Below are 56,047 nucleotides of genomic sequence, written 5' to 3' on the forward strand. Positions count from 1 at the left end.
ATCATATTTCTTCATTTGGCTTCCACAATCAGGACAAGATGGGGCGTCGTAGTCCAGTTTAGCGATGATTTCTTTGTTTGTATCTTATTGATGATATCTATAATTTGGATATTAGGGTCTTTAATGTCTAGTAATTTTGTGATAAAATGTAATTGTTCCATATGATTCTTTCTAATGAGTTGTTTTGTCGCTTTTCATTATAGATCATATGGGACTTTTTTTCTACAACAAAATAGGCTCCATAATATCCATAGGGGATTTACCCACTACAAATATTATAGAGCCCCTTTTAGTTACCCGATAGTAATTTTAAGTATAGTAAGAGGGTAGTCACTGATCGTGACACCCTTTATAAATTATTGATGGCTGTTTCATAATTTGAGACAGCTTTTTTTGCGTTTTCTTGGTTTGTATGCCAGTAAACATTTTCAGTCACTAATAAGTTAGAGTGTCCCAATCTGTATTGGACATCTTTAGGGCTGGTCTGAGCGTATAACATCATAGTGGTATGTGTATGGCGGAAACCGTGGAATGATACATTCGTTACACCAGCATTCTCAAAATGCTTATTTAGGCGTTTGCGTAAGTTGCAAGCGTAAGCATATTTTTCTGTAAAAACTGAGAATACAACTGTTTCAGTTCGGCCTAATTTCCAAGACTGAATTTGTTGACGATTCTTGTACTGTTTAAGTAAAAGCAGGGTGGCTTTGTCTATTGGTATATCACGATAACCAGCGCTTGATTTAGGCGAATTTATTTCTTGATAGCGGTTTAGTGTTTTAGTGATACTGATAACACCGCTTTCTAGATCAATATCAGACCACTCAAGGGCTAAGGCTTCACCGATACGGCAACCAGTTGCCAATAAAGTCTTATACAGGACAACATCAAATAGGTTTTCATAATTTGATTGATCCAGAGTATCTAAATAATTCAGAAACTGTTTTAATTCTTTGTTGTCTAAGTATTTTACAGTAGACTTTTCTTTTTGCTGTTTCCGTGGAACGATGACATCGTTAGCTGGGTTGTATTGTATTACCTGGATAGCTACGCCATATTTCAAAATACGCTTATTCATGTTGTGGAGTAAGGAGTAGTTAGCAAACGCCCCTTTTTCGCCCTTATTGGCCTTATCAGCCCACTTATTTACTTGCTGTTGAAGAATAGGCGTGGTTAGCTTATCTAGCTTATAATCGCCAAATACGGGCAATAAATGCACTCTAACCAATCCATCCATAGACTGGCGAGTATTGGGTTTAACTGTATTCTTGTAACTATCCCACCAAACTTTTACCAGTTCTTCATATGTTGTGATTGTTGGTTTATCTTTAACTGTATAGCCGTTTGAAGCAAAAGCATTGACAGCCTCTCTTGCTTTGACTTTAATTCCCTTTTTAGTGTTGGCCGTAACAGTAGTTCTAGCCTTTTTCCCTGTAAGTTTATCAACTCCAAGATACACGCTTGCTCGATATACGATAGTTCCGTTTTTCTTTTTGTATTCTGTAATATTCATGGTTTACTCCTTTTCCATCAGCAGGCAAGCAATTAGGAAAGATTTTGAGTTTATACCATGCGAGGGGCTACGAGAAACCCCTTATTTTCGATTTTAAGCAGTCAGACGATAAATAATGCCAGAGCATGAAAAAATGCGGATATGGGGCTTATATAGGCTTGAAGCTTGAGCGAAGCCCGAGAATCCACGCGCCTTTGTTGGTATAATCGGACTTTTCGGCTACCCTAAAAGAAAAATATTAGGGATGAGGTTCCAGGGATTTTTAATAAACTAAAAGCCCAACTCATAAGAGCAGGGCTAGAGATGTCCTCTTGGGACAGTATCATCTATTTTGTCATCAAGCGACTTTATGATTTAATTCTAACCCTAATTTTAAAAAAAGTCAATTTTTTATTTAATATAAATCTAGTCCAAGAACTTCTTTTATCTTGTCTAATAGTTTTTTATGGTCGTTTGTATCTAGCTTGTAAGCTGGTCTATAAACTTTATCATATAACTCTTTTCCCGCTGCATCTAGCATTACTTGTCCATCACTATCAGTCTTTTTCTTTGTTTTATAGACGATTTTCCGTTTGTCTATTTCTTGGATTTTTCGGACATAAGCATAGGCTTTTGGCTTGGAAGGAGTGTTTTGATATTTACTATTTTCAATCGTGATACCACCACGATATTTCTTTCCTGATTTTTTACCAGTTAAAGGTGCTACTAGGAGTGTTCCATCAGCTTTGTCAGGAATTGTTAAGATGATAGCGTAGTGTTTTCCGTAAAATTCATTCCCACCTTTTTGTGGGAAGTTGATTAGATAAACTTCGCCTTGTTGAAATTTCATATAATGCTCCAGATAATAAAATAAGGTGTACCTCTTAGAAGTACACCAGACCGTTTTGTCCTTGACGAACAAGGCTTTATAAGTAAATATCGTATCCTTGACGAACAAGGCTTTTGACATTATCAGTGTACTGCTTTTTTAACTTTTTGTCAAGTTTTTTGTTAAATTTATTTTTATTATTGTCAACTATTTCATTTTGGAAACAGTTGTTTTTACTTGTTTATGTTATAATTATTTAAAAAGAGAGAGGAGAAAAAAATATGTTAAAAAAAGAGTTAAAAAATTTTATTGTATCGACATTTATATTTCTCTTAATTTTCAAGATTTTTTTCTCAATAACTACGATTTACATCACAAATAGCTATCTTTCAATAGCGATAACTACACTTGTCACATTTTTATTAAAAAAATTTATTTCTTTCGAGTCTAACTGATGTTAGACTTTTTTATTCCTCAAACTTACCTGGTGGATTACTAGTAGCCTGTTGTACAACTGATTTGTTTTCTATAGCAGCTGTTAGTTTTCTCGGAATACGAATTCCTAATTCAGATATTGGTACACCGAGTTCATCAGCTAGTTCTTTTGCTTGCTTAATCCGGTCGAGTTTGTTTTTTTGATAGTCTTGATACGTATTTATTAATCCTGGGACTTCAAGTTCTAATCCCATAACCTTTAGTTTCCCCCCACTTGTCAGAACAATTGCTCCACCAAGTATCATTGAAATTATAAGTCCATAGTTTACAGTATGCGTAATAAGTTCTATAATACCCTCGGACTGTACATTTATTTTTGAATCTACTCGTGTTTCAGGGAAAAGCAACCTTGTTAATAGAGAATATTGATAAACAAATTGACCCAAATAAACCCCTTGAATATCTTTTTCTTCTGTTACATGGTAGCTAATATATAGTTTTTCGTCTTCAATATAGCAAGGGAAAAGTGCGCGGTTAATGAATGGTTTATAATCATTTATATTTGATAGTGTTGCATGAGAATAAATCATTTTATACAATGCGCTGTCTGCATCGGAACGATTAAACCATCCTAACCAATGGACTTTCCACCTTTTTGCAAAGTCAGATCGACTATGCGTCAACTCTTCACTTTTGTATTGTTCAAGCTCATATTGATCGAGTTCGTAAAGTGGTCCAATAACTTTACCGACTAAAAATCGTTCAGATCCTTCAGATGGGACAACAACTATATCGTTTTTCTTAATGTTATTTACAAAGCGAAGCAGTTGACCTGCAGTGATACCATATTTGTTTTCAGATGGTTCTAAGTCATCTTGAAATGTTAGTTTTTCTTTTAAAATTTCTTTTAATACATTGGAGTTATTATCTGCTCGTCTAATATCTTCAAGGGTAATCTCATTCCATCCAATACCTATATAGCCATTTAGATTAAAATCCGTATAATATTCTCCAGAGTTAGCACGCACTAGCCAATAATCACTAGAAGAATCTAAAACAGGGATTTCTTTTTTATATTTTCTATAATTTCTTTTAATTCCATTGTAATTATCTACTTTCTTTTTTATTTCCCTCTATACACGCTCAGACTGGCCAAACTTTGTGAGTGTGGGGATTTTTTTGTTTATTCAAATCCTTTGAAACTATCTAAAATCTTATCTTTTGAGTCTGTAGCATTAAGCACTAAAACAACATAATTCCCGTAGATATAAGCAGGGTGTCCAATTAACTCTTTTTCTTTCTTAGCTTCTTTAAACATTGGGTTTTTATCGTAGTATTCGTAAACCTCTACAGCAGTATCATCTTCTAAGATGAACCCTTTCCCTGATTCGGCTTGAATAAGACTAGCTTCTTTTGAGATTTCTTCTTTGATAGTGAAGCCGTTGCTTTCTAGTGCTTTTTTAAAATCGTCTAAGCTAGTAGCCTTTTTAGAAGCAGGTTTGTCATTTGCTTTAGTTTGCTCGGTTTTTGGTTTCTCCGAGCCATCTTTGGCAGCCGATTGGTTGTTAGAACATGCTACTAGAACTGTAGCACTAAGCAAGATAGCTGATGTTGTTAGTAGTTTTTTCATAGATATTTTCCTTTTTGTTTTTCAAATTATATTAGTCATCTGATTCTTTTTCCATTGTAGAATAATTTTCTTTCCATGTTGAGCTATATTCAAATAATTGTTTGAAGTCATAATCCTTAGCAATTTCCATTTCACTTTGATAGCCGGCTCCCATTGCAACCATCAAATATCTATTATTAATATTTGACATTGTTTTCATAAGCTCTTTAATTTGCTCAATTTGATTATCTGAAAGATAGATAGAATACTTTTTGAGTAGACGGATAAAATCTTCGTCAAATTCTTGAGCAGTTTTTTCAACCTCTTTTCTTTGATTATGTAGAAGCCTGTTCCGAACAATAGATAAATAGTGATTTTTTAATTCTGGATTATTTTCTAAATCTTCTTTTTCAGTTTGAGTCAAAACATGATCTAACTGTAATTCTAATTCTTCTATAAATTCTTTTGGAACTTCATCATATCCCAATAGATATCCAACGCTTACTCCGAAGTAGTCAGCCAGTTGCTGAGCATTGTTAGACTTAATTTGACTTTCTCCGTTTTCCCATTTTTGAAATCCTCTACGAGTTATACCTATTGCTTCAGCAACTTCTTGTTGAGTTACTTTTTTCTTTTTTCTTAATTCTTTAATTCTATTCATTTATAATACCTCATTCTAATTATATCACAAAATAACAAAAAGCTAACTAAAATTCACATTTATTGTCATTTTTCTCTTGATAAGCTAACTACAGTACGCTATAATACACTTGAAGCTAACAATAGTTAGCAAAAGAAAGGAGGAACTTCATTGCTTATTACCTCAACACAAGCAAAAGCAATCCGCCGAAAGCAAGCAGACAAGAAATTGACTGCAAAGCAAGCAGGCGAAGAAATAGGAGTTACACAAGTTACCTATCGAAAAATCCGAGACGGTGGCGAAGTAAAGCCTAGCATTTATCAAAAAGCCATGCAGTGGCTTGCAGAAGATTATTAGAAAGGAGTGAACCAATCGCGATACTATTTTACATTTACAGATTTCTCATATGGTGCTTTACCACTGGGGATTGACAACAAAAAAGTCACTTGCTCAAATTTTGGTCGAGGAGAGCAAGCGACTGAATCAAGAATATAGATATTTTTTCTATATCTCAATTATAACAAAAATCAACTATTCAATCAATAACAACTAATGGCAGGCAAGCAATTAGGAGAGATTTTGAAAAATGAGTGCTGACACGGCGACTCTAAGCATTTGTTTTACAAAAATGTGGGGGAATACCCACGAAACATCACTCTATGCGTTCGCCAACTTGGGGCAACTGCCCAGCGTTTGGAGTGGTGCTAATACTGTATAGGAAACGACAATTAAAAGGCCTTCAAGGCAATTACACAAACATATAAACAGAGGTAAAAAACATGACAGAAACAACATACGAGAATTTAACTAGACGTATAGACAGAATTAGCGCAGAAATGCGAGAAATTGGCGAAAAAAATGGGCTTAGTAGACTTTCGTTATTGGCAAATCAGACAAAAACTATCAAAGAAGATTTATCCCGTTTACTTTGGATTGAACTTCCTGAATTGAATGACAGTCATAAAATCGAGGCAGTTTCTAAAAGCATTACGGGAATCTTTTTCGCCCCTGGTATTTTTGAAATGGATGCTATGCGACAAGCATTCTTTAAACGCCAAGCTAAGCACTTTTTTGACAGCGAAGCAGAGCAACAGGCGTATATAGAGCATGCTGAAAAGGAGTATTTAGGGGCTACTGTAACCTTGAAAGATATTCTTTTTAACTCTGAAAATGGAACTCAGAGAGTAAATAAAAGTTGTCTTATAGAGAAGTTTGAGGAGGCAATGCAATGACACTAAACCTAGACAACATGACACAAGCAGAATTTGATGATTTCATGGCTGATTTAAAGATAAACGATCCGAATTTTTTCCAGTTTATCGTTGATTTTATCAATAAAAAAGTAACCGTTCAAGAAGTTGAAGCTTTCCAAAAGATGGAACATGAAGTGCAACAGTTATACATCAAGAATTACCAAGCGAGGGCATGATATGAATGAATTAGATTTAACCAATACACAATCGGTAATCTGTATGGTGGTACTGGTTGGACTACTGCTTTATCTAAACCGCCGAGACCGCAAAAAAAGCGCCCAATTTGAGCGAGAAAACCAACAGACGATAGAAACACCTAGCGAGGATTTAAACCCTTGCTACGGGCGTTATATCCAGCTTGCAGGTAAGATTCATAATTAGAAAGGGGTGTAATATGCAACTATTTTCAAGAGAAACAGAACTTGAGTTTCTGGGAAAGATTGATGATCATTTACGTAAAAGGATGGAACTGGAAAAGCAACGTGATGATAATTGGGACTTGATTTCTAGACCTGAGGTGTTAGAGAAGTTAGGTATTAGTGGAACCACGTTAAATAACTGGCAGGAGCATGGTCTGAAATCGTTCCAGTCGCCTTTTGAAAACAGTAAGAAAATCTATTACCGTAAGAGTGATATTTACAATTTTCTTGCAGTAGATTAGGAGGTGCAATGAGAATAATTGAGTTGACTATATCAGTTGAGAAAATGCCCCTATTTGGCTTTCTCAAGTCAAATCCTACTCAAGTATGGAAGAATGGGGAACACTACAAATTTACCTATTATGAGCCTGTAGACGAGGCTTTGACGAGTTTTCAATATAAAGGCTTATATGTGTCTATTAAAGACGAAAATGAAGCAGTAGAGGGCTGGGAATTGGTCAGAGATTTGAATATTGCTTTGGCCAGCCCTGACTTGCTGACAATCTTGAAAGAATTAGAGGTAAACAAATTGACAGAACAACGGCAGGGACTTGGAGTGGAGTTAAAAGGCTGGATTTTTGACCTGATTTGTAATGGCATTTATACCAGATATGAGACTTCACTCTTTGTCCGACTGCTATTTGTAAATGGCTACAGTTTTAGTCAGTTGGTGGATTTGTTTTCTGCAATCGTCAAGCGGAAAGACCTAGCAAGCTATTTTTTAGAAGTAGCAAGAATATTTTATAAGGAGGTAGTATTTGAATATTAGAGACAAATTAAATGAGATCATAAGATTAAACTGGACTGAAGCAGATTTTGGTTTTTCTAAGAAAAAGGCAGACTACAAGCGTCAGTTGGCTCATATTTATCACTTAGACAGTTTTAATAAAATAAAATATAAAGGTGAAGAGATAACAATTTCCGCTAGCGAAATTATGTATACTACGGATGTAAATGGAAAAGAGGAAAAGTTTGTATCTGCTAAGATAAAGCAAAAGCAAAAGAATAATAAAGATATCATTAAAGTAGAGTTTGAATCCAGTTTCCAACCTTTTGCCAAGATGGTGATTGATTACCTTTTAGGGCGTTATGTATTCTATAATGATCAACTGTATGATGTAAATAATCGACAAGCAAATAAGATTGACGATATAAGACTGGTTAGTCTTTATGGATTTAAGCATGATACAGAGTTTGTATTGGATATTTTAAAGGGAATTGATAAGCATTTCCATATTGAGCCAATCAAAGTTCTAAAACCATTTCAGATTGCTGGTGATGATTTTATTATTGATTTGGAGAAACACACTCTGACCAGATGTATTTTGAATAACGAGGTTTCATTTTTTAAGTATTATCCAGTTGATTTTGAAACTGCTAAGAGTAGTAAAGAGATTGCCAATAAATTTTTACACTACGTTATTGAAGACCCTGACAGTTTCCACAATGCACAATTACAGACATACTACATAGCACAAGTTGCCAGTGGATTGAAAAACAAAACCAATTTCTTTATAACCAAGTCTGGAATAAGAACTGGTAAAGGATTGAGACATATCGCCTTATCTGGACTGTTTAATAAAATCGATGTTGAACTGGATAACCTAGTTTCACGAGGATTTGACGCTTTAAATGCATGGGCCATGTTTTCGGGTGGAGAAATGGCATTAGCCACCGAACAAGGAGATATTATTGGAGATAAGATTGAGCGTGTTTTAAAAGTAATTGCAACCGAGAAAACACACGTAGCAAGAATGGTAGGTGGTAACCAAGGACTTGTCATGCTTTCTAGTGTTTTGTGTATTGATACCAATAGGAATGTATCTCTTTCAGATGAAATGAACGGGCGCAAGGTATTGATCCAGTATAAAGATAGACCATCTGGAGAAACTGACTTGGAGCGTGAAGAAGCCTTTGCCGAATATTGGCAGGCATTTACACTACCAGACAAATCTCCAAGGATTGAAGGGTGTATTGGTTTCTTACTATCCAGTCTTGATTATTTCAATGAGCAAGAACAGAAATTCATCTGGAAAAATGTTGAGGTTTACAATGGTGATGAAGAGCTTGATGATTTTCAGATAGCTTTGATAAACCTACTACAAAAGACTGATTTTGTCCCTAAAACAGATAACTATGCGATTGATGAACTTTATAATAAAACGTATGGCAAAAATAACAATGAAGCTGGTAAAGCACTTAGGACAATAGGTGTGGAAAGAAAAAGAAAAAAAATAGACGGCGAAGTTGTCAGCGGATATATTATTGGCAATCAAAAACGCTTTGATACTTTTGTTATAAAAGAAGAAAGAAGAGAGTTAAGAGTAGATTTTTCAATTTTTGAATAGTAAAAGGTACACTAGGTACACAACTGGTACACAACTAGTAGCGTACCGCTTAGAAGCAGTGATATCAATGGTTTAGCACTATAGGTACACTAGGTACACAACTTTACTAAGGGTTTAAAAGAAAAAAATAATAAAAGAATAATCAAAAAAATAAATAGTATATAAGAAAAGTGGTGTACCTTGTGTACTACTAGACTAAATCGCTTGTGTCTGTAAGGGTTATGGGGGTCACAACCCCTAGTGTACCAGTAGTGCACCAGTGGTGCACCCGTAAGAAAAATAAAGGAGTAAAAATGAATTTCGTAACCGCAAAAGAGTTGACAATAGCATTAGATAGCTTAAATGAATGGCTGGGAGAAAATCCTGATTTAAGATTGACAGATATAAGATTGGGAAAGTGCACTTCAAAAGAAGTCACGTTTAGAGTTGAATATGTAGATTTGAGGAAAGGATAATAACATGAAAACTAAGTTTTTTATCATCATTATTGGGAAAGCAAAGAAGAGTTTGAAAAAGAGATCAATGATTTTATGGCAACCGTTGAAGTAGTAGATGTGAGGCATTCAGAAGCAACAGAGGGTCACTATGAGAGGATAGGGACATTGACCAGTGTAATGGTGCTATACAAATAGCATGAGAGGCTAAACATGGAAATACAAGAAGGCTTTATTTATTTCAAAAATTATGGTAAAATAAAACTGTTAGAGGTTCCAAGGTTTGGGAGCGTGACGCTAAAAATACAAGATGGCGAGATTGTCTCCAGCGTGGAATCTAAAACAACACAATATAAAAAGAATACTGACTGAAAAAATCAGAGGTATAGCATAAAGTAGAGTAATCTATTTTGGCTATGCCTCTTTTGTTTTTGGAAAGATTGGAGGAAAAAGAAATGCCAACATTGCAAGAAGTCAAAAACCAGATGGACAAAGTGCGGACTCAATTAGAGATTTTTGATCGCTTTGATGAGGAAATCAAGAAAGCAGAGCAAGAAGTTAAGGCTATTAAAGCTAAAAAAGCGGATTTGCAAACTTTTGAAGATTTTCAAGCTATCAACACAAAAGAAAAGTATATTGTGGATATGAAAGAGCAAAGAACAAAGCTTGAGAAAGAACGGATTGACTCAATCGTAGCAGACGCCAGAAAAATCAATGCTTTAGGTTATTTAGAGACAGCATTAGAGCAAAATGAAACAGTCAAACATCATCGCCAAGAAATCAAACAGAAATCTATTGAACTTTTGGAATTGATTGCGAATTATAACGAAAACTACAAAAATACCGCTAAAAGATTGGCGGATGAGGTAAGAGAAACAGGTATCGAAGAGTTATTTGACCGCCTGAATACATCTCCAGAATATAGTGGAGTAAGTAAGCCTTACATTTACAGCGGTGTAGCTGGTTACATGGGAAGTCAGCACCGCTATTTAGATCCGAGTGATGATTTGGCGTATTTTGTGAATCGTATTAATTATTTTGAAGGAGAACAATAATGAAAGACGAACATAAACAACTATTTCAAGAAATCGAAGAAGAGAAGAAGCAAGCTGACTTACTGCAAGGGCTTGCCAAGAACGTAGAAAGTATTTCAAAATCTTACGAAGAGGAAGCTGTAACTCTTGAAGAGTTTAAAGCTATGGGCTACAAGCGTAGACATGAACTATTTGAGAAAGATAAAGCCCTATATGATAAGCTACTGGGCAAAGAAAAACGTGGTTTGTTAGGTTTGTGATGTGGAGGGGAGCAATCCCCTTTTTTTACATAAATCAGACAGAATTACACACGAGGTAGGGGAATGGTTAGAAGTTTAAAAGCAAGACTAGAAAAGTTAGAAGAGTATGCTGGAAAGACGGAATATGCAACAACCGATGAATGTATATCTTTATATGTGGATTGTTTAAGATTTGCTTTTCAGCAAGATGAAATAAAAATAGATATGGATGATTTTATTAAAACACCATTTAAAGATATTAAGCTAGCAGACTATAAGAAATCAAAAAAACGTATGGATGAACTTAGGGAAATGACTGGGATAAGTGAGTTTCCAGAATTAGACCAATAAAGTGAGGTGACTAGTATTTGACAGAATTAAGCAGAAAAAAAGAAATATTTATGGCCAATTATCTCATGACTGGGAATGTAAAAAAAGCTAGTGAATTAAGTGAGATCACCAGAAAGACGGCATACAATTACTTGAACGATGCAACCTTTAAGAGAATTTACCGTGAAAGACGTAGCGAACAACTCAAGGAGTCTACTACGCTGTTACAGAATGCAAGCGTTGAGGCAGTCAATGTATTAAGGGAAATCATGCTCGATAAGACAGTAAGCCCGTATGCGAGACAACAGAGCGCCCAGAGCATTCTAAACATGGCTTATAAGGCAGTAGAAATGGTTGAAGTAGTAGAGCAATTAGAAGTATTAGAGGCGAAGATACTAGATGAAGGCGATTAAAAACCGTTTGAATAAGTTGAATAAGTTAGCGGTGGTTGATGGAGTTGATACCGTGTTTTTGACGCAGATTGATACTGGACATTTTGAGGTAAGATACCGTGAGGGTAGAAAGAACAAAGATATAATACAAGTCTATCAGACGAAAGAAGAAGCAGAAAAAGCTATTTCAGAAATTAGAAATACAAAAGGATTGCGGATATTCTGGGATGATTTTGCTTTATTGGAGGATGATTAGAGCTTATCAGTTATCAAGCAATAATAACCCTCCTTAACTCCCTGAGAAACGATAAGCAGATAAGCGAAGTTTTTAGCCCTCTTATTTCGGATTTACTCCTTGCAGAATGACAAGCAGATAAGGATGACAATAAACCTTCTTAATTGCTTACAAAACAATAGGGAGTTAAGCCGAATTTAAAAGCCCCTTATTTTCGTTTTTCTCCTTGTCAAACGGTAAGGAAATAAGACAGGAAATAACATCGCTTATTTTGATTTTGCTCCCTGAAAAACTGTAAGGAGATAAGGAGACTTATTAGCTTCCTTAATTTGGATTTTCTCCTTACAAAATGATAGGGAAATAAGAGCGGTTTAAAAGTCTGTTATTTTGGTTTTGTTGCTTACCAAATGATAAGCAGATAAGCAAAGAAATAACTTGCCTTAATTGCTTGCAGAATAACAAGGAAATAAGTGAGATAAAAACGTCTCTTAATCGCTTATCAAATGGTACGTAGAATGGACTTGAATCAAGAGCGAACGCAGATACAATGAAAAAAGCACCTAGAACAATCTAAGCGCTCAGGAGTAGTGGACGGTGTGCCTGTCCCGTCATCTCATACTATGAAGTTGCGTAGCGACACTATCATCTCTACCTCACTACTCTTTAAACTAATTATACCATGAAGGAGTATCAACTTGACCATTAAAGAAATAGAGGAACAACTAAAAAAAGCAAAGAGAGGGAACGACCTTATCCAGAGACTGCAACTAAAGTACCAGAGTTTAGACAATGGACTATTATCTGGATCCAATCAATTCACTACAAGGGTAAAAACTAGCAAAACCAATACTACCGAGGATAAGATATTGAAAACCTTGGAACTTAAAGATGAGATAGTGGAGCAAATGCAAGCTATTATGGATGAACGATTTGAAGTTTTGAACATGATAAATCAGTTAGATGATGTAGTTGAAAATTTGGTTTTGGAAATGTTATATGTGAACAACCTACCTATGGCTCAGGTTTGCAATGATTTAAATTTTAGCAAAGTACAAATTTACAGAATTAAGAAAAAAGCCATTGAGAACTTGGCCAAGGTGAAAAATGCCAATCGATAAAGACGAGACATCAAAGCAGGCCTACAGATTTCTGAAAAGCTATCCCTCACTGGTTAAATTGAGCCTAGACGGTCAAGATGGAGCGTTTGAAGCCAAAGCGGTGGAGATAATTAAGCATGATTGAGGCTTACAGGGACAATCTGGACGATTTACGACGTGAGATATTTGCCAATCTCTTTACAAGGCGAACTGGAGAGAGATTAAAGCTATGGCAATTATACGAGGCGTTAGACATCGATAAGGCTCAATATGAGCGCCTCAAGGCTGAGATACTGCTAGACTTTGCTAAAAACTATCGAGACGGTGTTTTGGTGACATATCTCAGACCTAATTAGAAGCCCTTAGAAACTAATCTAGGGGCTTTTGTGGTTGAAAAGTGTTAGAAGAGGTATATAATAAGGTAAGTTCGTTAGTAGGAGTACTAGGGAATTAACAGACGATGAAAGAAAGGAGAATCAAGATATATTATGGCGATATTAGATGATTTACAAGCGTTATATGATAATGGATGGGACGCTTCTTTTGATTATAAGAGTCAAGTATGTGGTATTTTTCCTAATTCTGTTTATGACATTAGGGTAGTAATTGGAGATAAGGAATACCAGGTATCGTCATTCAATGATCTGGTTTCTTTAAAAATTGGAGATAACACTTTAATAAATATTATGGATGGAATTGAAGTGCAGTATTATTAAAATAAAAAGCACGTTTGACCGTGCTAGTTTCTTGCCTGCTGAACTCATCATTTTAAGTTCCTTTTTGTTACCCTTTATGTTTTCTCAACTTATTTGAATTTAATAGTTTTTGAGAAAATCAAGTTAGATATTGAGTAGGCTTAGGCCTATTTTTTAATATCTAATAATAGGAAGATAACCTTAAAAAATAAAATAGTTCAGTGAACAATTTTATCCCGAACCTTGAAACTCAAAAGTTCGGCCGTTGATTTAACAACGTTTCTAGCCCCTCGGATTTTATCCGGAGGGCCTTTTTTCTGTTCAGGGGGCAAAAAAGGGGCATAACTTTTTAAGAAAGCTCAGTTACGCAATAAATACGATTCAGCTAATATAATTGAAAATGATGGAAAAAAAGGTGAATTTATGATATACTTTAGTATAGGACCTTTTTAGAAATTTTGAAAGAGTATAAAAAATTTAAAATGAGAAAAATTATTATCAATGGTGGCTTGCCCCTGCAAGGTGAGATTACCATTAGTGGCGCAAAAAATAGTGTAGTAGCTTTGATTCCGGCTATTATTTTAGCAGACGATATTGTAACTTTGGATTGTGTACCAGATATTTCTGATGTTGCTAGTCTTGTCGAAATCATGGAGTTAATGGGTGCTACCGTTAAGCGTTATGACGATGTTTTAGAGATTGATCCAAGAGGTGTTCAAAATATTCCAATGCCTTATGGGAAAATCAATAGTCTTCGTGCATCTTATTATTTTTATGGAAGTCTTTTAGGTCGGTTTGGTGAAGCAACTGTTGGTTTGCCTGGAGGATGTGACCTTGGTCCTCGTCCGATTGACCTACATCTTAAGGCTTTTGAAGCTATGGGTGCCACTGTTAGCTACGAGGGAGATAACATGAAGTTATCTGCCAAAGATACAGGACTCCATGGTGCAAGTATTTACATGGATACGGTTAGTGTTGGTGCGACGATTAATACGATGATTGCTGCTGTTAAAGCAAAGGGACGTACTATTATTGAAAATGCAGCCCGTGAACCTGAGATTATTGATGTTGCTACTCTTTTGAATAATATGGGTGCTCATATCCGTGGTGCTGGAACCAATATTATCATTATTGATGGTGTTGAAAGATTACATGGAACTCGTCATCAGGTGATTCCAGATCGTATTGAAGCAGGAACATATATTTCCTTAGCTGCTGCAGTTGGTAAGGGAATTCGTATTAATAATGTTCTTTATGAACACTTAGAAGGATTCATTGCTAAGTTGGAAGAAATGGGAGTGAGAATGACTGTATCTGAAGACAGCATTTTTGTTGAGGAGCAGTCTAATTTGAAAGCAATCAATATTAAGACAGCTCCTTATCCTGGTTTTGCTACTGACTTGCAACAACCAATTACTCCTCTTTTGTTAACAGCAGAAGGACGTGGTACCATTATTGATACCATTTATGAAAAACGAGTAAACCATGTTTTTGAACTAGCAAAGATGGACGCGGATATTACGACTACAAACGACCATATTTTATATACCGGTGGTCGTAGTTTACACGGTGCAAATGTAAAAGCTACTGACCTTAGAGCTGGGGCTGCACTTGTCATTGCTGGTTTGATGGCTGAAGGTAAAACTGAAATTACAAATATTGAGTTTATCTTACGTGGTTATTCAGATATTATTGAAAAATTACGTAATCTAGGAGCGGATATTACACTTGTTGAGGATTAAACCGTAGAGGTGTTTATGAATATTTGGACCAAATTAGCAATGTTTTCTTTTTTTGAAACGGATCGCTTGTATTTGCGTCCTTTCTTTTTTAGTGATAGTAAGGACTTCCATGAGATAGCTTCAAATCCAGAAAATTTACAGTTCATTTTTCCAAGTCAAGCTAGCTTGCAAGAGAGTCAATATGCACTGGCCAATTATTTTATGAAGTCTCCTTTAGGAGTATGGGCTATTTGTGATAAGAAAACTGAAAAAATGATTGGTTCAATTAAGTTTGAAAAGCTAGATGAAATTAAAAAAGAAGCAGAACTTGGCTATTTTTTGAGAAAAGATGCTTGGTCGCAAGGATTTATGACAGAGGTTGTTAGAAAAATTTGTCAGCTTTCTTTTGAGGAGTTTGGTTTAAAACAATTATCCATCATAACCCATCTCGAAAACGAAGCTAGCCAAAAAGTCGCACTTAAGGCTGGATTCCGTTTGTTCCGTCAGTTTAAAGGAAGTGATCGCTATACAAGGAAAATGCGAGATTATCTTGAGTTTCGCTTTGTAAAGGGAGAATTTAATGAGTAAACATCAAGAAATTTTAAGCTATTTGGAAGAATTACCTGTTGGTAAAAGGGTCAGTGTTCGTAGCATTTCGAATCATCTAGGAGTCAGTGATGGGACTGCCTATCGGGCCATTAAAGAAGCGGAAAACCGTGGAATTGTGGAGACCCGTCCTAGAAGTGGTACTATCCGTGTTAAATCTCAGAAAGTTGCTATAGAGAGATTAACTTTTGCTGAAATTGCAGAAGTGACTTCTTCTGAGGTTCTAGCTGGGCAAGAAGGTTTAGATAGAGAATTTAGTAAGTTCTCTATTGGTGCCATGACTGAACAAAATATTTTATCTTACCTTCATGATGGGGGACTCTTGATTGTCGGAGACCGTACCCGTATCCAATTATTAGCGCTGGAAAATGAAAATGCAGTTCTGGTTACAGGTGGATTTCAGATCCATGATGATGTGCTTAAACTGGCCAATCAAAAAGGAATTCCAGTTTTAAGAAGCAAGCACGACACTTTTACCGTTGCGACCATGATCAATAAAGCCTTGTCAAATGTCCAAATTAAGACTGATATTCTGACAGTTGAGAAACTTTATCGCCCGAGTCATGAATATGGTTTTTTGAGAGAGACAGACACTGTTAAAGATTATTTAGATTTGGTACGTAAGAATCGTAGCAGTCGTTTCCCTGTTATCAATCAACATCAGGTTGTTGTTGGAGTTGTTACCATGAGAGATGCTGGTGATAAGTCACCAAGTACGACAATTGACAAAGTCATGTCTCGTAGTCTATTTTTAGTTGGATTATCGACAAATATTGCCAATGTGAGTCAACGGATGATTGCTGAAGACTTTGAAATGGTACCAGTTGTTCGAAGCAATCAAACTTTGCTTGGCGTTGTAACTAGACGAGATGTTATGGAGAAGATGAGTCGTTCTCAAGTTTCTGCTCTCCCAACTTTTTCTGAGCAGATTGGTCAGAAACTCTCTTATCACCATGATGAAGTAGTCATTACAGTGGAACCCTTTATGCTTGAGAAGAATGGAGTTTTGGCTAATGGTATATTGGCAGAAATTTTGACCCATATGACCCAAGATTTAGTTGTTAATAGTGGTCGAAATCTCATTATCGAGCAGATGCTAATCTACTTCTTACAGGCTGTTCAGATAGATGATATATTGCGTATTCAGGCACGAATTATCCATCATACGAGACGGTCGGCTATAATTGATTACGATATTTATCACGGTCACCAGATTGTTTCAAAAGCAAATGTAACCGTTAAAATTAATTAGAAACTAGGAGAAAAAATGATAACATTAAAATCAGCTCGTGAAATCGAAGCTATGGATAAGGCTGGTGATTTTCTAGCAAGTATTCATATTGGCTTACGTGATTTGATTAAGCCTGGCGTAGATATGTGGGAAGTTGAAGAGTATGTCCGCCGTCGTTGTAAAGAAGAAAACTTCCTTCCGCTTCAGATTGGGGTTGACGGTGCCATGATGGACTATCCTTATGCTACCTGTTGCTCTCTTAACGATGAAGTAGCTCACGCTTTCCCTCGTCACTATATCTTGAAAGATGGTGATTTGCTCAAAGTAGATATGGTTTTGGGAGGCCCAATTGCTAAATCTGACCTGAATGTCTCAAAATTAAACTTCAACAATGTTGAGCAAATGAAAAAATACACTCAGAGTTACTCTGGTGGCCTAGCAGACTCATGTTGGGCATATGCTGTTGGTACACCGTCCGAAGAAGTGAAAAACTTGATGGATGTAACTAAAGAAGCTATGTACAAGGGGATTGAACAAGCTGTTGTTGGAAACCGTATCGGTGATATTGGAGCAGCGATTCAAGAATACGCTGAAAGTCGTGGTTACGGTGTAGTGCGTGATTTGGTTGGTCATGGTGTTGGCCCAACCATGCACGAAGAACCAATGGTTCCTAACTATGGTATTGCTGGTCGTGGGCTTCGTCTCCGTGAAGGAATGGTCTTGACCATTGAACCGATGATCAATACAGGTGACTGGGAAATTGATACAGATATGAAAACAGGGTGGGCGCATAAGACCATTGACGGTGGATTGTCATGTCAGTATGAGCACCAATTTGTCATTACGAAAGATGGACCTGTTATCTTGACTAGTCAAGGTGAAGAAGGGACTTATTAATAAAAAGTAAAAAGGCTACTGGATGTTTATTTTGATAAAAAATCCAGTAGATCTTTTTATATTAAATAGATGCATTATTTTGATGTTTTCAGACTTTTGAAGACAACAAAATAGGCTCAATAATATCCATAGGGGATTTACCCACTACCAATATTATTGAGCCTAACTTTTGAGGTCTTTTATTCTTTTTCAAAGGTGAATCCTTCTCCAAGGATTTCATGGGCTTCTGTAATAGTTATAAAGGCTTGAGGATCGATTCGATGAATCATTTCCTTCATTTTCACAATTTCATTTCGTCCGACAATGCAGTAGATGATTTTCAAATCTTTTTGACTATAGTAGCCTTGTCCTGATATAAAAGTAACACCTCTTCCTAGGTCATCATTAATCGCCTTAGCAAGTTGATCAGGACGCTTTGTGATAATCATAAATCCTTTACCTGCATAGCCACCTTCGCCAATCAAATCAATAACACGAGAAACGATAAAATCAAACAAGAGCGTGTAGGTAACCAATCTCAAATCTTTGAAGATTAAGAGAATAAGCATGAGAATACAAAAATCTAAGATAAAGAGCAACTTTCCCATGGATATATGTGTATATTTGTTGAGAATACGAGCTAGAATATCAGTTCCACCAGTTGTACCACCAGCATTAAAGATAATTCCAAGACCAATTCCCAATAGAATCCCAGCTATAAGGGCAGTGATTAGTAAATCACCTTGAAGATCAATATGAAGGGGAATACGCTCAAAAACAGCCAACCAAGCGGACAAAGCTAAGGTTCCTAGTAAACTAGAATAGAGGGATTTAGCTCCAAAGATTTTCCAAGCTAGAATGAAAAGGGGAATGTTAATCAGCAGATTCATGAGAGAAACAGGGATTTTAAAAAGATAAAAAGTGATAAGGGTAATACCTGTCGCACCTCCTTCAAAGAGATGATGAGGAACTACAAAATAAGTCAGACCAAAAGCATAAATAGCAGCACCTAGTAAAATGGTTAAAATGGGATAAATTTTTTTAATCATAGGACACCTCTTTTCTTATAAGTAGATTATATCAAATTTTTAGGGAAAATTTGAATGACTCCATTAGGATTTTTAATCTTTTTTTGATATAATTAAAAGTAAGAAAACCAATCTGAATCCTAAAATAGAAAGATTGATACTATGACTAAAATTAAGATTGTAACCGATTCATCTGTTACTATTGAACCAGAACTAGTAAAGCAATTAGATATCACTGTTGTTCCGTTATCTGTAATGATTGATAATGTTGTTTATTCTGATGCGGATTTGAAAGAAGAAGGTAAATTTCTTCAGTTGATGCAAGCAAGTAAAAATCTTCCGAAAACAAGTCAGCCACCTGTAGGTGTCTTTGCTGAAGTTTTTGAAGACCTATGCAAAGATGGTAGCCAGATTCTTGCTATTCATATGTCTCATGCCCTTTCTGGTACTGTAGAAGCGGCACGTCAAGGTGCTAGCTTATCTACTGCCGATGTGACAGTTATTGATAGTTCCTTCACTGACCAAGCCTTGAAATTCCAAGTTGTTGAGGCTGCAAAATTAGCGCAAGAAGGCAAAGAGTTGGAGGAAATCTTATCTCATGTAGAAGAGGTTAAAAACCACACAGAACTCTATATTGGCGTTTCAACTTTGGAAAATTTAGTAAAAGGTGGCCGTATCGGCCGTGTAACTGGATTGTTAAGCTCCCTTCTCAATATACGTGTTGTCATGCAGATGAAAGATCATGAATTGCAGCCAATCGTTAAAGGTCGTGGAGCTAAAACTTTTAAAAAATGGTTAGATGAGTTGATAACATCACTCTCTGAACGTTCTGTAGCAGAGATTGGAATTTCATATTCTGGTAGTGCTGATTGGGCAAAAGAGATGAAAGAAAGATTACAAGCTTATGTTGAAAAGCCTATTTCAGTTTTGGAAACAGGCTCTATTATTCAAACTCACACGGGTGAGAATGCTTGGGCTATTTTAGTACGTTACCATTCCTAAAAAAATAAAGAAAATGGGAAGAAATAGCGTTTTTAACTTGACCTAAAAGGGATTTTAGGATATGATTATATTTGTTAATTAGAAATAAAATTGGAGGAATCATTAACATGGCAAACAAACAAGATTTGATCGCTAAAGTAGCAGAAGCTACAGAATTGACTAAGAAAGACTCAGCAGCAGCAGTTGAAGCTGTATTCGCAGCAGTAACTGAGTACCTTGCAGCTGGTGAAAAAGTTCAATTGATTGGTTTTGGTAACTTTGAAGTTCGTGAGCGTGCTGCACGTAAAGGTCGCAACCCACAAACTGGTAAAGAAATCAAAATTGCAGCTTCTAAAGTTCCAGCATTCAAAGCTGGTAAAGCTCTTAAAGACGCTGTTAAATAATCAACCTTCCAAAAGCCTATTGTATCAAGCTTTCTAGCTTGGGCAGTAGGCTTTTTTTGTGTATAGGGGGCAAAAAAGGGCCAGAATCTGAATGAACTAGTACCGGAAAATCTTTCAAGTACAGACTAATTCAAATTACGTAGCAGAAATCATACAAATGAAATTGATTATAGTAAAATAGGATTAGAATTATTAAGAAAGTTGGTTTTTTATTGGAAACGATAGTATTTTCAATCTCCGTTTTTTTAGCAGGGATCTTGTCCTTCTTTTCCCCTTGCATTTTTCCTCTGTTACCTGTTTATACTGGAATTTTGCTGGATGATCAGGAAAGTGCAAAAAGTTTTTCTTTGTTTGGGAGAAAAGTTGCGTGGTCCGGCTTGATTCGAACGCTTTGCTTTATCGTAGGCATTTCACTCATTTTCTTTATTCTAGGATTTGGTGCTGGTTACTTTGGTAATATTCTCTATGCCAATTGGTTTCGCTATACCATGGGAACAATTATTATCATTTTAGGCCTTCACCAGATGGAAATTTTTCATTTTAAGAAATTAGAGGTTCAAAAAAGCTTTACTTTTAAGAAATCAGAAGCTAATCGTTATTGGTCAGCCTTTTTACTCGGTATTACTTTTAGCTTTGGTTGGACGCCTTGTATTGGTCCTGTTTTGAGTTCTGTTTTAGCGCTTGCGGCTTCTGGAGGAAATGGCGCTTGGCAAGGTGCAATCTATACCTTGATTTACACTCTGGGGATGGCAATTCCTTTCTTGCTTTTGGCTCTAGCTTCAGGTGTAGTAATGCCTTATTTTAGTAAAATTAAACGTCATATGATGCTACTGAAGAAAATTGGTGGTTTACTCATTATTTTAATGGGAATTTTATTACTATTAGGACAAGTAAATGTTCTAGCTGGAATTTTTGAATAAAGGAGAAAAAGATGAAAAAAGTAATGTTTGCTGGCTTAAGCCTCTTGTCATTAGTCGTATTGATAGCCTGTGGTGAGGAAGAGACTAAAAAGACTCAAGCTCCACAACAAGCCCCAAAACAGCAGCAACAAACGCCTGTACAACAAATTGCTGTTGGGAAAGAGGCTCCAGACTTCACCTTGCAATCTATGGATGGTAAAGAAGTTAAGTTATCTGATTATAAGGGTAAAAAAGTCTACTTGAAGTTTTGGGCTTCATGGTGTGGTCCATGTAAGAAAAGTATGCCTGAGTTGATGGAATTAGCGGCGAAACCAGATCGTGATTTTGAAATTCTTAGTGTCATTGCACCAGGAATTCAAGGTGAAAAAACTGTCGAGCAATTCCCACAATGGTTCCAAGATCAAGGTTATAAGGATATCCCAGTTCTTTATGACACAAAAGCAACTACATTCCAAGCTTATCAAATTCGAAGCATTCCTACAGAATACCTGATTGACAGTCAAGGAAAGATTGGAAAGATACAATTTGGTGTTATTAGCAACGCGGATGCAGAAGCAGCCTTTAAAGAAATGAACTAGAATAGATAAAAATCTGATTACAAGAGAGTAGTCAGATTTTTTTAGAAAATTATTTTATAAATATTCACAAATATCCTATATTTATGGTAAAATAGAATCATCATTTTATTTTGGAGTCAAAGATGAATATATTTAGAACAAAGAATGTTAGTTTGGATAAAACAGAGATGCACAGGCATTTGAAGTTATGGGATTTGATTTTGCTGGGTATCGGAGCCATGGTAGGGACAGGCGTCTTTACAATTACTGGTACTGCAGCTGCAACACTTGCTGGTCCAGCCCTAGTGATTTCAATTGTCATTTCTGCCTTATGTGTGGGATTATCAGCTCTCTTTTTTGCAGAATTTGCTTCACGAGTACCTGCTACAGGTGGTGCCTACAGTTATCTCTATGCTATTTTAGGAGAATTCCCAGCCTGGTTGGCAGGTTGGTTAACCATGATGGAGTTCATGACAGCCATATCAGGCGTGGCTTCGGGGTGGGCAGCTTATTTTAAAGGGTTGCTCTCTCAATACGGGATAGCCCTTCCTCAGGCTTTAAATGGTACCTTTAATCCTCAAGCAGGGACATTTGTTGATTTATTGCCTATTCTTGTCTTGGTTCTAGTTACTTCGCTTGTTTTACTAAATACCAAGGCAGCCTTACGCTTTAATTCTATTCTAGTGATTTTGAAATTTTCCGCTTTAGCTCTCTTTGTTTTAGTAGGAATTTGGCATATTAAACTTGATAATTGGAGCAATTTTGCTCCCTATGGTTTTGGACAAATCTATGGTGCCAGTACTGGTATTATGGCTGGTGCGTCCTTGATGTTCTTTGGTTTTTTGGGCTTTGAATCCATCTCTATGGCTGTAGATGAGGTCAAGACTCCTCAAAAAAATATTCCTAGAGGGATTGTCTTATCGCTTTCTATCGTAACCATTCTTTATGCCTTGGTGACGCTTGTTTTGACTGGTGTGGTTCACTATAGTCATCTAAATGTCGACGATGCCGTTGCCTTTGCCCTTCGTAGCGTTGGGATTAGTTGGGCAGCTAATTATGTGTCATTAGTGGCTATCTTAACCTTGATTACGGTTTGTATCTCAATGACTTATGCCCTATCTCGTATGATTTACAGTTTAGCGCGTGACGGATTGATGCCTGCTGCCTTTAAAGAACTGACCAAAACAAGCAAGGTACCAAAAAATGCTACTATCTTGACAGGTCTAGCTTCAGCAGTAGCAGCAGGAATGTTCCCTCTTGCTAGTATCGCAGCCTTCTTAAATATTTGTACCTTGGCCTACTTGATCATGCTGGCTTATGGTCTGATTCGATTACGGAAAGAAAAAGGAATGCCCAAAGCAGGAGAATTTAAAACACCACTGGTACCCTTATTACCGATTTTATCAATCATCATTTGTTTATCATTTATGTTGCAGTATAATATGGAAACCTGGATTGCTTTCCTAGTTGCATTGTTAGTAGGAAGTATTATTTACTTTACTTATGGTTATAAGCATTCTACCATAGAAGAATAATACTCTTCGAAAATCTCTTCAAACCACGTCAGCTTCGCCTTGCCGTATGTATGGTTACTGACTTCGTCAGTTTCATCTACAACCTCAAAACAGTGTTTTGAGCAGCCTGCGGCTAGCTTCCTAATTTGCTCTTTGATTTTCATTGAGTATATAAAGTGAGAATCTGTTGAGTTATTGAAACTCAGCAGATTTTTATATGTGAAAGAAATTTCAAATTTTTTCTAAAAATAGCTTGACAGATTAAATTTTTAGGAGTAAACTGTTTACCAGTTAATTAAATAGTTAAGGGGTTATCTATGAAGAAAAAAAGTTTATTTTTAGTATTGTTAAGTATCTTTCTTTTGTGTTTAGGTGCTTGTGGTCAAAAGGAAAGCCAGTCAGGTAAAGGGATGAAAATTGTAACTAGTTTTTATCCTATCTATGCTATGGTCAAGGAAGTATCTGGTGACTTGAATGATGTTCGAATGATTCAGTCAAGTAGTGGAATTCACTCCTTTGAACCTTCGGCAAATGACATCGCGGCCATCTATGATGCAGATGTCTTTGTTTACCATTCGCATACGCTTGAATCTTGGGCAGGAAGTCTGGATCCCAATCTAAAAAAATCTAAAGTGAAGGTTTTAGAGGCTTCAGAGGGAATGACTTTAGACCGCGTCCCAGGGCTAGAAGATGTGGAAGCAGGTGATGGAGTTGATGAAAAAACGCTTTACGATCCTCATACTTGGCTAGATCCTGAAAAAGCTGGAGAAGAAGCCCAAATTATCGCTGATAAACTTTCAGAGGTTGATAGTGAACACAAAGAAACTTATCAGAAAAATGCGCAAACCTTTATCAAAAAAGCTCAAGAATTGACTAAGAAATTCCAGCCTAAATTTGAAAAAGCGAGTCAGAAGACATTTGTAACACAACATACAGCCTTTTCTTATCTTGCTAAGAGATTTGGATTAAATCAACTTGGAATCGCTGGTATCTCTCCTGAACAAGAACCAAGTCCAAGACAACTAACAGAAATTCAGGAATTTGTTAAGACCTATAAGGTTAAAACGATTTTTACAGAAAGTAATGCTTCTTCAAAAGTAGCTGAAACTCTTGTCAAATCAACGGGTGTGGGTCTTAAAACTCTGAATCCTTTAGAGGCAGATCCACAAAATGACAAGACTTATCTCGAAAATCTTGAAGAAAATATGAGTGTTTTAGCAGAAGAATTGAAATGAGGAAAGAATGAAAATCAATAAAAAATATGTAGCGGGTTCAGTGGCAGTTCTTGCCCTAAGTGTTTGTTCCTATGAACTTGGTCGTTACCAAGCTGGTCAAGTTAAGAAAGATTCTAATCGAGTTGCTTATATAGACGGTGATCAGACTGGTCAAAAGGCAGAGAACTTGACACCAGATGAAGTCAGTAAGAGAGAGGGGATCAATGCCGAACAAATTGTTATCAAGATTACTGACCAGGGTTATGTGACCTCTCATGGAGACCATTATCATTACTATAATGGCAAGGTTCCTTATGATGCTATCATCAGTGAAGAACTGCTAATGAAAGATCCGAATTATCAGTTGAAGGATTCAGACATCGTCAATGAAATCAAGGGTGGCTATGTGATTAAGGTAGACGGGAAATACTATGTTTACCTTAAGGATGCAGCTCATGCGGACAATATTCGGACAAAAGAAGAGATTAAACGTCAGAAACAGGAACATAGCAGTAATCACGGGGGTGGCTCTAACGATCAGGCGGTAGTTGCTGCCAGAGCCCAAGGACGTTATACAACGGATGATGGGTATATTTTCAACGCATCTGATATCATTGAGGACACGGGTGATGCCTATATCGTTCCTCATGGCAATCACTTCCACTATATTCCTAAGAGTGATTTGTCTGCCAGTGAATTAGCTGCTGCCCAAGCCTTCTTATCTGGAAAAGGTGGCCAATTAAGTACGGTTGAATATCGTTCAAGTAGAACTGAAACAAGATCTAGTGTGAGAACGAGTCAATCTGAGACACCTCAAAATCCTGCAACAGATTCTGAAAGTCAAAGTGAGGATTTAGCTAGTCTCCTTCAAGAATTGTACGCTTTGCCACTTAGCCAACGTCATGTGGAGTCTGATGGATTAGTATTTGACCCAGCACAGATTACAAAACGTACTGCCAATGGTGTGGCAGTTCCTCACGGAGATCATTTCCATTTCATTCCTTATTCACAAATGTCTGCTTTGGAAGAAAAATTGGCTCGAAATCTCCCAATTGGAGGTCAGCCAGTTCAAAGTCATTCTGACAATACGAAACCAAGCAACCCTGAGAAAACAAGTTCAACACCAAGTTCAACCATTAAACCAAACTTTAATCTCAATACGCCGGCACCGAATAGAGCAACTGGAGGCGCCTATACAACGGATGATGGGTATGTCTTTAGTCCGTCAGATGTGATTGAAGATACAGGTGACGCTTTTGTTGTACCGCACGGCAATCATTTCCACTATATTCCTAAGAGTGATTTGTCTGCAGGAGAATTGGCCGCCGCTCAAGCTTATTGGAATGGTAAACAGGGTTCTCATTCTGCTACAAGCTCAAGTAAACCAAGTAGTGATAATACTAAACCAGTCCAACCAAGTTTATCAGAAACTCCAAATCTAACTGTCACTCCAACTTATCATCAAGACCAAGGAGAAGACATTCCAACACTTTTACGTGAATTGTATGCCAAACCTTTGTCAGAACGCCATGTGGAATCGGATGGTCTAGTCTTTGATCCAGCACAGATCATCAAACGTACAGCTAACGGTGTCGCAGTGCCTCACGGAGACCATTATCACTTTATTCCTTATTCACAAATGTCACCTTTGGAAGAAAAATTGGCTCGTATGATAGCTGTCAAGGGACAAAATGGCAGTGTTTTGCCAAGCGTCACTCCACTGAAGCCAGCGCCTACTACCAAACCTCAAGCGCCAGCGGAAAATAAACCGACTGAATTTGATGTCAACCAGGTTGTTAGAAAAGTTGGCGACGGATATATTATGGAGGATAAGGGCGTGAGTCGTTATGTTCTTGCTAAAGACCTGGCCAAGGATAAGATTGACACTATTGAAAATCTTTTGTCTAAGAAAACTCAAGAAACACACAATCTAGTTGCGAAGAAAGAAAATGTCGCTCCTCGTGACCAAGAATTTTATGATAAAGCATATAATCTGTTGGCCGAGGCTCATAAAGCCTTGTCTGAAAATAAGGGTCGCTCTACTGATTTCCAAGTTTTGGATAAATTAGCAGAACGCTTGAATGATGAATCAACTAATAAAGGAAAATTGGTAGATGATTTATTGGCATTCCTAGCACCAATCACCCACCCAGAGCGACTTGGCAAACCAAATTCTCAAATTGCATATACAGACGATGAAATTAAATTAGCGAAATTAGCAGGCAAGTACACAACAGAAGATGGTTATATTTTTGATACTCATGATATTACCAGTGATGAGGGAGATGCCTATGTAACTCCACATATGACCCATAGTCATTGGATTAAGAAAGAGAGCTTGTCTGAAGCTGAAAGAGCGGCAGCTCAGGCTTATGTTAAAGAGAAAGGTTTGACGCCTCCTTCAACAGATAATCAGGGTTCAGGAAATACTGAGGTTAAAGGAGTAGAAGCAATCTATAATAAAGTAAAAGCAGCTAAGAAGGTTCCACTTGATCATATTCCTTACAATCTACAACATACTGTTGAAGTTAAAAATGGTAGCTTAATTATACCTCATTACGACCATTACCATAACATTAAATTTGGGTGGTTTGACGAAGGACTTTATGAGGCACCCAAAGGCTATAGTTTAGAGGATCTCTTTGCGACGGTGAAATACTATGTTGAACATCCTGACGAACGTCCTCACTCAGATAATGGTTGGGGAAATGCCAGCGACCATGTTCGTAAAAATAAGGCAGACCAAGACGGTAAATCTGATGAAGATAAGGACGATCATCATGAAGCAGACGAGTCAACCCGTCCTGAATCCAATGAAAAAGAAAATCACGCAGCTTTAAACCCTTCAGCAGATAATCTTTATAAACCAAGCACTGATGAAGAGGAGCCAGTAGAGGAAACACCTGCTGAGCCAGAAGTCCCTCAAGTAGAGAAAGAAAAAGTAGAAGCTAAGCTCAAAGAAGTAGAAGCTTTACTTAATAGTGTAACGGATGCTAGTTTGAAAGACAATGTGACAGAGAGCCTAGCTGGTTTACGAAATAATTTGAACCTCCAAACCATGGATAATAATGGTATCATGGCAGAAGCGGAAAAATTACTTGCTTTGTTAAAAGGTAGTGAGGCAGTAACGACGAAATCAGAAGCATAAGTTTATCCTATAGAATCAATAGGATGTAAGAGTCAGTAGCAATACTGGCTTTTATTTTTTAAAATTACATAAAAATCTTGACATGTAAGCTCAAAAAAGGTAAACTATTTACTGGTTAATTAATTGGTTAAATAACCAGTTTATGAAAAACTGTTTAACCGAGAAAAAGAAGTTAAGAAAAAACTTCATCATTTATTGAAATGAGGAAATTATGAAATTCAGTAAAAAATATATAGCAGCTGGATCAGCTGTTATCGTATCCTTGAGTCTTTGTGCCTATGCGCTAAATCAGCATCGCTCACAGGAAAATAAGGACAATAATCGAGTCTCTTATGTGGATGGTAGCCAGTCCAGTCAGAAAAGTGAAAACCTGACACCAGATCAGGTTAGCCAGAAAGAAGGAATTCAGGCTGAGCAAATTGTAATCAAAATTACAGATCAGGGCTATGTGACGTCACACGGTGATCACTATCATTACTATAATGGGAAAGTTCCTTATGATGCCCTCTTTAGTGAAGAACTTCTGATGAAGGATCCAAACTATCAACTTAAGGATGGAGATATTGTCAATGAAGTCAAGGGTGGTTATATCATCAAGGTAGATGGAAAATATTATGTCTATCTGAAAGATGCAGCTCATGCTGATAATGTTCGAACCAAAGATGAAATCAACCGTCAAAAACAAGAACATGTCAAAGATAATGAGAAGGTCAACTCTAATGTTGCTGTAGCAAGGTCTCAGGGACGCTATACAACAGATGATGGTTATGTCTTTAATCCAGCTGATATAATCGAAGATACTGGTGATGCTTATATCGTTCCTCACGGAGGACACTATCATTATATTCCAAAAAGTGATTTATCTGCTAGTGAATTAGCAGCAGCTAAAGCTCATCTGGCTGGTAAAAATACGCAACCGAGCCAGTTAAGCTATTCTTCAACAGCTAGTGACAATACTAATCAAGCTACAGAGAAAGAATCAACTAGCAAGTCAGAACGTAAATCTGAAAATCTCCAAAGTTTATTGAAAGAACTCTATAATTCACCTAGTGACCAACGTTACAGTGAATCAGATGGTCTGGTCTTTGACCCTGCTAAGATTATCAGTCGTACACCAAATGGTGTTGCGATTCCACATGGCGACCATTATCACTTTATTCCTTACAGCAAGCTCTCTCCTTTAGAAGAAAAGATTGCCAGAATGGTGCCTATCGGTGGAACTGGTTCTACGGTATCTACAACTGAAAAATCTAATGTAGTAAGGCCTAGTCTAGGCAGTCTTCCAAGTAATCCATCTACAATGACTACAAATAAGGCAATCTCTTCAGCATCTGATGGCTATGTCTTTAATCCAAAAGATATCGTTGAAGAAACGGCTACAGCTTATATTGTAAGACATGGTGATCATTTCCATTACATTCCTAAGTCGAATCAAATTGGTCAACCGACCCTTCCAAATAATGGTTTAGCGACACCTTCGCCATCACTTCCAATCAATCCAGGAACTTCACACGTGGAACATGAAGAAGATGGTCACGGTTTTGATGCAGATCGTATTATTGCTGAAGATGAATCAGGATTTATCATGAGTCATGGTGACCACAATCATTACTTCTTCAAGAAAGATTTGACAGCAGAGCAAATTAAGGCTGCACAAAATCATCTGAAAGGTAAAACGCCATCAGTACCAAGTCCAGCCCATGATAATCACGATGAAGAAACACATGGCCACAAACATGATGAAGACAATGATCATGGTTTTGATGCCAATCGTGTCATTAGTGAGGATGAGCAAGGTTTTGTCATGAGTCACGGTGACCACAATCATTACTTCTTCAAGAAGGACTTGACAGCAGACCAAATTAAGGCAGCGCAAGACCATTTGCAAACACATCATGATGCAGAGCCTGTAAAACCTCTTGCTAAAACGGTAGAGTCTTTCTCAAGAGATGCTAGCGATGAAGAAAAGATTGCTTACATTTCTAAGACCTATGGAGTTCCACTTGAAGCTATTAGAATTTCAAACGGATTCTTTGTCTTTGGAAATCCAGACCAAGCCTACGATCCAACTCATATTCATCCATATGCTGTTCGTAAAGAACATGTTCGACTTCCACTACAAACTGGCAATCCAGAACTTGATTTCCTAAATGAACTCTATACCACTGCTTTGCGAGATGGGGTGTCTCCTTATAGCTTGCAAGTGGAAAATGGTAGTTTTGTGATTCCTCATGGCGACCATAATCACTACATCAAGGTTCAAACTAAGGGATATGAAGTGGCTTTGAAAAACAAGATTCCAGCCCTGCAATCCAACTATCAACCTGGAACTTTTGATGAGAAGGCAGTCTTGGCAAAAGTAGATCAACTTCTAGCTGATAGCAGAAGTATCTACAAAGATAAGCCTATCGAACAAAGACAGATTGAGTTAGCTTTAGGTCAGTTTACTGAAAATATGAAGAAACTGGCAACGAACTCTACAGCAGGTTATCTTGCGACACTTGATCTCTTTGATAAGCAATATATCCATATTGATGAAAGTGTCAAACCAGTTGAAACAAGTGCTTTAGATAAGAAATACCAGGCCTTGATTGATAAAATTAATACACTGGATACAGACTCTTATGGACTTCCTAAGAAAGACCTTCTAGTTCGACTCCAAGAAGCTAAGCTGGCTAAAGATGAGGCTGGTTTAGCAGCGGTTGAATCACAACTTCAAGCTCTTCAAGACTTTAATGATCGTACTGGTGATACAACAGTGGAATATATCAAGTACTTCTATGAGCATGTAAATGATAGTCGTTTGAGTGATGAGCTTCGTAATAAAGTTGCTAATTTGACTTTGACTTTATATCAATCACAATCTTTCCGTAAGGCTGTGGATTTGAATAAGCTTTTCCCAAGCATTTATCAAACAAAACAAGAAGTAGAAGAGGCTTTGAAAAATCAGCCAACTTCTGCAAAAGTAAATGAAACAGCTTTAGATAAAGAAAAAGTTGATAGTCAATCTGCTAAGCAAGCAATTTATGAATTTCTGAAAGAACTCTATCCTGATCTTAAGAAGGAGGAACATGTCAATCATATTAGTAAAGATCAAGTCGAAACTATCTTAACTAAAGCAGAGCAATTCTTAGCTCAAGTTAAAGAAGTAGGAATCAGACAATCCTTAGCAGAAGAAGTAGAAAATCTAAAAGTTGCAGCTAACAAGGCTGATGCAGACTTGGATGAAATCAATGTCCAAGTTAACGATCTCTTGAAACGTATTGTAGCTACTCTGCAAAAAGAGAAAGAGACTGCGCAACAAGATCCACAAATAATTAATCTACATAAACAACTCTATGGATATATCAACTCACTACATAAGTACTTAGAAGATAACAATGGTTCAAATGAAGAATTTGACAAAGTTGATAAACTATTCGATCAGCTTGATGATGATGTGAAAAATAATGATAAAGAAGCTTTACTTGAATTAGCCAAAACAATAGTAGCCTTGACTCAAGAAATCAAGTCAAAATCAAGAGCAAGTGAAGAAGCGACTCCAACAACAAAAGCTGAATCGAATGCTGATAGCACAAGTGCAGAGAATCAACCAATTGCAGCTACAGCAGCCGAAGCACCAGTGGCATCTGAATCTAACAGTGAAACTGCCAGCGATGAAAACAAACCAAGCAACACAAGAGATTCTAAACCTGCTGAATCAACTTCAGAAAAGTAAACAACAGAATCTGCAACAAGTACTGGAAATCAAGAAAAACCAGCAGAATAAACAGAAAGGCGAAGTAGCTAAGCTACCTCGTCTTTTTTAGTCTTTATAAGCTACGATACCAATGATGGTGTCAACAGCGCGCTCCATGGTCTGAAGGCTAACGTATTCAAAACGTCCGTGCATATTTTCTCCACCCGCAAAGATATTCGGAGTTGGGATTCCCATAAAGGAAATCTTAGAACCATCTGTTCCACCTCGGATTGGTTCGATAATAGGTGTGATACCAAGTTCTTCCATAACCGCTTTAGCAATGGTAATTGGAGTCATATCTTTTTCAATGACTTCTTTCATATTGTAGTACTGATCTGTCAATGTTAAAGTAACACGATCGCTACCAAGTTCTTGGTTCATCTTATCAGCAATTGCTTGCATAGCAGCTTTTCGTGCTTCAAAGGTATCCTTTTCAAAGTCACGAATGATATAGTTAGCACGCGCTTCCTCTACACTACCAGATATATCCATGAGGTGGTAGAAACCTTGGTAACCTTCAGTCAATTCAGGTCGGTCACCAGCTGGAAGTTGGTTGTGGAAATCAATCGCTAGCTGAAGAGCATTGACCATTTGTCCTTTGGCTGTTCCTGGGTGAACATTACGACCTTGGAAATGGAGCTCAGCACCCGCAGCAGAGAAGGTTTCATACTGAAGTTCACCAAGCGGACCGCCATCAACAGTGTAAGCAAAATCTACATCGAAATCATCTGTATCAAACTTGTTGGCACCGACACCGATTTCTTCATCAGGACCAAAGCCGACACGAATTTCACAATGTTTAATCTCAGGATGAGCGTTCAAGTATTCGATAGCTGTCATGATTTCTGCGATACCTGATTTGTCATCTGCACCGAGAAGGGTAGTTCCATCTGTAGTAATTAATGTTTGTCCATGATATTTCTCTAAGCTCTTGAAATCTGCTGGATCAAGCTTGAAACCAGATTCTCCAAGCTCGATAACTCCGCCATCATAGTTTTCAATAACTTGCGGGTTAACACCTTCAGCATTAAAATCAGCTGTATCCATGTGGGAGATAAAGCCAATTTTACGAGTCAAACTAGGATCGTTAGCTGGAAGAGTTCCGATCGCAAAACCATTTGGCAAATAATAGACGTTTTGCAGTCCAACACGTTTCATCTCTGGAATGAGGGCATTAGTCGCGAAGTCAATCTGACTCTGCGTACTTGGAGTAGTAGTAGAGTGTTCATCAGAGCGCGTGTTGACCTTAACGTAGGTTAAGAAGCGGTCTAAGAGATTTGGATAAGTCATAAAAACTCCTTTTGAATTTATTTTTTCCATTGTATCATAGAAAGAAGAGAAAAACAAAAGACAGAAGTTAGGGTAATTTACGATGTTAGCGTTTACTTATCAATGAATTAATGATAAAATAAACTTGATAAAAACATCACAAGGAAGCGATTATGAAAAAAGCAATTTTAATGATGACTTTCGGTTCGCCAGAAGAGATTACCTTTGAAGGTGTGGCTGATTTTTTCACAAATATTCGTCGTGGAGTGAGACCTCAAGACCACGAAATTCAAACTCTCTATGATAATTATGTACGAATTGGAGGCACGCCTCTGCAAAAAATTACCCGTGAAGAAGTTGGCTTGGTAGAAGCTAGGCTGGGGAATGAATACAGTGTTTATTTTGCTAATAAGTTTTCTAGACCCTTTATCCCTGATGTGATTGGTCAGATGGAAGCAGACGGAATCGAGCAGTGTATTTGCTTGATTTTGGAGCCTCATTATTCTTTCTACTCTGTTATGGGCTATGAGAAATTTTTAGAAAGCAAGCAAATTCAGTTTTTGGTCATTAAGGATTGGTATCAGGAAGAAGCGCTCTTAAACTATTGGGCAGATGAAATTGCTAAGATTTTAAAAGAAGAAGTGAAGCAAGATAGCTTTAGAGTCATCTTTTCAGCCCATAGTGTACCCATTTTTGCCTTGGATTTTGGTGACCCTTATATTGACCAAATTTTTGAAAATAGCAAGCTAGTCGCTGAAAAACTAGGTTTGAGTTCCGAGCAATATACCAACACTTGGCAAAGTGAAAGTGATATTGGTATTCCATGGATCAAGCCAGATGTCTTAGAATATTTACGAGAACAAAAGCAACATCCAGAGCATTATATCTTTGTCCCGATTAGCTTTATCAGTGAACATATCGAAGTTCTTTTTGATAATGATGTGGAATGTTATGACTTGTGTCAAGAATTGGGTGTGAACTATCATCGTCCACCAATGCCAAATACGGATTCTCGTTTGATTGATGCTTTGATTAGTACAGTCAGAGCTAACGAACATCAAGAATTTAAGGAATTTCTCCCAGAAGAAGAAACCTTTGATGAGTTAGTCCCTTCAGACGATACTAAAAACATTTTGGCCGAATCTCAAGATTTACAAATGCCAGAATTTGTGAAAAAATTGATTGAGAAAAAAGGTCGTGAAAATGTTAAGATGCCTTATCTTATCAAGAGAATGCTTGAAAAAGCAGGTAAGTTACCAAAAGAGTAAAGAAAAAAGGATTTAGCTTTGTGCTAGATCCTTTTAATCGATTATTTTTTTTCAAGAAGAGCTTTGATTTCTTGAAGTACTTCCAACTCAGTTGGAGCAGCAGGAGCTTCCTCAACAGCTTCTTCTTTTTTAGTAAGGCTTTGAGCTTTTTCCATAGCTTTAATAACGAAGAAGAGAACAGTACCTACAACAAGGAAGTTGATAATAGCACTCAAGAATTTACCATATGTAACACCATTCCATGCAAGCTCAGCGATGTTTTGTACTTTCGCAGCTTTCAAGGCTGGGTTTAATAGAAGTGGAGTGATGATATCATTAACGAATGAAGTTACGATAGCACCAAAAGCAGAGGCAATAATCACACCGACAGCAAGGTCTACGACATTACCGCGGAGCAAAAATTCTTTAAGATCTTTTAACATTTTCATAATTCCTTTCCAAAATTTTTACTCTTTATTATATATTAATTAAGAAATACTTGCAAGATATATGCTCAGAGATTCTATTTATTAAAAATATAGACCTTGCTTAAAATGTAATTAAGAATGACTATTAAGAATTGTGCAATTATCGTTTCAATTGTATTTATCTTATCAAGATTTTCATTTACAAATTGCCCTATGATATGAGGGAATTGAGTCACAAACAGAAAAGTAAGGAGCAAATCTAACAGAAAAGTAGAAAGGCGAGCAAGAAAAAATTTCACTAAACGTCTTGTCCAATTCTGCCTAGCTTGCTTAAATACAAGCCTATCATTTGTGATAAAGGCAAATAGGATAGCAATTATATTTGCCAAGGCAGTAGCCAGGAGTTCCTGATGAGTTAGTTGATAAATGACTAATCTGGATAGAATGGAGACAAGAGTAGTTGCTATACCAAAAAAGAGATAGGCTAAAAGTTCGTTATTAAAAATATAAGTGATTATTTTTTTCATGCTTTTAGTATAGCATAAAGCAGCCTATTATGCTACACTAGTAAGGTTGATTGAATCAACCCTTGGTGCTTAGCTTCTTTCACCAAGCATATTTTACGCGGGCAACCGCCAAAGGAGAAAAGATGAAAAAATTAACTGTTCGTGATGTAGCTGATATTGCAATCGTTGCTGCCATCTATGTCGTTTTGACTGTCACACCGCCCCTAAATGCCATCAGCTATGGTGCTTATCAGTTTCGTATTTCAGAAATGATGAACTTTATGGCTTTTTACAATCCTAAGTACATCATCGGAGTTACCATTGGTTGTATGATTGCTAATTTCTTTAGCTTCGGACTGCTAGATGTCTTTGTTGGTGGTGGCTCAACCTTGGTATTCCTCAGTCTAGGTGTTTGGCTTTTTGCAAAATATAGCAAGGATTATCTCTTTAACGGATTGATTCGAAAAGATCATTTCTTCTTTTCAATCCTCTTTTCAATTTCCATGTTTACCATTGCTGCTGAGTTGCATATTGTAGCGCAATTACCATTTTTCCTTACTTGGTTCACAACAGGAATTGGTGAATTTGCCTCATTGATTATTGGAGCGATTATCATTGGTAAAATTGGTCGTCGAATTGATTTAAGCAAATAGAAGAAGACAAGCTAGGTAGCTCTTACCTGGCTTTTTCTTATGGAAAATTTCTTAGGAAACTTGACAAGTTTTTCTAACTATAGTATACTTCTTAAGTAAGCTGATTTAGCTCAGTTGGCAGAGCGCATCCATGGTAAGGATGAGGTCGCCGGTTCAATCCCGGCAATTAGCATAAAATAGACAGAAAAACTCTTGATTTATAAGGGTTTTTGTTATGTCTGCCCCAAATTTTTCAAAAATATTTTTTAGCGTGAAAGAGAAGAAATAACCTTTGAAAGCCAAGGTTTTTCTTGTAGAACTGTATAAATGAAGCAAAAGAGTTTCGTCTGTTGACAAAAGTGATTCTCTTTAGTAGAATAGAAGATGCGATGAGTCGATAGGTAGTCTTCGGACTACTATTGAGCATAAGGAGGTCATAACGCAGGAGCGGACCTTGATGAGTTGTGTGAACCTGCTCATCACATGAAGATGCCTCTTAGTCCCTGGTCTAACGACTGGGGATTTTTATTTTAAAAAAACGATGAAAAAACTTTGCAAATCATGGAAAAAGTAGTATAATACATCTATTATAGAAATTTTTAGAAAATTCCGAAAGAGGTTACTTATGGGATATACAGTTGCTGTAGTCGGCGCGACAGGTGCTGTCGGAGCTCAGATGATAAAAATGTTGGAAGAATCAACACTTCCAATCGATAAAATTCGCTTACTTGCTTCTGCACGTTCAGCAGGTAAGACTTTGAAATTTAAAGATCAAGATATTACGATTGAGGAAACGACTGAAACAGCTTTTGAAGGAGTTGATATTGCTCTCTTTTCAGCAGGTGGTTCTACATCAGCTAAGTATGCACCATACGCAGTGAAGGCTGGGGCGGTAGTAGTAGATAATACATCTTACTTCCGTCAAAATCCAGATGTTCCTTTGGTTGTTCCAGAGGTCAATGCTCATGCACTTGATGCTCACAACGGAATCATCGCCTGCCCTAACTGTTCAACAATTCAAATGATGGTGGCTCTTGAGCCTGTTCGTCAAAAATGGGGCTTGGACCGTATCATTGTCTCAACTTACCAAGCAGTTTCAGGTGCTGGTATGGGGGCAATTCTTGAGACACAACGTGAACTTCGTGAAGTTTTGAATGATGGTGTGAATCCACGTGATTTGCATGCCGAAATCTTACCTTCAGGTGGTGACAAGAAACATTATCCTATCGCCTTCAATGCTCTTCCACAAATTGATGTCTTCACTGACAATGATTACACTTACGAAGAGATGAAGATGACTAAGGAAACTAAGAAAATTATGGAAGATGATAGCATTGCAGTATCTGCAACATGTGTGCGTATTCCAGTCTTGTCAGCCCATTCTGAGTCAGTTTATATAGAAACAAAAGAAGTGGCTCCAATCGAAGAAGTAAAAGCGGCTATCTCAGCCTTCCCAGGTGCTGTTCTTGAAGATGATGTGGCTCATCAAATCTATCCTCAAGCTATTAATGCAGTGGGTTCACGTGATACCTTTGTTGGTCGTATCCGTAAAGACTTGGATGCAGAAAAAGGAATTCACATGTGGGTTGTGTCAGATAACCTTCTCAAAGGTGCTGCTTGGAACTCAGTTCAGATTGCTGAAACTCTTCATGAACGTGGATTGGTTCGTCCAACTGCCGAATTGAAATTTGAATTAAAATAGTCATATCGTTTAGGAGTTCAGTTGAACTCCTTCTTTAAAATAGAAAGGTGTTTCTCATGTCTTATCAAGATTTAAAAGAGTGTAAAATTATCACGGCCTTTATTACCCCTTTCCATGAGGATGGTTCCATCAACTTCGATGCTATTCCAGCCTTGATTGAGCACTTGTTGGCCCATCATACGGATGGAATTCTTCTCGCGGGAACGACAGCTGAGAGTCCAACTTTGACCCACGATGAAGAGTTGGAACTCTTTGCGGCAGTTCATAAAGTTGTCAATGGACGTGTTCCTTTGATTGCAGGTGTAGGTACCAATGATACGCGTGATTCTATCGAATTTGTCAAAGAAGTCGCAGAATTTGGTGGTTTCGCAGCTGGGCTTGCTATTGTGCCTTACTACAACAAACCTTCTCAAGAAGGAATGTACCAGCACTTTAAGGCGATTGCAGATGCTTCTGACCTACCAATTATTATCTATAACATTCCTGGCCGTGTCGTTGTTGAATTGACTCCAGAAACCATGCTTCGATTGGCAGACCATCCTAATATTATCGGTGTCAAAGAATGTACGAGCTTGGCCAATATGGCTTATTTGATTGAACACAAGCCAGACGAGTTCTTGATTTATACAGGTGAGGATGGGGATGCTTTCCATGCCATGAACCTTGGTGCTGACGGGGTTATTTCTGTTGCCTCTCATACAAATGGGGATGAAATGCACGAGATGTTTACTGCCATTGAAGAAAGCGATATGAAAAAAGCCGCAGCTATTCAGCGTAAATTCATTCCTAAGGTTAATGCCCTCTTCTCTTATCCAAGTCCTGCCCCAGTTAAGGCAGTTTTGAACTACATGGGATTTGAAGCTGGACCAACACGATTACCTCTAGTTCCAGCACCAGAAGAAGATGCAAAACGCATTATCAAGGTTGTTGTAGATGGAGACTACGAAGCGACCAAGGCAACTGTAACAGGTGTCTTAAGACCAGATTATTAATCAGTAGAAAAAGAATCCATAATCGAATGATCATGGATTCTTTTTATTTTCCTAAACAGAATTGGCTAAAGAGCTGGGTGATGAGTTCATCAGGAGCAGCATCCCCAGTGATTTCACCGAGGATTTCCCAAGTACGAGTCAAATCAACTTGAAGCAAGTCAACTGGCATCCCCAGTTCCAGCCCTTCATTAACAGCTTGTAAGCTTTCGACTGCTTTTTCAATCAAGGAAATGTGACGGGCGTTAGATAGATAAGTAGCATCTTGCTCAACCAAACCAGCATTTTCAAAGAAGAGGTTGTTGATTCTCTCTTCAATCTTATCGATGTTTTGATTTTTAAGGACTGAAATACGGATGACATCTTCTGGAAGTTCCGAAGTCTCAATCGTTTCAGGCAGGTCTGTTTTATTAAGTAGAATAATGCGGTTGCTATCTTGACTAATTTCTAGGAGTTGACGATCTTGGGCAGTTAGTTGTTCACTGGCATTTAGGACTAGAAGAACCAAGTCAGCTTCCTTAAGGGCTTTTTTCGAACGCTCAACACCGATTTGTTCAACTATATCATCTGTTTCACGAATACCGGCTGTATCAATCAATTTTAGGGGAACACCGTTGATGTTGACGTATTCTTCGATGACATCTCGGGTTGTCCCAGCGATATCTGTTACGATAGCCTTGTCCTCGCGCAAGAGATTGTTGAGAAGGCTTGATTTTCCAACGTTTGGACGACCAATGATAGCCGTTGAAATTCCTTCACGAAGGATTTTACCGCGACGGGCTGTTCTAAGGAGATTGGTTAGTAATTGCTCAAATTCCATAGTCTTTTCACGGACAACAGCAGTAGTGGCTTCCTCAACATCGTCATACTCAGGATAGTCGATATTGACCTCAACTTGGGCAAGTGTATTGAGGATTTCTTGACGGGTATTATTAATGAGATCAGAAAGGGAACCATCTAGTTGTTTGACTGCAATGTTCATGGCTTTGTCAGTCTTGGCGCGGATGATATCCATCACAGCCTCAGCCTGTGTCAAGTCTACACGACCATTTAGGAAGGCACGTTTGGTAAATTCACCAGGTTCAGCCAATCGAGCTCCTTCACGGATAGCTAGTTGGAGAATCTCATTGGTCACGGCAATCCCACCGTGGGTATTAATCTCGATAATATCCTCACGAGTGAAGGTTTTTGGAGACTTCATGGCTCCAACCATGACCTCGTCCATGACTTTTCCAGTCAGAGGATCAACAATGTGACCGTAGTTGAGAGTGTGGCTGGCAACCTTGCTCAAGTCTTTTCCTTTAAATATTTTTTGCGCAATAGCAAAACTGTCTGTTCCGCTCAAGCGGACAATACCAATAGCCCCTTCACCTAGTGGAGTAGAGATAGCAGCGATGGTATCAAATTCACGTGTAATCATAGTTTTTCCTTTAATTAATAGCTCTTTTTTTGGAAAATTTTCCAAGTCTCTTTTCAAATTGTAACAAATTTAGGCTATTTCTTCAATGAATGCTACTTGGAGATTGAAAAAGCCTAAGCAAATCTGCTTAAGCTAGCTTATTTGGTGCGCATTTCCCCTTGTGGGAAGTAAGTTCCTTCTGGCATGTCGTTGATGATGACATGGACAGCAGACTGAGGGGCTCCTGTGTTGCGAACAACAGCTTCCGTTACTTCCTTAGCAAGAGCCTTCTTTTGCTTGAGCGTGCGTCCTTCAAATAAATCGATGCGTACAAATGGCATAATAGCTTCCTCCACTAGTTTTTGATTTCTTCTATTTTACCACATTTTGCCGTTTAAAGCTTAAGAAAATTATGATATACTAGAATGTAGCAAAAATTTAGAAATGGACGTGAAGCAAGAAACATGGCACAGTTGTATTATCGTTATGGGACCATGAACTCTGGTAAGACGATTGAGATTCTCAAAGTGGCCTATAACTATGAGGAGCAAGGAAAAGGTGTTGTGATTATGACCTCGGCTCTAGATACGCGTGACGGTGTTGGCTATGTGTCGAGTCGTATTGGTATGAAACGCCCTGCCCTTGCCATTGAGGAAACGACGGATATCTTTGGCTATATTCGAGACTTACCAGAAAGACCTTACTGTGTGTTGGTCGATGAAGCCCAGTTTCTCAAGCGTCATCATGTTTATGATTTAGCTCGTGTCGTTGATGAGCTAGATATACCCGTCATGGCTTTTGGTTTGAAAAATGACTTTCGCAATGAACTATTCGAAGGATCTAAACATCTTTTGCTACTAGCAGACAAGATTGATGAGATTAAAACCATATGTCAGTATTGCAAGAAAAAGGCGACAATGGTTTTACGAACACAGGATGGACTGCCCGTTTATGATGGAGAACAGATCCAGATTGGTGGTAATGAAACCTATATCTCAGTTTGCCGTAAACATTATTTTGCCCCTGAAATCAATAAGGAGAATAAGTAAGAATGAATATCTATGATCAACTACAGGCTGTAGAAGACCGTTACGAAGAGTTGGGAGAATTGCTCAGTGACCCAGATGTGGTCTCTGATACCAAACGTTTTATGGAGCTTTCAAAAGAAGAGGCTTCAAGTCGTGATACGGTTACGGCTTACCGAGAATACAAACAAGTCCTTCAAAACATCGTTGATGCTGAAGAGATGATTAAGGAATCAGGTGGAGATGCTGACTTGGAAGAAATGGCCAAGCAAGAGCTCAAAGATGCCAAGGCTGAAAAAGAAGAATACGAAGAAAAACTGAAAATCTTGCTCCTTCCAAAGGATCCAAACGATGACAAGAACATCATCCTTGAAATTCGTGGAGCTGCAGGTGGAGATGAGGCTGCACTTTTCGCTGGCGACCTCCTAACTATGTATCAAAAGTACGCTGAAGCTCAAGGTTGGCGCTTTGAAGTCATGGAAGCATCCATGAATGGTGTCGGCGGTTTCAAGGAAGTAGTTGCTATGGTTTCGGGTCAATCTGTATACTCTAAACTCAAGTACGAATCAGGTGCCCATCGTGTACAACGTGTCCCTGTGACAGAAAGCCAAGGCCGTGTTCATACTTCAACTGCGACGGTTCTTGTCATGCCTGAAGTAGAAGAAGTTGAATACGATATTGATCCAAAAGACCTTCGTGTCGATATCTACCACGCCTCTGGTGCTGGTGGACAGAACGTCAATAAGGTTGCGACTGCCGTTCGTATCGTTCACTTGCCGACCAATATTAAGGTTGAGATGCAGGAAGAACGTACCCAGCAGAAAAACCGTGAGAAGGCTATGAAGATCATCCGTGCGCGTGTGGCGGACCATTTTGCACAGATTGCTCAAGACGAACAAGACGCTGAGCGTAAGTCGACAATCGGTACTGGGGATCGTTCAGAACGTATCCGTACTTATAATTTCCCACAAAACCGTGTCACAGACCACCGTATTGGCTTAACCCTCCAAAAACTAGATACGATTTTGTCTGGTAAATTGGATGAAGTTGTGGATGCCTTGGTGCTTTATGACCAAACACAAAAATTAGAAGAATTAAACAAATAATGAAATTAGCTCAATTATTTTCAGATTTTGAAGAAGAATTGATAAGACAAGGAGAGGAAGCTGAAAGCCTCTCTTTTGTCTATCGTAGCCTGAAAAACCTCTCTTTTACAGACTTTGTTTTTGCCCTTCAGCAGGAAGTGACAACAGAGGAAGAACTATTTGTAGAGGATATTTACCAGCAGTTAGCAGCTCATAAACCAGCCCAGTACATTATCGGTCATGCAGATTTCTTCGGAATGCAGTTAAAAGTTGATGAGCGGGTTTTGATTCCTCGTCCAGAGACAGAGGAGTTGGTTGGGCTTATCCTAGATGAAAATTCTGAGGAAAATCTAAAGGTCCTAGATATCGGGACTGGAAGTGGAGCCATAGCCCTTGCACTAGCAAAAGCTAGATCAGATTGGTCGGTGACAGCGGCAGATATTTCTCAAGAGGCCCTTGACCTTGCATCCGATAATGCCAAAAATCAAAAACTTAATATATTTTTTAAAAAATCTGATTGTTTTGCAGAAATTTCTGAAAAATATGATATAATTGTTTCCAATCCACCCTATATCTCTCGTAAAGATGAGTCAGAGGTAGGTTTGAATGTTTTGCATTCAGAACCTCATCTAGCTCTCTTTGCAGATGAGGATGGTCTGGCAATTTACCGTAGAATTGCGGAAGATGCAAAAGACTATCTCAAAGATGGTGGTAAGATTTACCTTGAAATTGGATACAAGCAAGGTCAAAGTGTCCCTGAACTTTTTAGGAAACATCTTCCTGATAAAAGAGTTCGAACACTCAAGGACCAGTTTGGTCAAGATAGGATGGTTGTCGTTGATGATGGACAGGATTAGACAAGAGTTGGAAAAGGGTGGAGCTGTTGTTCTGCCTACAGAGACCGTTTACGGTCTCTTTGCAAAAGCTCTAGACGAACAAGCAGTGGACCATGTTTACCAACTCAAACGTCGTCCAAGAGACAAGGCGCTCAATCTCAATATCGCCTCTCTCAAGGACATCTTACACTTTTCTAAGAACCAGCCAACTTATCTACAAAAACTTGTAGAGACCTTTTTACCAGGACCTTTGACCATTATTCTCGAAGCTAATAACAGAGTTCCTTATTGGGTTAATTCTGAACTTGCAACTGTTGGATTTCGGATGCCCAGTCACCCCATTACGCTGGATTTGATTCGAGAGACAGGTCCCTTGATTGGGCCGTCTGCCAATATCTCAGGTCGGGCAAGTGGCGTGACCTTTGATCAGATTCTAGAGGATTTTGACCAAGAGGTTCTGGGGCTGGAAGACGATGCTTTTCTAACCGGACAGGATTCAACTATCTTGGACTTGTCTGGAGACAAGGTGAGAATCTTACGCCAAGGGGCGATTAAGCGAGAAGATATTCTTGCTCAGTTGCCAGAGATTTCTTTTGAGGAGGAATGAGATGCTAAGAGATTTGCAAGAAACAGATGTGAAAGCTATTTGTGATATCAACCAAGAGGCTTTGGGTTATTCTTTTAGTCTAGAGGAAACGGCTAGTCAACTAGTTAGACTGTCTCAGGATTCCCATCATTTCCTTCTTGGTTATGAGGACGCAGCTAGTCATGGCTTACTTGGATATGTGCACGCTGAGGTTTACGAATCACTCTATTCTAAAGCAGGATTTAATATCTTAGCCTTAGCAGTTTCGCCTCAAGCGCAAGGTCAAGGTATCGGTAAATGTTTACTGCAAGGGTTGGAACAAGAAGCAAAAAGACGTGGTTATGAGTTTATCCGCTTAAATTCTGCCGATCATCGTCTGGGTGCTCATGCATTTTATGAAAAAGTTGGTTATACTTGTGATAAAATGCAGAAACGGTTTATTCGCATCATTTAGTTTATTTTCTTAAACTAAATGACCTGTCACACTATAAAGGAGAAGACCTATGATTTTTGACCAAGATGATTTTAAAGCATACGATGCTGATCTCTGGAATGCTATTGCCAAAGAAGAAGAACGCCAACAAAACAATATCGAGTTGATTGCTTCCGAAAACGTAGTTTCCAAGGCTGTTATGGCAGCTCAAGGGTCTATCTTGACGAATAAATATGCCGAAGGCTACCCAGGACGCCGTTATTATGGTGGAACGGATGTGGTAGACGTAGTAGAAACTCTAGCCATTGAACGTGCAAAAGAAATTTTCGGTGCCAAATTTGCCAATGTCCAACCACACTCAGGAAGCCAAGCTAACTGTGCGGCTTACATGGCCTTGATTGAGCCAGGTGATACGGTTATGGGAATGGATTTGGCAGCAGGTGGTCACTTGACCCACGGAGCTCCTGTCAGCTTCTCTGGTCAAACCTACAACTTTGTTTCTTATAGTGTGAATCCTGAAACCGAACTCTTGGACTTTGATGCTATTTTAAAACAAGCTCAAGAAGTAAAACCTAAACTAATCGTAGCAGGTGCTTCAGCCTATTCTCAAATTATCGACTTTTCAAAATTCCGCGAAATCGCTGATGCTGTTGGAGCTAAGCTCATGGTAGATATGGCCCATATCGCTGGTTTGGTTGCAGCTGGACTACATCCAAGTCCAGTTCCATACGCTCATATCACTACAACAACTACCCACAAAACTCTTCGAGGACCACGTGGTGGTTTGATTTTAACCAATGATGAGAACCTAGCTAAGAAAATCAATTCAGCTATTTTCCCTGGTATTCAAGGCGGTCCTTTGGAGCATGTTGTGGCGGCTAAAGCTGTTTCCTTCAAAGAAGTCTTAGATCCAGCCTTCAAGGAATATGCTGCAAATGTTATCAAGAACAGCAAGACTATGGCAGATGTCTTCTTGCAAGATCCTGATTTCCGTATCATCTCTGGCGGGACTGAAAACCATCTCTTCCTAGTGGATGTGACTAAGGTTGTAGAAAACGGAAAAGTTGCTCAAAACTTGCTGGATGAAGTCAATATTACCCTAAATAAAAACTCAATCCCTTACGAAACCTTGTCACCATTCAAGACAAGTGGGATTCGTATCGGATCTGCAGCCATTACTGCACGTGGATTTGGTGAAGAAGAAAGCCGTAAAGTAGCTGAACTGATCATTAAAACCCTTAAGAATGCAGAAAATGAGGCTGTCTTAGAAGAAGTGAGAAGTGCAGTTAAAGAATTAACAGATGCCTTCCCATTATACGAGGACTAAAACTTTTATGGACATTTATATTAAGAAAGCCATTATCCATCAGTTTAGCCCGGATGATACCGAGCTGTTTCTAGCGGATAAGTTTCTCAATATCACTCCAAAAATCGAAGAATACCTGCGTAAAAAAATTGAACGTGTGTATTCAGATGAAGCCAAGACTGGGATTTTCGAAGAAGAAAATCCCTTCTTCAATCACATCACAGACGATTTGTTGGAGACATCAGTAACACTGGCTAATCTCTGGAAAGAAGAGTTTAGCATTTCAGAAAATCTCAAGACCAATGACTTGATTTTTGTACAATTTTCTAAAGAAGGTATAGAACATTTCGCTTTCTTGAGAATTGCCCTGCGGGAGACCCTGACCCACTTAGGTGGAGAAGTTGATAATCCCATCAAGCTGACTCAGAATAACCTGCCTGGATTTGGGACAGGTGCTGACGAGGCCTTGGTGGTCAATCTTCAAAGTCGTAAGTATCACCTGATTGAAAAACGAATCAAGTACAACGGGACTTTTTTGAACTATTTTTCAGATAATCTTCTTGCTGTCGCTCCTAAGATTTCTCCTAAGAAATCTATCAAGGAACTGGAAAAAACAGCCCAGAGAATTGCTGAATCCTTTAATACAGATGATTTTCAATTTCAATCCAAGGTCAAATCAGCGATTTTCAATAACCTAGAAGAAAGCAATGAATTGTCACCTGAGAAACTGGCTAATGACCTTTTTGGCAATAATCTAACAGCTCGTTTGAGCTTTATTGACCAAGTTAAAGAAGCTGTACCAGAACCTGTTCAATTTGATGAAATTGATGCCAGTCGCCAATTAAAGAAATTTGAAAACCAAAAACTCTCCTTGTCAAATGGAATTGAACTCATCGTTCCCAATAACGTCTATCAAGACGCCGAGTCTGTTGAGTTTATCCAAAACGACAATGGAACCTACTCTATCTTAATCAAAAATATCGAGGATATCCAAAGTAAATAATGTTTAAACGAATTCGAAGAGTGCTTGTACTAGCAGTCTTCCTTTTTGCTGGCTATAAAGCTTACCGCGTTCACCAAGATGTCAAGCAAGTCATGACCTATCAACCCATGGTGCGCGAAATCTTGAGTGAAAAAGATACACCAGCAAACGAAGAGCTTGTGCTCGCTATGATTTATACTGAAACCAAAGGAAAAGAAGGCGATGTCATGCAGTCTAGTGAGTCTGTAAGTGGTTCCACCGACACCATCAATGATAATGCCTCTAGCATTCGGCAAGGCGTTCAAACTCTGACAGACAATCTCTATCTGGCCCAGGAGAAGGGGGTAGATGTCTGGACGGCTGTTCAAGCCTATAATTTTGGACCTGCCTATATCGATTTTATCGCCCAAAATGGTAAGGAAAATACCTTGGCTCTGGCTAAACAGTACTCTCGTGATACTGTTGCTCCCTTGCTTGGTAATTCCACTGGAAAGACTTATAGTTATATTCACCCCATTTCCGTTTTTCACGGTGCAGAACTCTATGTAAATGGAGGAAACTATTATTATTCTAGACAGGTGCAACTCAACCTTTACATCATCAAATGTTTCACTCTCTTTTCTACATCTGGCTAGTCCAGGTGTTTTTGTTATAAGTTTTCTTTAAGATAGATATATTACTCTAGAAAGGTAAAGGAGGAAATTCCCTATGAGAAAGAAACTCTTTCTGACCAGTGTTGCGGTCTTGTGGGCAGTAACAGCTATGAATAGTGCCCATGCAGCAACAGATGTTCAAAAAGTAATCGACGAAACCTATGTTCAACCTGAATATGTTTTAGGTTCATCCCTATCTGAAGACCAAAAAAATCAAACTCTTAAAAAATTGGGCTACAATGCCTCATCAGACACCAAAGAACTTAAGATCATGACACCGGATGTCTATTCTAAAATCATGAATGTAGCCAATGACTCTAGCTTACAGTTGTATTCATCAGCCAAGATTCAAAAACTGGGTGACAAGTCGCCACTTGAGGTTAAGATTGAAACACCAGAAAACATCACTAAGGTGACTCAGGATATGTACCGAAACGCAGCAGTAACCTTGGGTGTGGAACATGCTAAAATCACTGTAGCAGCGCCTATTCCAGTTACAGGTGAGAGTGCTTTAGCCGGGATTTATTATTCGCTAGAAGCTAATGGAGCCAAGGTGCCGCAAGCCAACAAAGATTTGGCTCAAGAAGAGTTGAAGGCTTTGTCAGATATCAATGCTGAAAACAAGGACAAGTCAGGCTTTGATGCTAATAAATTAAACGTTGCCCTAGCTGATATCAAGTCAGGAATCGCCAAAGCTAAAGAAAGCAAGGGAAATCTGACAGAGGAAGATGTTCGTAAAATCGTTGAAGATACCTTGAAAAATTACAAACTTGATCAGGTTATAACAGGAAACCAGATCAATATCATCATCAATTTTGCTTTGAATCTTTCAAAGAGTGATATCCTCAGCAATGCAGACTTCACTAAAACCCTAAATGACCTTAAACAAAGCATCGTTTCACAAGCTGGCGACAGTTTTAAAAATATCAACCTTAACTTTGATGCGGATAAGGCGCTAGAGGACGGTGGGAACTTCTTAAGCTCCCTCTGGCAAGCCATTGTCAACTTCTTCAAGAGTTTTGGTTCTTAAGAAATTTCATGGTATAATAGATGGTAACCGCAACGTTGCCGTCTTTTTTGTCGGCCAATAGAAAGAGAAAAGAATGTTAAAGAAAAATGATATTGTAGAAGTTGAAATTGTTGATTTGACCCACGAAGGTTCAGGCGTGGCCAAGGTGGATGGTTTGGTATTTTTTGTAGAGAATGCTCTACCGAGTGAAAAAATTCTCATGCGTGTCCTCAAGGTCAATAAAAAGATTGGCTTTGGGAAGGTTGAAGAATACCTTGTCCAGTCACTACACCGTAATCAAGATCTAGATTTGGCTTACCTACGTTCAGGAATTGCTGATTTAGGACACCTTTCCTATCCAGAACAGCTCAAATTTAAAACCAAGCAAGTCAAGGACAGTCTATACAAGATTGCAGGAATTGCTGATGTAGAGGTTGCTGAAACTTTGGGTATGGAAAATCCAGTCAAGTATCGAAATAAGGCGCAGGTGCCTGTTCGTAGAGTGAATGGTGTCTTAGAAACTGGATTTTTCCGTAAGAATTCCCACGACCTCATGCCTTTGGAAGATTTCTTTATCCAAGATTCTGTGATTGACGAGGTAGTAGTGGCCCTACGCGACTTGCTCCGTCGTTATGATTTGAAACCTTATGATGAAAAGGAACAAGCTGGCTTGATTCGAAACCTTGTGGTGCGTCGCGGACACTATTCAGGACAAATCATGGTTATTTTTGTGACAACTCGTCCGAAGATTTTCCGAGTGGACCAATTGATTGAACAACTAATCAAGCAGTTCCCAGAGATTGTGTCTGTTATGCAAAATATCAACGACCAAAATACCAATGCGATTTTTGGTAAGGAGTGGCATACACTTTACGGACAAGACTTTATCACTGACAAAATGCTTGACAATGACTACCAAATCGCTGGCCCAGCCTTTTACCAAGTCAATACTCAAATGGCTGAGAAGCTCTATCAAACAGCCATTGACTTTGCTGAATTAAAAGAAGATGATGTGGTCATTGATGCCTATTCTGGTATCGGGACGATTGGCCTCTCTGTTGCCAAACATGTCAAGGAAGTCTATGGTGTTGAAGTCATTCCAGAAGCGGTTGAGAATAGCAAGAAGAATGCCCAACTGAACAATATTTCAAACACCCACTATGTCTGTGATACAGCTGAAAATGCTATGCAGAATTGGCTCAAAGATGGAATTCAACCAACCGCAATCCTGGTTGACCCACCCCGCAAGGGTTTGACCGAAAGTTTTATCAAAGCAAGCGCGCAAACAGGAGCTAACCTCATCGCCTATATCTCCTGTAACGTCGCGACTATGGCGCGTGATATCAAACTCTACCAAGAATTGGGATATGAGCTAAAGAAAGTACAGCCGGTGGATCTTTTTCCGCAAACGCATCACGTGGAGTGTGTAGTGTTGCTACAACGAAAAAAAGGGTGAAAATCCTTGATTTTAAGCTATTTTACAAGCATTTTGTCTTTGTAGATAAAGGCAATTTTGACGTCAAAAAAGTCCTAAAAAGGCACATAGATGTATATGTATTTGTTGATGTCGTTTGCGCATCGGAAAAATGAATACAACAATAAATATTTATCTAAAGAGAGAACAATTGTATATTGTTCTCCTTTTTTTATTTTCAGGAGGGAAAATGACAAAAGAATTACAATCATCACGCTATATTGTCATTTCATTTTTAGTACGTGAAATGGGAATAGATATTGTTGAGGCCATATCTATTATGGCTGAATTGGAAAAAAGTGGCTTGGTTCACTTGGAATCAAGTGGAGATTTAACACTCAAAGAACTTGGAGGAGCGCTATGAAACGAATTACCGCAAATCAATACCAAACTTCAGAACGGTATTATAAATTACCTAAAATTCTTTTTGAGGATGAGAAATATATGGATATGAAACTAGAAGTAAAGGTGGCTTATTCTATTTTAAAAGATCGTTTAGAATTATCTCTCAGTCGTGGTTGGATAGATGAAGAAGGGGCAGTCTATTTAGTATTTTCTAATTCTAAACTGATGAGACTGTTAGGTTGTTCGAAGTCAAAATTACTGTCCATCAAAAAAATTCTTAAAGAATATGACTTAATTGATGAAGTCCAACAGTCTTCAAGTGAGAAAGGAAGACTAGCTAATAAGATTTATTTAGGGGAATTATCTTCTACCCCAGTAGCTAGTTCGAACAGGCCTAGTGTTAAAAAAAGACTAGGGCAGGATGAAAATGAAACGGCCCCCGTCTCTTATTCAACCCCTAGTGAGACTGAAGTTAGTGAGACTAAATATAGTGAGACTGATTCTTTATTTATTGAGGAAGAGGAAGAAAGGAATTCTCAACATATTTTGAGAAGAAAAGTAGAAAAGGTCACAAAATATGATCGAGATTATATTTGGGGATTGGTACAAGATCAATTTAGACGAGAGGGTTTTTCTGAAACAGCCAGTGAAATTGCTATGACTGACTTTGAGAGAATCTATCAGTATGCTCTTGACAATGTTCGCTTTGTTAGACGAGCGGAAGTACTTGCTGAATTTGTGTTTAATGGCCTATATTCCGTTTGGAATAACCGTGTTAGAAAAGGAGGTGGTTAAAATGTCGCCAATCGAGTGGATATTAGTTATGCTCATTGTCATTTCAAGTGGTGTGATACTTTGGACATTGATAGTCGATCAGAAAGGGGTAATCAAGAAATGAGATTTATTGATTTATTTTCAGGTATCGGTGGTTTTCGACTAGGAATGGAAAGTGTTGGACACGAGTGTATTGGATTTTGTGAGATTGATAAATTTGCTAGGAAATCTTATAAGTCTATATTTCAAACGGAAGGAGAAATAGAATTTCATGACATACGAGATGTTTCAGATGACGAATTTAAAAAACTTAGAGGGAAAGTCGATGTCATCTGTGGGGGATTCCCTTGTCAAGCATTTTCAATCGCAGGAAGACGATTGGGATTTGAAGATACTAGAGGAACTTTGTTCTTTGAAATTGCTCGAGCGACCAAACAAATCCAACCACGTTTTCTTTTTCTTGAAAATGTTAAAGGCCTACTCAATCACGATAAGGGACGGACGTTCACCACAATCCTTACCACGCTTGATGAATTGGGGTTTGATGTTGAGTGGCAGGTGCTTAACAGTAAGGATTTTGGCGTTCCCCAAAACAGAGAGAGGGTGTTTATTATCGGACATTCTAGAAAGAGAGGTACCCGACTCTTATTTCCTTTCAGACGAGAAGGTCAAGCAACTAACTCTGAGACTTTAAAAATATTAGGGAATTTGAATCCATCAAGAAGTGGAATGAGTGGTAAAGTCTATTATTCAGAAGGTCTTGCGCCAACCTTAGTTAGTGGAAAAGGAGAAGGATTTAAAGTTGCGATTCCTTGTATGACACCAGACAGATTAGAAAAGAGACAAAATGGTAGACGTTTCAAGGATAATCAAGAGCCAATGTTTACTTTAAATACTCAGGATCGCCATGGTATTGTCGTTGTTGGAGATTTACCAACTAGCTTTAAGGAAACTGGTCGCGTCTATGGAAGTGAGGGCTTATCTCCAACACTGACTACGATGCAAGGTGGAGATAAAATTCCCAAAATACTGATTCCAGAACCAATCCAATTTTTAAAAGTCCGGGAAGCAACGAAAAAAGGATATGCTCAAGCAGAGATTGGGGATTCAATCAATTTAGAAAGACCAAGTTCTCAGTATCGTCGTGGTAGAGTTGGAAAAGGTATAGCGAATACGTTAACAACTAGTGGGCAAATGGGAGTAGTAGTTGCTAGCTATGAAGGAGAAGATAAGCAAGTTTATCATGTAGCCGGTGTCTTAATAGATGGACAATTTTACCGTTTGAGAATACGACGAATCACTCCTAAAGAGTGTTTTCGCCTGCAGGGTTTTCCTGATTGGGCTTTTGAAGCTGCTAGAAAAGTCTCTAGTAATAGTCAGCTCTATAAACAAGCTGGTAATAGTGTAACCGTTCCTGTGATTGCCGCAATCGCAAAGAAATTAAAAGAAATAGAGGAAAAAGATGAAAGCATTAAATAAAGAGTCAATACTATATTGTGATGAATTAGAAACAGAATTACATGATGCAGAAATGATGCAATTGGATGAACAAATATTTTTGATGCCCAATTATCCATGTGAGTTTGAAGTAAAATTTTTAGATGATTACCATAAAAAACATAATTACCCACTATTTTATGAATCCTATCTTCAAAACATTATGGAATTCCTGGAAAGTCAGGATATAAAGAACGGAGCTGATGCCTTTGTAGATGATCATCATAATCTTGTTTTTGTTTTATATGGGCAAGGCTATCGAGCCGAGGGAAAAGAGGGAATACTTACAACCCAAGTAACTGTAAAAGCTTTTGATGAAGACAAGAAACCGATTAACTTCGCAAATTTATTAGATTCCTTAATCGTTTCAGAATATCAAATGGAACCGAATCTTTGGGAGGTTTCTCATGATTGATCTCTATCTAAGTAAAAATAGCCAAAGAAATCAACTTCTTTTAGACTTCTTTCAAAAATACGGCATCGAGGTATCTTGTCATTCAGTTTCTGAAATGACAAAGGACAAATTAATTGAGATGATGAGCTATTCTTCAGATTGTTTCGAGTTTTTATCTCCAAATTTATTACGTTTTAAGAATCGAGATAACCTAAAATTAACAGATTTCATCGAAATGATATTAAAAAATCCTGAACTAACCATCAGACTTCCTCTTGCGGTTTCAAATAAGCGAGTTTATCCAAATCTGAATCTGGAGGAGGCTAGAGCTTTATTGCCAAGAGATACGAAACAATTGATTTACATGGCACAAACACATTATTTATCAAGTTAAAGGAGAATCAATATGGCAGAACGATTTTGGGAGAACTTGTCCATTATTTTGGCTGAAAGAAATATCAGCTGGATTGAGTTAACCAGAAAAATGTTTGCGGGAGAGTTTCACTATCCAAGTGAATTGAATCGTTTGTATCAAAAGATTCGTCACTATAAGATGGAACAACGAATGCCTCAAAGTCCATGGGTAGAAAGGATTGTGCAGGTATTAGATTTAGATTATGAAGATTTATTTCGGAGGTAACTATGAAAAGAATAATTCCAGTTTATATATTCCAACAAGTAAATGTCCTATTGGTATCTCTATACTTACTGAAATTTCTTTGTATCGGTGAGTTAACTATACTACAGATTCTCTATGGAGCGTCACTCAGTTCTTTTTTATGGATGTATGGCCAACGAAAACAAGTGGCCAAGGTCAATATGAAAATTAGGATAAAGTGGATTGGTATTGGATTCGTTAGTCTACTGATTATAAGTCTATGTTTTAGTCTGATTCATGCTCAAGAAAGCACGAATCAAGCAAACTTAATTGGCCTTCAACATCAAGTTCCTTGGTTTTCATTTTTATTGTTCTTAACCAATGCGAGTATGGTTGAAGAATTTCTGTATCGAGAAATTTTATGGAACTTGGTTAGAAAATTAGATATACGAGTTGCTTTGACAAGTGTTTTATTTGCTTTAGCTCATCATCCAGGAACCATTCTAGCTTGGTGTTTGTATGTTTCACTTGGGATGTTTTTAGGTATGGTGCGCTATAAATCTGACTTATGGGGCAGTATGGGGCTACATTTAGTGTGGAACCTACTAGTTTATAGTTTGATGTTTTTTTAAAATAGGTGATCTGATTTATCTCATAAATCAGTAGTTTTTATAGGATTATTTTTAATTCGGAAACAAAAATGTATTAACAGCATAAAATAAAGAAACTAGGAACATTTTTTCTATTTTTTTAGAAATAAAATGTTGTATAGAAATTCCGAAAGAAATAATAAAATAAAAATATAAATTAATAAAACAGGTATATATGAGCGTATTGACGTCGACAAATGTTCTTGCAAAGCATAAAATACAAATTAAAAGAATAAAAAATTGTTATATTTCTATATTTGTTGTTCTGTTATGAAATGAAAGAAATTGGAAACTAGTTTCTAAATCATGAAAAATATTGAAAAAAAAAAAAAATAAGTGTTAAAATAAAGAATGTAAACGTTTACTTTAACAAAGGAGCTCATATGTTACTACAAAAAGAACTAATTCCAATGATAGAAGCTAACTTACCAAATATGGCATATGCTGAAAAAGACGTTGCTAAATTCTTCTTAAAACAGCAATCTCTGGATAATTATTCATGTGAGGCATTGTGCGAATGCCTTAATGTATCCAAAGCAACATTGACTCGATTTGCGAAAAAATGTGGTTTTAAAGGTTTTAGACAATTCATTTTCAAATACCAAGAGATGATTCGTGAGAAAGAAAAGTTAGCATTGTATACAGAGGCTACAGAAAAAGTTTTATCCGACTATGAAGAAATGTTGAGAAAAACTTACACGGTTCTTGATGAAGTTCAACTTGAGCGTATTGCTGAGATGATAGAAACTGCTGAGCGTGTATATCTTTATGGTAAAGGAAGTTCTGTTCTTGCTTTAGAAGAAATGAAGATGAGATTTATGCGTCTCGGAGTCATTGGTGAAGTATTATCAGACGAGGATATGATTTTGTGGAGTAGCTTATTACTTAATGAAAATTGCCTTGTCATTGGAGCATCCGTTTCAGGTCAAACTGATATTGTACTAGAAGGTCTTCAAAAAGCTGCGGATAAAGGCGCTAAAACAGTTTTAATGACTACAAGAAAATTTGACGAAGAAGATTGTTTCTTTGATGAACTATTGTTATTAGCTTCGACCAATCATCTCTCGTATGGCAATCGCATATCACCTCAGTTTCCAATACTTTTAATTACAGACTGCTTATTCTCTCATTATCTGGAAAGTCCAGAGAGACAATATTATTACAATCAAACTATTATCCATAAGGAGGAATAATAAAATGAGCCAAATTTGGACTAAAGAGAAATTTATAAGTCAAGTCCATGGTGGAGTCATTGTTTCTTGTCAAGCTTTACCCGGTGAACCCCTTTATAATGAAGAATTTAGCTTGATGCCTTTTATGGCTAAAGCAGCTTTAGAGGCAGGAGCAGTGGGCATTCGCGCAAATTCTGTGCGTGATATTAAAGCAATTCAGAAAGTAGTAGATTTACCAATAATTGGAATTATCAAAAGAGATTATCCACCTCAAGAACCATATATTACTGCTACGATGAAAGAGGTAGATGAACTTGTAGAATGCGGAACAACAGTCATTGCATTTGATGCAACTTTAAGACCAAGATATGATGGCTTAGTTGTCAGTGAATTTATCAAAAAAATAAAAGAAAAATATCCTAATCAATTGTTGATGGCGGATGTAAGTAATTTTGATGAAGGTCTCTATGCATTTAAATCAGGCGTTGATTTTGTTGGTACAACATTATCAGGCTACACAAGTACAAGTGTACAATCAGATGAGCCTGATTTTGAACTAATGAAAAAATTGGCTGATTTTAATATTCCGGTAATTGCCGAAGGAAAAATTCATTATCCAGAACAATTAAAAAAAGCTTATAGTTTAGGTGTTACCAGTGTTGTCATTGGTGGAGCGATTACACGTCCAAAAGAAATTGCTCAGCGATTTATTAATGTCATCAAATAAAAAACAATATAAAGGAGAAATCTGATGAAAGATTTAACTAAATACAAAGGCGTTATTCCTGCATTTTATGCTTGCTATGATGAAAATGGTGAAATTAGCCAAGAACGTGTAAAATCTCTGGTGCAATATTTCATTGACAAAGGTGTAAAAGGTATCTATGTAAATGGTTCTTCAGGTGAATGTATTTACCAAAGTGTAGAAGATCGTAAACAAATTATTGAAGCTGTTATGGAAGTTGCTAAAGGTAAATTAACAGTTATCAACCATGTTGCATGTAATAACACGAAAGATAGTATTGAATTGGCAAAACATTCAGAAAGTGTTGGAGTCGATGCTATTGCTGCTATCCCACCTATTTACTTCAAATTGCCAGAATATTCAATCGCAGCATATTGGAATGCAATGAGTGAAGCTGCGCCAAATACAGATTTTATCATTTATAATATTCCACAATTGGCAGGAGTTGCGTTGACTGGTAGTTTGTATGCAACAATGCGTCAAAATCCTCGTGTGATTGGAGTTAAAAATTCTTCTATGCCTGTACAAGATATTCAAATGTTTGTAGCTGCAGGTGGAGAAGATTACATTGTATTCAATGGTCCAGATGAACAATATCTTGGTGGTCGCTTGATGGGAGCAGAAGCTGGTATTGGTGGTACTTATGGCGTTATGCCAGATTTGTTCTTGAAATTGGAAAGTTTGATTCAAGAACGAGATTTAGATACTGCTAAAAAACTTCAATATGCTATCAATGAAGTTATCTATAAGATGGTATCAGGTAAGGCAAATATGTATGCTGTAGCAAAAGAGGTTTTGCGTCTAAATGAAAAACTTGATTTAGGTTCTGTTCGTCAACCCTTAGAAGCATTGGCAGAAGGTGACTTGGAAGTTGCAAAACAAGCAGCAGAA

Annotated in this window: 65 protein-coding genes, 1 tRNA gene, 1 pseudogene and 1 riboswitch (1 of these 68 cut by a window edge); of the genes and pseudogenes, 54 read left to right on the forward strand and 13 right to left on the reverse strand. The window is 37.7% G+C overall.

The window, feature by feature from the left end:
• The 6 genes and pseudogenes from M1F37_RS00005 to M1F37_RS00030 form a co-directional block, all read right to left on the reverse strand.
• A pseudogene (locus tag M1F37_RS00005) lies at positions 1 to 161 on the reverse strand (ISL3 family transposase); the annotation flags it as partial.
• A 188-nt stretch (positions 162 to 349) separates the two neighbouring features.
• Entirely contained in the window at positions 350 to 1,513 is a 1,164-nt protein-coding gene (locus M1F37_RS00010; RefSeq protein ID WP_247934256.1) for a tyrosine-type recombinase/integrase, read from the reverse strand.
• A 394-nt stretch (positions 1,514 to 1,907) separates the two neighbouring features.
• Entirely contained in the window at positions 1,908 to 2,342 is a 435-nt protein-coding gene (locus tag M1F37_RS00015) for a type II toxin-antitoxin system PemK/MazF family toxin (protein WP_045606907.1), read from the reverse strand.
• Between the two features lie 446 nt (positions 2,343 to 2,788).
• Positions 2,789 to 3,784, reverse strand: coding sequence for a hypothetical protein (locus M1F37_RS00020; protein WP_247934257.1), 996 nt, complete (start codon positions 3,782 to 3,784; stop codon positions 2,789 to 2,791).
• A 155-nt stretch (positions 3,785 to 3,939) separates the two neighbouring features.
• Positions 3,940 to 4,386, reverse strand: coding sequence for a hypothetical protein (locus M1F37_RS00025; RefSeq protein WP_247934258.1), 447 nt, complete (start codon positions 4,384 to 4,386; stop codon positions 3,940 to 3,942).
• A 31-nt stretch (positions 4,387 to 4,417) separates the two neighbouring features.
• On the reverse strand, positions 4,418 to 5,026 hold the full coding sequence (locus M1F37_RS00030) for a helix-turn-helix domain-containing protein (RefSeq protein ID WP_247934259.1): 609 nt from the start codon (positions 5,024 to 5,026) through the stop codon (positions 4,418 to 4,420).
• Positions 5,027 to 5,176: 150 nt separating this feature from the next.
• Here M1F37_RS00030 and M1F37_RS00035 point away from each other — a divergent pair, with 150 nt between their 5' ends.
• The 21 genes from M1F37_RS00035 (at position 5,177) to M1F37_RS00140 (ending at position 17,936) form a co-directional block, all read left to right on the forward strand.
• Positions 5,177 to 5,362: a hypothetical protein gene (locus M1F37_RS00035; protein ID WP_000909283.1), complete on the forward strand. Its 186-nt coding sequence runs from the start codon at positions 5,177 to 5,179 to the stop codon at positions 5,360 to 5,362.
• A 422-nt stretch (positions 5,363 to 5,784) separates the two neighbouring features.
• Complete coding sequence (locus M1F37_RS00040) at positions 5,785 to 6,237, forward strand: hypothetical protein (RefSeq protein ID WP_247934260.1); 453 nt, start codon at positions 5,785 to 5,787, stop codon at positions 6,235 to 6,237.
• A complete protein-coding gene (locus M1F37_RS00045) occupies positions 6,234 to 6,434 on the forward strand; it encodes a hypothetical protein (RefSeq protein ID WP_247934261.1) in 201 nt (66 codons plus the stop codon). The genes M1F37_RS00040 and M1F37_RS00045 overlap by 4 nt, the downstream gene beginning before the upstream one ends.
• A 1-nt stretch (position 6,435) precedes the next feature.
• On the forward strand, positions 6,436 to 6,639 hold the full coding sequence (locus M1F37_RS00050; RefSeq protein WP_247934262.1) for a hypothetical protein: 204 nt from the start codon (positions 6,436 to 6,438) through the stop codon (positions 6,637 to 6,639).
• Between the two features lie 13 nt (positions 6,640 to 6,652).
• Positions 6,653 to 6,919 (forward strand): DNA-binding protein, encoded by a 267-nt coding sequence (locus tag M1F37_RS00055; RefSeq protein WP_247934263.1) that lies wholly within the window; start codon positions 6,653 to 6,655, stop codon positions 6,917 to 6,919.
• An 8-nt stretch (positions 6,920 to 6,927) separates the two neighbouring features.
• On the forward strand, positions 6,928 to 7,446 hold the full coding sequence (locus tag M1F37_RS00060) for a hypothetical protein (protein WP_247934264.1): 519 nt from the start codon (positions 6,928 to 6,930) through the stop codon (positions 7,444 to 7,446).
• On the forward strand, positions 7,436 to 9,025 hold the full coding sequence (locus M1F37_RS00065; protein ID WP_247934265.1) for a phage resistance protein: 1,590 nt from the start codon (positions 7,436 to 7,438) through the stop codon (positions 9,023 to 9,025). Before M1F37_RS00060 ends, M1F37_RS00065 begins: the two co-directional genes overlap by 11 nt.
• Positions 9,026 to 9,318: 293 nt before the next feature.
• Positions 9,319 to 9,480 carry a hypothetical protein gene (locus M1F37_RS00070; RefSeq protein WP_247934267.1) on the forward strand — a complete coding sequence of 54 codons (162 nt, stop codon included), beginning with the start codon at positions 9,319 to 9,321 and terminating at the stop codon, positions 9,478 to 9,480.
• A gap of 192 nt (positions 9,481 to 9,672) precedes the next feature.
• Positions 9,673 to 9,831: a DUF2292 domain-containing protein gene (locus tag M1F37_RS00080; RefSeq protein ID WP_247934268.1), complete on the forward strand. Its 159-nt coding sequence runs from the start codon at positions 9,673 to 9,675 to the stop codon at positions 9,829 to 9,831.
• A gap of 83 nt (positions 9,832 to 9,914) precedes the next feature.
• Positions 9,915 to 10,514: a hypothetical protein gene (locus M1F37_RS00085; RefSeq protein ID WP_247934269.1), complete on the forward strand. Its 600-nt coding sequence runs from the start codon at positions 9,915 to 9,917 to the stop codon at positions 10,512 to 10,514.
• Complete coding sequence (locus M1F37_RS00090) at positions 10,514 to 10,753, forward strand: hypothetical protein (RefSeq protein ID WP_247934270.1); 240 nt, start codon at positions 10,514 to 10,516, stop codon at positions 10,751 to 10,753. The genes M1F37_RS00085 and M1F37_RS00090 overlap by 1 nt, the downstream gene beginning before the upstream one ends.
• Before the next feature lie 63 nt (positions 10,754 to 10,816).
• Positions 10,817 to 11,083, forward strand: a complete 267-nt coding sequence (locus M1F37_RS00095; RefSeq protein WP_023935896.1) for a hypothetical protein — start codon at positions 10,817 to 10,819, stop codon at positions 11,081 to 11,083.
• A 50-nt stretch (positions 11,084 to 11,133) separates the two neighbouring features.
• A complete protein-coding gene (locus M1F37_RS00100) occupies positions 11,134 to 11,475 on the forward strand; it encodes a replication protein (protein ID WP_119942688.1) in 342 nt (113 codons plus the stop codon).
• Positions 11,462 to 11,710 (forward strand): hypothetical protein, encoded by a 249-nt coding sequence (locus M1F37_RS00105; protein WP_247934271.1) that lies wholly within the window; start codon positions 11,462 to 11,464, stop codon positions 11,708 to 11,710. The genes M1F37_RS00100 and M1F37_RS00105 overlap by 14 nt, the downstream gene beginning before the upstream one ends.
• A gap of 674 nt (positions 11,711 to 12,384) precedes the next feature.
• Positions 12,385 to 12,807 (forward strand): DUF1492 domain-containing protein, encoded by a 423-nt coding sequence (locus tag M1F37_RS00110; protein WP_247934272.1) that lies wholly within the window; start codon positions 12,385 to 12,387, stop codon positions 12,805 to 12,807.
• A 116-nt stretch (positions 12,808 to 12,923) separates the two neighbouring features.
• A complete protein-coding gene (locus M1F37_RS00115) occupies positions 12,924 to 13,142 on the forward strand; it encodes a hypothetical protein (protein ID WP_247934273.1) in 219 nt (72 codons plus the stop codon).
• A 132-nt stretch (positions 13,143 to 13,274) separates the two neighbouring features.
• Complete coding sequence (locus tag M1F37_RS00120) at positions 13,275 to 13,502, forward strand: 16S rRNA processing protein RimM (RefSeq protein ID WP_247934274.1); 228 nt, start codon at positions 13,275 to 13,277, stop codon at positions 13,500 to 13,502.
• 461 nt (positions 13,503 to 13,963) lie between these two features.
• Positions 13,964 to 15,223 carry a UDP-N-acetylglucosamine 1-carboxyvinyltransferase gene (locus M1F37_RS00125; RefSeq protein ID WP_247934275.1) on the forward strand — a complete coding sequence of 420 codons (1,260 nt, stop codon included), beginning with the start codon at positions 13,964 to 13,966 and terminating at the stop codon, positions 15,221 to 15,223.
• Between the two features lie 15 nt (positions 15,224 to 15,238).
• A complete protein-coding gene (locus M1F37_RS00130; protein ID WP_247934445.1) occupies positions 15,239 to 15,790 on the forward strand; it encodes a GNAT family N-acetyltransferase in 552 nt (183 codons plus the stop codon).
• A complete protein-coding gene (gene spxR, locus M1F37_RS00135; protein WP_247934276.1) occupies positions 15,783 to 17,060 on the forward strand; it encodes a CBS-HotDog domain-containing transcription factor SpxR in 1,278 nt (425 codons plus the stop codon). Before M1F37_RS00130 ends, spxR begins: the two co-directional genes overlap by 8 nt.
• Positions 17,061 to 17,075: 15 nt before the next feature.
• Positions 17,076 to 17,936 carry a methionyl aminopeptidase gene (locus tag M1F37_RS00140; protein WP_000631543.1) on the forward strand — a complete coding sequence of 287 codons (861 nt, stop codon included), beginning with the start codon at positions 17,076 to 17,078 and terminating at the stop codon, positions 17,934 to 17,936.
• 179 nt (positions 17,937 to 18,115) lie between these two features.
• On the opposite strand, the gene M1F37_RS00145 is transcribed toward M1F37_RS00140, so the two are convergent.
• A complete protein-coding gene (locus tag M1F37_RS00145) occupies positions 18,116 to 18,964 on the reverse strand; it encodes a YitT family protein (RefSeq protein WP_247934277.1) in 849 nt (282 codons plus the stop codon).
• A gap of 141 nt (positions 18,965 to 19,105) precedes the next feature.
• Here M1F37_RS00145 and M1F37_RS00150 point away from each other — a divergent pair, with 141 nt between their 5' ends.
• The 5 genes from M1F37_RS00150 to M1F37_RS00170 all read left to right on the forward strand — a co-directional run bounded on the left by M1F37_RS00150 (position 19,106) and on the right by M1F37_RS00170 (position 23,340).
• A complete protein-coding gene (locus tag M1F37_RS00150) occupies positions 19,106 to 19,945 on the forward strand; it encodes a DegV family protein (RefSeq protein WP_247934279.1) in 840 nt (279 codons plus the stop codon).
• Positions 19,946 to 20,052: 107 nt separating this feature from the next.
• Positions 20,053 to 20,328 (forward strand): HU family DNA-binding protein, encoded by a 276-nt coding sequence (locus tag M1F37_RS00155; protein WP_001284640.1) that lies wholly within the window; start codon positions 20,053 to 20,055, stop codon positions 20,326 to 20,328.
• Between the two features lie 212 nt (positions 20,329 to 20,540).
• On the forward strand, positions 20,541 to 21,248 hold the full coding sequence (ccdA2, locus tag M1F37_RS00160; RefSeq protein ID WP_247934280.1) for a cytochrome c biogenesis CcdA family protein: 708 nt from the start codon (positions 20,541 to 20,543) through the stop codon (positions 21,246 to 21,248).
• Positions 21,249 to 21,259: 11 nt separating this feature from the next.
• Positions 21,260 to 21,826, forward strand: coding sequence for a thiol-disulfide oxidoreductase-associated lipoprotein SdbB (gene sdbB / locus M1F37_RS00165; protein ID WP_033685134.1), 567 nt, complete (start codon positions 21,260 to 21,262; stop codon positions 21,824 to 21,826).
• 122 nt (positions 21,827 to 21,948) lie between these two features.
• Positions 21,949 to 23,340: an APC family permease gene (locus tag M1F37_RS00170; RefSeq protein WP_247934281.1), complete on the forward strand. Its 1,392-nt coding sequence runs from the start codon at positions 21,949 to 21,951 to the stop codon at positions 23,338 to 23,340.
• Here M1F37_RS00170 and M1F37_RS00175 read toward each other — a convergent pair.
• Positions 23,313 to 23,483 carry a hypothetical protein gene (locus tag M1F37_RS00175; RefSeq protein ID WP_049515294.1) on the reverse strand — a complete coding sequence of 57 codons (171 nt, stop codon included), beginning with the start codon at positions 23,481 to 23,483 and terminating at the stop codon, positions 23,313 to 23,315. The two genes, M1F37_RS00170 and M1F37_RS00175, sit on opposite strands and share 28 nt — an antisense overlap.
• 153 nt (positions 23,484 to 23,636) lie before the next feature.
• On the opposite strand from M1F37_RS00175, the gene adcAII reads away from it, so the two are divergent.
• From adcAII to M1F37_RS09945, 3 genes are all read left to right on the forward strand, one after another.
• A complete protein-coding gene (gene adcAII, locus M1F37_RS00180; protein ID WP_247934282.1) occupies positions 23,637 to 24,554 on the forward strand; it encodes a metal ABC transporter substrate-binding protein in 918 nt (305 codons plus the stop codon).
• A 7-nt stretch (positions 24,555 to 24,561) separates the two neighbouring features.
• Entirely contained in the window at positions 24,562 to 27,681 is a 3,120-nt protein-coding gene (locus M1F37_RS00185) for a pneumococcal-type histidine triad protein (protein WP_247934283.1), read from the forward strand.
• A gap of 211 nt (positions 27,682 to 27,892) precedes the next feature.
• Positions 27,893 to 31,399, forward strand: coding sequence for a pneumococcal-type histidine triad protein (locus M1F37_RS09945; protein WP_282184435.1), 3,507 nt, complete (start codon positions 27,893 to 27,895; stop codon positions 31,397 to 31,399).
• Between the two features lie 87 nt (positions 31,400 to 31,486).
• On the opposite strand, the gene pepT is transcribed toward M1F37_RS09945, so the two are convergent.
• Entirely contained in the window at positions 31,487 to 32,710 is a 1,224-nt protein-coding gene (gene pepT, locus M1F37_RS00195) for a peptidase T (protein WP_247934284.1), read from the reverse strand.
• Positions 32,711 to 32,862: 152 nt separating this feature from the next.
• Between pepT and hemH the strand changes: the two genes are divergently transcribed.
• Positions 32,863 to 33,957 (forward strand): ferrochelatase, encoded by a 1,095-nt coding sequence (hemH, locus tag M1F37_RS00200; protein WP_247934285.1) that lies wholly within the window; start codon positions 32,863 to 32,865, stop codon positions 33,955 to 33,957.
• A gap of 41 nt (positions 33,958 to 33,998) precedes the next feature.
• Here hemH and mscL read toward each other — a convergent pair whose 3' ends face one another.
• Both mscL and M1F37_RS00210 read right to left on the reverse strand, forming a co-directional pair.
• A complete protein-coding gene (mscL, locus tag M1F37_RS00205) occupies positions 33,999 to 34,379 on the reverse strand; it encodes a large conductance mechanosensitive channel protein MscL (protein ID WP_247934446.1) in 381 nt (126 codons plus the stop codon).
• Positions 34,380 to 34,459: 80 nt separating this feature from the next.
• Positions 34,460 to 34,891 carry a GtrA family protein gene (locus M1F37_RS00210; RefSeq protein ID WP_247934286.1) on the reverse strand — a complete coding sequence of 144 codons (432 nt, stop codon included), beginning with the start codon at positions 34,889 to 34,891 and terminating at the stop codon, positions 34,460 to 34,462.
• 28 nt (positions 34,892 to 34,919) lie between these two features.
• Positions 34,920 to 35,016: riboswitch (PreQ1 riboswitch) on the forward strand.
• Between M1F37_RS00210 and M1F37_RS00215 the strand changes: the two genes are divergently transcribed.
• From M1F37_RS00215 to dapA, 4 genes are all read left to right on the forward strand, one after another.
• On the forward strand, positions 35,014 to 35,523 hold the full coding sequence (locus M1F37_RS00215; protein ID WP_247934287.1) for a QueT transporter family protein: 510 nt from the start codon (positions 35,014 to 35,016) through the stop codon (positions 35,521 to 35,523). (Overlaps the previous riboswitch by 3 nt.)
• A gap of 99 nt (positions 35,524 to 35,622) precedes the next feature.
• Positions 35,623 to 35,695, forward strand: a tRNA-Thr gene (locus tag M1F37_RS00220).
• A gap of 432 nt (positions 35,696 to 36,127) precedes the next feature.
• The gene (locus tag M1F37_RS00225; RefSeq protein WP_218764390.1) at positions 36,128 to 37,204 is read left to right on the forward strand and encodes an aspartate-semialdehyde dehydrogenase; all 1,077 of its coding nucleotides are present in this window, start codon (positions 36,128 to 36,130) and stop codon (positions 37,202 to 37,204) included.
• A 56-nt stretch (positions 37,205 to 37,260) separates the two neighbouring features.
• Positions 37,261 to 38,196, forward strand: coding sequence for a 4-hydroxy-tetrahydrodipicolinate synthase (gene dapA / locus M1F37_RS00230; protein WP_247934288.1), 936 nt, complete (start codon positions 37,261 to 37,263; stop codon positions 38,194 to 38,196).
• Between the two features lie 43 nt (positions 38,197 to 38,239).
• On the opposite strand, the gene mnmE is transcribed toward dapA, so the two are convergent.
• Together mnmE and M1F37_RS00240 are read right to left on the reverse strand one after the other, a co-directional pair.
• Complete coding sequence (gene mnmE, locus M1F37_RS00235) at positions 38,240 to 39,613, reverse strand: tRNA uridine-5-carboxymethylaminomethyl(34) synthesis GTPase MnmE (protein WP_247934289.1); 1,374 nt, start codon at positions 39,611 to 39,613, stop codon at positions 38,240 to 38,242.
• Between the two features lie 137 nt (positions 39,614 to 39,750).
• Positions 39,751 to 39,933: a 4-oxalocrotonate tautomerase gene (locus M1F37_RS00240; RefSeq protein ID WP_247934290.1), complete on the reverse strand. Its 183-nt coding sequence runs from the start codon at positions 39,931 to 39,933 to the stop codon at positions 39,751 to 39,753.
• Positions 39,934 to 40,056: 123 nt separating this feature from the next.
• Between M1F37_RS00240 and M1F37_RS00245 the strand changes: the two genes are divergently transcribed.
• The 20 genes from M1F37_RS00245 to M1F37_RS00340 form a co-directional block, all read left to right on the forward strand.
• Positions 40,057 to 40,641 (forward strand): thymidine kinase, encoded by a 585-nt coding sequence (locus M1F37_RS00245; protein WP_247934291.1) that lies wholly within the window; start codon positions 40,057 to 40,059, stop codon positions 40,639 to 40,641.
• A gap of 2 nt (positions 40,642 to 40,643) precedes the next feature.
• Entirely contained in the window at positions 40,644 to 41,723 is a 1,080-nt protein-coding gene (prfA, locus tag M1F37_RS00250; RefSeq protein WP_001028807.1) for a peptide chain release factor 1, read from the forward strand.
• Positions 41,723 to 42,559 (forward strand): peptide chain release factor N(5)-glutamine methyltransferase, encoded by an 837-nt coding sequence (gene prmC, locus M1F37_RS00255; protein WP_247934292.1) that lies wholly within the window; start codon positions 41,723 to 41,725, stop codon positions 42,557 to 42,559. The genes prfA and prmC overlap by 1 nt, the downstream gene beginning before the upstream one ends.
• Positions 42,543 to 43,145, forward strand: a complete 603-nt coding sequence (locus tag M1F37_RS00260; protein WP_247934293.1) for an L-threonylcarbamoyladenylate synthase — start codon at positions 42,543 to 42,545, stop codon at positions 43,143 to 43,145. The genes prmC and M1F37_RS00260 overlap by 17 nt, the downstream gene beginning before the upstream one ends.
• Before the next feature lies 1 nt (position 43,146).
• The gene (locus tag M1F37_RS00265) at positions 43,147 to 43,578 is read left to right on the forward strand and encodes a GNAT family N-acetyltransferase (protein WP_247934294.1); all 432 of its coding nucleotides are present in this window, start codon (positions 43,147 to 43,149) and stop codon (positions 43,576 to 43,578) included.
• 49 nt (positions 43,579 to 43,627) lie between these two features.
• On the forward strand, positions 43,628 to 44,884 hold the full coding sequence (gene glyA / locus M1F37_RS00270; RefSeq protein WP_247934295.1) for a serine hydroxymethyltransferase: 1,257 nt from the start codon (positions 43,628 to 43,630) through the stop codon (positions 44,882 to 44,884).
• 7 nt (positions 44,885 to 44,891) lie between these two features.
• Positions 44,892 to 45,866, forward strand: a complete 975-nt coding sequence (locus M1F37_RS00275; RefSeq protein ID WP_247934296.1) for a nucleoid-associated protein — start codon at positions 44,892 to 44,894, stop codon at positions 45,864 to 45,866.
• The gene (gene pmp23 / locus M1F37_RS00280) at positions 45,866 to 46,480 is read left to right on the forward strand and encodes a lysozyme family protein (RefSeq protein WP_247934297.1); all 615 of its coding nucleotides are present in this window, start codon (positions 45,866 to 45,868) and stop codon (positions 46,478 to 46,480) included. The genes M1F37_RS00275 and pmp23 overlap by 1 nt, the downstream gene beginning before the upstream one ends.
• A 73-nt stretch (positions 46,481 to 46,553) precedes the next feature.
• Positions 46,554 to 47,528 (forward strand): DUF1002 domain-containing protein, encoded by a 975-nt coding sequence (locus tag M1F37_RS00285; RefSeq protein WP_247934298.1) that lies wholly within the window; start codon positions 46,554 to 46,556, stop codon positions 47,526 to 47,528.
• A gap of 73 nt (positions 47,529 to 47,601) precedes the next feature.
• Positions 47,602 to 48,963, forward strand: a complete 1,362-nt coding sequence (gene rlmD, locus M1F37_RS00290; protein ID WP_247934299.1) for a 23S rRNA (uracil(1939)-C(5))-methyltransferase RlmD — start codon at positions 47,602 to 47,604, stop codon at positions 48,961 to 48,963.
• A gap of 208 nt (positions 48,964 to 49,171) precedes the next feature.
• Positions 49,172 to 49,345 carry a hypothetical protein gene (locus M1F37_RS00295; RefSeq protein WP_125448097.1) on the forward strand — a complete coding sequence of 58 codons (174 nt, stop codon included), beginning with the start codon at positions 49,172 to 49,174 and terminating at the stop codon, positions 49,343 to 49,345.
• Positions 49,342 to 50,121, forward strand: a complete 780-nt coding sequence (locus M1F37_RS00300; RefSeq protein WP_173876106.1) for a replication initiator protein A — start codon at positions 49,342 to 49,344, stop codon at positions 50,119 to 50,121. Before M1F37_RS00295 ends, M1F37_RS00300 begins: the two co-directional genes overlap by 4 nt.
• Positions 50,122 to 50,220: 99 nt before the next feature.
• On the forward strand, positions 50,221 to 51,579 hold the full coding sequence (gene dcm / locus M1F37_RS00305) for a DNA (cytosine-5-)-methyltransferase (RefSeq protein ID WP_173876107.1): 1,359 nt from the start codon (positions 50,221 to 50,223) through the stop codon (positions 51,577 to 51,579).
• Positions 51,563 to 52,012, forward strand: coding sequence for a hypothetical protein (locus M1F37_RS00310; protein ID WP_247934300.1), 450 nt, complete (start codon positions 51,563 to 51,565; stop codon positions 52,010 to 52,012). Before dcm ends, M1F37_RS00310 begins: the two co-directional genes overlap by 17 nt.
• Entirely contained in the window at positions 52,005 to 52,385 is a 381-nt protein-coding gene (locus tag M1F37_RS00315) for a hypothetical protein (RefSeq protein WP_101776863.1), read from the forward strand. The genes M1F37_RS00310 and M1F37_RS00315 overlap by 8 nt, the downstream gene beginning before the upstream one ends.
• A 12-nt stretch (positions 52,386 to 52,397) precedes the next feature.
• Positions 52,398 to 52,631: a hypothetical protein gene (locus M1F37_RS00320; protein ID WP_000840776.1), complete on the forward strand. Its 234-nt coding sequence runs from the start codon at positions 52,398 to 52,400 to the stop codon at positions 52,629 to 52,631.
• A gap of 2 nt (positions 52,632 to 52,633) precedes the next feature.
• On the forward strand, positions 52,634 to 53,221 hold the full coding sequence (locus tag M1F37_RS00325) for a CPBP family intramembrane glutamic endopeptidase (protein ID WP_101776864.1): 588 nt from the start codon (positions 52,634 to 52,636) through the stop codon (positions 53,219 to 53,221).
• A 401-nt stretch (positions 53,222 to 53,622) separates the two neighbouring features.
• Complete coding sequence (locus M1F37_RS00330; RefSeq protein WP_101776865.1) at positions 53,623 to 54,432, forward strand: MurR/RpiR family transcriptional regulator; 810 nt, start codon at positions 53,623 to 53,625, stop codon at positions 54,430 to 54,432.
• Between the two features lie 4 nt (positions 54,433 to 54,436).
• Positions 54,437 to 55,138, forward strand: coding sequence for an N-acetylmannosamine-6-phosphate 2-epimerase (locus M1F37_RS00335; RefSeq protein WP_024058030.1), 702 nt, complete (start codon positions 54,437 to 54,439; stop codon positions 55,136 to 55,138).
• 24 nt (positions 55,139 to 55,162) lie between these two features.
• Positions 55,163 to 56,047 carry the 5' portion of an N-acetylneuraminate lyase gene (locus M1F37_RS00340; RefSeq protein ID WP_045611612.1) on the forward strand. The gene runs 33 nt beyond the window's last position, so only the first 885 of its 918 coding nucleotides appear in the window; the start codon lies at positions 55,163 to 55,165; its stop codon lies beyond the right edge, outside the window.

Source organism: Streptococcus mitis (genome assembly GCF_023109105.1).
Lineage (GTDB): Bacteria > Bacillota > Bacilli > Lactobacillales > Streptococcaceae > Streptococcus > Streptococcus mitis_BW.

Excerpts from the sequence above, each read along its gene's own strand:
- M1F37_RS00010 (WP_247934256.1), bottom strand. The coding sequence starts at position 1,513 with ATGAATATTACAGAATACAAAAAGAAAAACGGAACTATCGTATATCGA.
- M1F37_RS00015 (WP_045606907.1), bottom strand. The coding sequence starts at position 2,342 with ATGAAATTTCAACAAGGCGAAGTTTATCTAATCAACTTCCCACAAAAA.
- M1F37_RS00025 (WP_247934258.1), bottom strand. The coding sequence starts at position 4,386 with ATGAAAAAACTACTAACAACATCAGCTATCTTGCTTAGTGCTACAGTT.
- M1F37_RS00030 (WP_247934259.1), bottom strand. The coding sequence starts at position 5,026 with ATGAATAGAATTAAAGAATTAAGAAAAAAGAAAAAAGTAACTCAACAA.
- M1F37_RS00040 (WP_247934260.1), top strand. The coding sequence starts at position 5,785 with ATGACAGAAACAACATACGAGAATTTAACTAGACGTATAGACAGAATT.
- M1F37_RS00045 (WP_247934261.1), top strand. The coding sequence starts at position 6,234 with ATGACACTAAACCTAGACAACATGACACAAGCAGAATTTGATGATTTC.
- M1F37_RS00050 (WP_247934262.1), top strand. The coding sequence starts at position 6,436 with ATGAATGAATTAGATTTAACCAATACACAATCGGTAATCTGTATGGTG.
- M1F37_RS00055 (WP_247934263.1), top strand. The coding sequence starts at position 6,653 with ATGCAACTATTTTCAAGAGAAACAGAACTTGAGTTTCTGGGAAAGATT.
- M1F37_RS00060 (WP_247934264.1), top strand. The coding sequence starts at position 6,928 with ATGAGAATAATTGAGTTGACTATATCAGTTGAGAAAATGCCCCTATTT.
- M1F37_RS00070 (WP_247934267.1), top strand. The coding sequence starts at position 9,319 with ATGAATTTCGTAACCGCAAAAGAGTTGACAATAGCATTAGATAGCTTA.
- M1F37_RS00080 (WP_247934268.1), top strand. The coding sequence starts at position 9,673 with ATGGAAATACAAGAAGGCTTTATTTATTTCAAAAATTATGGTAAAATA.
- M1F37_RS00085 (WP_247934269.1), top strand. The coding sequence starts at position 9,915 with ATGCCAACATTGCAAGAAGTCAAAAACCAGATGGACAAAGTGCGGACT.
- M1F37_RS00090 (WP_247934270.1), top strand. The coding sequence starts at position 10,514 with ATGAAAGACGAACATAAACAACTATTTCAAGAAATCGAAGAAGAGAAG.
- M1F37_RS00095 (WP_023935896.1), top strand. The coding sequence starts at position 10,817 with ATGGTTAGAAGTTTAAAAGCAAGACTAGAAAAGTTAGAAGAGTATGCT.
- M1F37_RS00100 (WP_119942688.1), top strand. The coding sequence starts at position 11,134 with ATGGCCAATTATCTCATGACTGGGAATGTAAAAAAAGCTAGTGAATTA.
- M1F37_RS00105 (WP_247934271.1), top strand. The coding sequence starts at position 11,462 with ATGAAGGCGATTAAAAACCGTTTGAATAAGTTGAATAAGTTAGCGGTG.
- M1F37_RS00115 (WP_247934273.1), top strand. The coding sequence starts at position 12,924 with ATGATTGAGGCTTACAGGGACAATCTGGACGATTTACGACGTGAGATA.
- M1F37_RS00120 (WP_247934274.1), top strand. The coding sequence starts at position 13,275 with ATGGCGATATTAGATGATTTACAAGCGTTATATGATAATGGATGGGAC.
- M1F37_RS00125 (WP_247934275.1), top strand. The coding sequence starts at position 13,964 with ATGAGAAAAATTATTATCAATGGTGGCTTGCCCCTGCAAGGTGAGATT.
- M1F37_RS00130 (WP_247934445.1), top strand. The coding sequence starts at position 15,239 with ATGAATATTTGGACCAAATTAGCAATGTTTTCTTTTTTTGAAACGGAT.
- spxR (WP_247934276.1), top strand. The coding sequence starts at position 15,783 with ATGAGTAAACATCAAGAAATTTTAAGCTATTTGGAAGAATTACCTGTT.
- M1F37_RS00140 (WP_000631543.1), top strand. The coding sequence starts at position 17,076 with ATGATAACATTAAAATCAGCTCGTGAAATCGAAGCTATGGATAAGGCT.
- M1F37_RS00145 (WP_247934277.1), bottom strand. The coding sequence starts at position 18,964 with ATGATTAAAAAAATTTATCCCATTTTAACCATTTTACTAGGTGCTGCT.
- M1F37_RS00150 (WP_247934279.1), top strand. The coding sequence starts at position 19,106 with ATGACTAAAATTAAGATTGTAACCGATTCATCTGTTACTATTGAACCA.
- M1F37_RS00155 (WP_001284640.1), top strand. The coding sequence starts at position 20,053 with ATGGCAAACAAACAAGATTTGATCGCTAAAGTAGCAGAAGCTACAGAA.
- sdbB (WP_033685134.1), top strand. The coding sequence starts at position 21,260 with ATGAAAAAAGTAATGTTTGCTGGCTTAAGCCTCTTGTCATTAGTCGTA.
- M1F37_RS00170 (WP_247934281.1), top strand. The coding sequence starts at position 21,949 with ATGAATATATTTAGAACAAAGAATGTTAGTTTGGATAAAACAGAGATG.
- M1F37_RS00175 (WP_049515294.1), bottom strand. The coding sequence starts at position 23,483 with ATGAAAATCAAAGAGCAAATTAGGAAGCTAGCCGCAGGCTGCTCAAAA.
- adcAII (WP_247934282.1), top strand. The coding sequence starts at position 23,637 with ATGAAGAAAAAAAGTTTATTTTTAGTATTGTTAAGTATCTTTCTTTTG.
- M1F37_RS00185 (WP_247934283.1), top strand. The coding sequence starts at position 24,562 with ATGAAAATCAATAAAAAATATGTAGCGGGTTCAGTGGCAGTTCTTGCC.
- M1F37_RS09945 (WP_282184435.1), top strand. The coding sequence starts at position 27,893 with ATGAAATTCAGTAAAAAATATATAGCAGCTGGATCAGCTGTTATCGTA.
- pepT (WP_247934284.1), bottom strand. The coding sequence starts at position 32,710 with ATGACTTATCCAAATCTCTTAGACCGCTTCTTAACCTACGTTAAGGTC.
- hemH (WP_247934285.1), top strand. The coding sequence starts at position 32,863 with ATGAAAAAAGCAATTTTAATGATGACTTTCGGTTCGCCAGAAGAGATT.
- mscL (WP_247934446.1), bottom strand. The coding sequence starts at position 34,379 with ATGTTAAAAGATCTTAAAGAATTTTTGCTCCGCGGTAATGTCGTAGAC.
- M1F37_RS00210 (WP_247934286.1), bottom strand. The coding sequence starts at position 34,891 with ATGAAAAAAATAATCACTTATATTTTTAATAACGAACTTTTAGCCTAT.
- M1F37_RS00215 (WP_247934287.1), top strand. The coding sequence starts at position 35,014 with ATGAAAAAATTAACTGTTCGTGATGTAGCTGATATTGCAATCGTTGCT.
- M1F37_RS00225 (WP_218764390.1), top strand. The coding sequence starts at position 36,128 with ATGGGATATACAGTTGCTGTAGTCGGCGCGACAGGTGCTGTCGGAGCT.
- dapA (WP_247934288.1), top strand. The coding sequence starts at position 37,261 with ATGTCTTATCAAGATTTAAAAGAGTGTAAAATTATCACGGCCTTTATT.
- mnmE (WP_247934289.1), bottom strand. The coding sequence starts at position 39,613 with ATGATTACACGTGAATTTGATACCATCGCTGCTATCTCTACTCCACTA.
- M1F37_RS00240 (WP_247934290.1), bottom strand. The coding sequence starts at position 39,933 with ATGCCATTTGTACGCATCGATTTATTTGAAGGACGCACGCTCAAGCAA.
- M1F37_RS00245 (WP_247934291.1), top strand. The coding sequence starts at position 40,057 with ATGGCACAGTTGTATTATCGTTATGGGACCATGAACTCTGGTAAGACG.
- prfA (WP_001028807.1), top strand. The coding sequence starts at position 40,644 with ATGAATATCTATGATCAACTACAGGCTGTAGAAGACCGTTACGAAGAG.
- prmC (WP_247934292.1), top strand. The coding sequence starts at position 41,723 with ATGAAATTAGCTCAATTATTTTCAGATTTTGAAGAAGAATTGATAAGA.
- M1F37_RS00260 (WP_247934293.1), top strand. The coding sequence starts at position 42,543 with ATGATGGACAGGATTAGACAAGAGTTGGAAAAGGGTGGAGCTGTTGTT.
- M1F37_RS00265 (WP_247934294.1), top strand. The coding sequence starts at position 43,147 with ATGCTAAGAGATTTGCAAGAAACAGATGTGAAAGCTATTTGTGATATC.
- glyA (WP_247934295.1), top strand. The coding sequence starts at position 43,628 with ATGATTTTTGACCAAGATGATTTTAAAGCATACGATGCTGATCTCTGG.
- M1F37_RS00275 (WP_247934296.1), top strand. The coding sequence starts at position 44,892 with ATGGACATTTATATTAAGAAAGCCATTATCCATCAGTTTAGCCCGGAT.
- pmp23 (WP_247934297.1), top strand. The coding sequence starts at position 45,866 with ATGTTTAAACGAATTCGAAGAGTGCTTGTACTAGCAGTCTTCCTTTTT.
- M1F37_RS00285 (WP_247934298.1), top strand. The coding sequence starts at position 46,554 with ATGAGAAAGAAACTCTTTCTGACCAGTGTTGCGGTCTTGTGGGCAGTA.
- rlmD (WP_247934299.1), top strand. The coding sequence starts at position 47,602 with ATGTTAAAGAAAAATGATATTGTAGAAGTTGAAATTGTTGATTTGACC.
- M1F37_RS00295 (WP_125448097.1), top strand. The coding sequence starts at position 49,172 with ATGACAAAAGAATTACAATCATCACGCTATATTGTCATTTCATTTTTA.
- M1F37_RS00300 (WP_173876106.1), top strand. The coding sequence starts at position 49,342 with ATGAAACGAATTACCGCAAATCAATACCAAACTTCAGAACGGTATTAT.
- dcm (WP_173876107.1), top strand. The coding sequence starts at position 50,221 with ATGAGATTTATTGATTTATTTTCAGGTATCGGTGGTTTTCGACTAGGA.
- M1F37_RS00310 (WP_247934300.1), top strand. The coding sequence starts at position 51,563 with ATGAAAGCATTAAATAAAGAGTCAATACTATATTGTGATGAATTAGAA.
- M1F37_RS00315 (WP_101776863.1), top strand. The coding sequence starts at position 52,005 with ATGATTGATCTCTATCTAAGTAAAAATAGCCAAAGAAATCAACTTCTT.
- M1F37_RS00320 (WP_000840776.1), top strand. The coding sequence starts at position 52,398 with ATGGCAGAACGATTTTGGGAGAACTTGTCCATTATTTTGGCTGAAAGA.
- M1F37_RS00325 (WP_101776864.1), top strand. The coding sequence starts at position 52,634 with ATGAAAAGAATAATTCCAGTTTATATATTCCAACAAGTAAATGTCCTA.
- M1F37_RS00330 (WP_101776865.1), top strand. The coding sequence starts at position 53,623 with ATGTTACTACAAAAAGAACTAATTCCAATGATAGAAGCTAACTTACCA.
- M1F37_RS00335 (WP_024058030.1), top strand. The coding sequence starts at position 54,437 with ATGAGCCAAATTTGGACTAAAGAGAAATTTATAAGTCAAGTCCATGGT.